At 68.7% G+C, this 57,671-nt stretch carries 52 protein-coding genes (1 of these 52 only partly in view); 16 read left to right on the forward strand and 36 right to left on the reverse strand.

Features of this window, described 5'->3' with window-relative positions; translation table 11 throughout:
• Positions 1-81 precede the first annotated feature (81 nt).
• Positions 82-1,401, forward strand: coding sequence for a M1 family metallopeptidase (locus EV138_RS01545; RefSeq protein ID WP_133976681.1), 1,320 nt, complete (start codon positions 82-84; stop codon positions 1,399-1,401).
• A 43-nt stretch (positions 1,402-1,444) separates the two neighbouring features.
• Here the strand turns inward: EV138_RS01545 and EV138_RS01550 are convergent, their stop codons facing one another.
• The 5 genes from EV138_RS01550 to priA are packed head-to-tail and all read right to left on the reverse strand — an operon-like array spanning position 1,445 to position 8,263.
• Positions 1,445-2,377 carry a lysophospholipid acyltransferase family protein gene (locus tag EV138_RS01550; protein WP_133976682.1) on the reverse strand — a complete coding sequence of 311 codons (933 nt, stop codon included), beginning with the start codon at positions 2,375-2,377 and terminating at the stop codon, positions 1,445-1,447.
• Positions 2,377-3,957: an NPN-dependent hydroxyacid isomerase, LarAH14/15/16 family gene (gene larAH / locus EV138_RS01555; RefSeq protein ID WP_133976683.1), complete on the reverse strand. Its 1,581-nt coding sequence runs from the start codon at positions 3,955-3,957 to the stop codon at positions 2,377-2,379. Before larAH ends, EV138_RS01550 begins: the two co-directional genes overlap by 1 nt.
• 48 nt (positions 3,958-4,005) lie before the next feature.
• A complete protein-coding gene (locus tag EV138_RS01560; RefSeq protein ID WP_133976684.1) occupies positions 4,006-5,205 on the reverse strand; it encodes a zinc-dependent alcohol dehydrogenase in 1,200 nt (399 codons plus the stop codon).
• Positions 5,202-7,493: an HAD-IB family hydrolase gene (locus EV138_RS01565; protein ID WP_133976685.1), complete on the reverse strand. Its 2,292-nt coding sequence runs from the start codon at positions 7,491-7,493 to the stop codon at positions 5,202-5,204. Before EV138_RS01565 ends, EV138_RS01560 begins: the two co-directional genes overlap by 4 nt.
• Positions 7,490-8,263 carry a bifunctional 1-(5-phosphoribosyl)-5-((5-phosphoribosylamino)methylideneamino)imidazole-4-carboxamide isomerase/phosphoribosylanthranilate isomerase PriA gene (priA, locus tag EV138_RS01570; protein ID WP_133976686.1) on the reverse strand — a complete coding sequence of 258 codons (774 nt, stop codon included), beginning with the start codon at positions 8,261-8,263 and terminating at the stop codon, positions 7,490-7,492. Before priA ends, EV138_RS01565 begins: the two co-directional genes overlap by 4 nt.
• 135 nt (positions 8,264-8,398) lie before the next feature.
• Between priA and EV138_RS01575 the strand changes: the two genes are divergently transcribed.
• On the forward strand, positions 8,399-9,529 hold the full coding sequence (locus EV138_RS01575; RefSeq protein ID WP_133976687.1) for a cytochrome P450: 1,131 nt from the start codon (positions 8,399-8,401) through the stop codon (positions 9,527-9,529).
• On the opposite strand, the gene EV138_RS01580 is transcribed toward EV138_RS01575, so the two are convergent.
• From EV138_RS01580 to EV138_RS01640, 13 genes are all read right to left on the reverse strand, one after another.
• Entirely contained in the window at positions 9,516-10,274 is a 759-nt protein-coding gene (locus EV138_RS01580) for a class I SAM-dependent methyltransferase (protein WP_166678464.1), read from the reverse strand. The genes EV138_RS01575 and EV138_RS01580 overlap by 14 nt on opposite strands.
• 17 nt (positions 10,275-10,291) lie before the next feature.
• On the reverse strand, positions 10,292-13,360 hold the full coding sequence (locus EV138_RS01585) for an AfsR/SARP family transcriptional regulator (RefSeq protein ID WP_133976688.1): 3,069 nt from the start codon (positions 13,358-13,360) through the stop codon (positions 10,292-10,294).
• A gap of 96 nt (positions 13,361-13,456) precedes the next feature.
• Positions 13,457-14,233: a sulfite exporter TauE/SafE family protein gene (locus EV138_RS01590; RefSeq protein WP_133976689.1), complete on the reverse strand. Its 777-nt coding sequence runs from the start codon at positions 14,231-14,233 to the stop codon at positions 13,457-13,459.
• A 94-nt stretch (positions 14,234-14,327) separates the two neighbouring features.
• Positions 14,328-14,888 (reverse strand): hypothetical protein, encoded by a 561-nt coding sequence (locus tag EV138_RS01595; protein ID WP_133976690.1) that lies wholly within the window; start codon positions 14,886-14,888, stop codon positions 14,328-14,330.
• A gap of 263 nt (positions 14,889-15,151) precedes the next feature.
• Positions 15,152-16,915 (reverse strand): proline--tRNA ligase, encoded by a 1,764-nt coding sequence (locus EV138_RS01600; RefSeq protein WP_166678465.1) that lies wholly within the window; start codon positions 16,913-16,915, stop codon positions 15,152-15,154.
• Positions 16,916-17,029: 114 nt separating this feature from the next.
• A complete protein-coding gene (locus EV138_RS01605) occupies positions 17,030-17,401 on the reverse strand; it encodes a DoxX family protein (RefSeq protein ID WP_133976691.1) in 372 nt (123 codons plus the stop codon).
• A gap of 9 nt (positions 17,402-17,410) precedes the next feature.
• Positions 17,411-18,772 carry a M14 family zinc carboxypeptidase gene (locus EV138_RS01610; RefSeq protein ID WP_238157901.1) on the reverse strand — a complete coding sequence of 454 codons (1,362 nt, stop codon included), beginning with the start codon at positions 18,770-18,772 and terminating at the stop codon, positions 17,411-17,413.
• An 85-nt stretch (positions 18,773-18,857) separates the two neighbouring features.
• Positions 18,858-19,682, reverse strand: a complete 825-nt coding sequence (locus EV138_RS01615) for a GNAT family N-acetyltransferase (protein WP_112240739.1) — start codon at positions 19,680-19,682, stop codon at positions 18,858-18,860.
• 28 nt (positions 19,683-19,710) lie between these two features.
• Positions 19,711-20,967, reverse strand: coding sequence for an MFS transporter (locus EV138_RS01620; RefSeq protein ID WP_133976692.1), 1,257 nt, complete (start codon positions 20,965-20,967; stop codon positions 19,711-19,713).
• A complete protein-coding gene (locus EV138_RS01625) occupies positions 20,964-21,641 on the reverse strand; it encodes a VOC family protein (RefSeq protein WP_133976693.1) in 678 nt (225 codons plus the stop codon). The genes EV138_RS01620 and EV138_RS01625 overlap by 4 nt, the downstream gene beginning before the upstream one ends.
• Entirely contained in the window at positions 21,638-21,802 is a 165-nt protein-coding gene (locus tag EV138_RS01630; RefSeq protein ID WP_133976694.1) for a ribbon-helix-helix domain-containing protein, read from the reverse strand. The genes EV138_RS01625 and EV138_RS01630 overlap by 4 nt, the downstream gene beginning before the upstream one ends.
• A 114-nt stretch (positions 21,803-21,916) precedes the next feature.
• Entirely contained in the window at positions 21,917-22,252 is a 336-nt protein-coding gene (trxA, locus tag EV138_RS01635) for a thioredoxin (RefSeq protein WP_112240731.1), read from the reverse strand.
• Entirely contained in the window at positions 22,249-22,617 is a 369-nt protein-coding gene (locus EV138_RS01640) for a MerR family transcriptional regulator (protein ID WP_133976695.1), read from the reverse strand. Before EV138_RS01640 ends, trxA begins: the two co-directional genes overlap by 4 nt.
• A 65-nt stretch (positions 22,618-22,682) precedes the next feature.
• Between EV138_RS01640 and EV138_RS01645 the strand changes: the two genes are divergently transcribed.
• Entirely contained in the window at positions 22,683-23,195 is a 513-nt protein-coding gene (locus tag EV138_RS01645) for an NUDIX domain-containing protein (protein WP_133976696.1), read from the forward strand.
• On the opposite strand, the gene EV138_RS01650 is transcribed toward EV138_RS01645, so the two are convergent.
• The 4 genes from EV138_RS01650 to dxr are packed head-to-tail and all read right to left on the reverse strand — an operon-like array spanning position 23,142 to position 27,459.
• Positions 23,142-23,711, reverse strand: coding sequence for a nucleosidase (locus EV138_RS01650; protein ID WP_133976697.1), 570 nt, complete (start codon positions 23,709-23,711; stop codon positions 23,142-23,144). The genes EV138_RS01645 and EV138_RS01650 overlap by 54 nt on opposite strands.
• A 7-nt stretch (positions 23,712-23,718) precedes the next feature.
• Complete coding sequence (gene ispG, locus EV138_RS01655; RefSeq protein ID WP_133976698.1) at positions 23,719-24,870, reverse strand: flavodoxin-dependent (E)-4-hydroxy-3-methylbut-2-enyl-diphosphate synthase; 1,152 nt, start codon at positions 24,868-24,870, stop codon at positions 23,719-23,721.
• Between the two features lie 37 nt (positions 24,871-24,907).
• Positions 24,908-26,230, reverse strand: a complete 1,323-nt coding sequence (locus EV138_RS01660; protein ID WP_133976699.1) for a M50 family metallopeptidase — start codon at positions 26,228-26,230, stop codon at positions 24,908-24,910.
• Entirely contained in the window at positions 26,227-27,459 is a 1,233-nt protein-coding gene (gene dxr / locus EV138_RS01665; protein ID WP_202866591.1) for a 1-deoxy-D-xylulose-5-phosphate reductoisomerase, read from the reverse strand. The genes EV138_RS01660 and dxr overlap by 4 nt, the downstream gene beginning before the upstream one ends.
• 73 nt (positions 27,460-27,532) lie before the next feature.
• Here dxr and EV138_RS01670 point away from each other — a divergent pair, with 73 nt between their 5' ends.
• From EV138_RS01670 to EV138_RS01690, 5 genes are all read left to right on the forward strand, one after another.
• Positions 27,533-28,111: a DUF1707 SHOCT-like domain-containing protein gene (locus EV138_RS01670; protein WP_133976701.1), complete on the forward strand. Its 579-nt coding sequence runs from the start codon at positions 27,533-27,535 to the stop codon at positions 28,109-28,111.
• Positions 28,112-28,183: 72 nt separating this feature from the next.
• Entirely contained in the window at positions 28,184-29,347 is a 1,164-nt protein-coding gene (locus EV138_RS01675) for an acyl-CoA dehydrogenase family protein (protein WP_133976702.1), read from the forward strand.
• Between the two features lie 4 nt (positions 29,348-29,351).
• On the forward strand, positions 29,352-30,308 hold the full coding sequence (locus tag EV138_RS01680) for a phosphotransferase enzyme family protein (protein WP_133976703.1): 957 nt from the start codon (positions 29,352-29,354) through the stop codon (positions 30,306-30,308).
• Positions 30,309-30,317: 9 nt separating this feature from the next.
• Complete coding sequence (locus EV138_RS01685; RefSeq protein ID WP_133976704.1) at positions 30,318-31,235, forward strand: neutral zinc metallopeptidase; 918 nt, start codon at positions 30,318-30,320, stop codon at positions 31,233-31,235.
• A gap of 106 nt (positions 31,236-31,341) precedes the next feature.
• The gene (locus EV138_RS01690; RefSeq protein WP_202866592.1) at positions 31,342-31,641 is read left to right on the forward strand and encodes a DUF6458 family protein; all 300 of its coding nucleotides are present in this window, start codon (positions 31,342-31,344) and stop codon (positions 31,639-31,641) included.
• Positions 31,642-31,647: 6 nt separating this feature from the next.
• Here the strand turns inward: EV138_RS01690 and EV138_RS01695 are convergent, their stop codons facing one another.
• Complete coding sequence (locus tag EV138_RS01695) at positions 31,648-32,385, reverse strand: TetR/AcrR family transcriptional regulator (RefSeq protein WP_238157903.1); 738 nt, start codon at positions 32,383-32,385, stop codon at positions 31,648-31,650.
• 99 nt (positions 32,386-32,484) lie between these two features.
• Between EV138_RS01695 and EV138_RS01700 the strand changes: the two genes are divergently transcribed.
• On the forward strand, positions 32,485-34,173 hold the full coding sequence (locus EV138_RS01700) for a carboxylesterase/lipase family protein (RefSeq protein WP_133976705.1): 1,689 nt from the start codon (positions 32,485-32,487) through the stop codon (positions 34,171-34,173).
• Positions 34,174-34,246: 73 nt separating this feature from the next.
• Positions 34,247-34,627 carry a nuclear transport factor 2 family protein gene (locus EV138_RS01705; protein WP_133976706.1) on the forward strand — a complete coding sequence of 127 codons (381 nt, stop codon included), beginning with the start codon at positions 34,247-34,249 and terminating at the stop codon, positions 34,625-34,627.
• Between the two features lie 111 nt (positions 34,628-34,738).
• On the opposite strand, the gene rny is transcribed toward EV138_RS01705, so the two are convergent.
• From rny to EV138_RS01720, 3 genes are all read right to left on the reverse strand, one after another.
• The gene (rny, locus tag EV138_RS01710) at positions 34,739-36,442 is read right to left on the reverse strand and encodes a ribonuclease Y (protein ID WP_133976707.1); all 1,704 of its coding nucleotides are present in this window, start codon (positions 36,440-36,442) and stop codon (positions 34,739-34,741) included.
• 778 nt (positions 36,443-37,220) lie between these two features.
• Positions 37,221-37,922, reverse strand: a complete 702-nt coding sequence (locus EV138_RS01715) for an antitoxin (protein WP_133976708.1) — start codon at positions 37,920-37,922, stop codon at positions 37,221-37,223.
• A gap of 948 nt (positions 37,923-38,870) precedes the next feature.
• On the reverse strand, positions 38,871-39,365 hold the full coding sequence (locus tag EV138_RS01720) for a regulatory protein RecX (protein WP_238157904.1): 495 nt from the start codon (positions 39,363-39,365) through the stop codon (positions 38,871-38,873).
• A gap of 340 nt (positions 39,366-39,705) precedes the next feature.
• Here EV138_RS01720 and EV138_RS01725 point away from each other — a divergent pair, with 340 nt between their 5' ends.
• Positions 39,706-40,494, forward strand: a complete 789-nt coding sequence (locus tag EV138_RS01725; RefSeq protein WP_133976709.1) for a hypothetical protein — start codon at positions 39,706-39,708, stop codon at positions 40,492-40,494.
• Between the two features lie 615 nt (positions 40,495-41,109).
• Here the strand turns inward: EV138_RS01725 and recA are convergent.
• Positions 41,110-42,195, reverse strand: coding sequence for a recombinase RecA (gene recA, locus EV138_RS01730; RefSeq protein ID WP_133976710.1), 1,086 nt, complete (start codon positions 42,193-42,195; stop codon positions 41,110-41,112).
• 251 nt (positions 42,196-42,446) lie between these two features.
• Here recA and EV138_RS01735 point away from each other — a divergent pair, with 251 nt between their 5' ends.
• Positions 42,447-43,238, forward strand: a complete 792-nt coding sequence (locus EV138_RS01735; RefSeq protein WP_133976711.1) for a hypothetical protein — start codon at positions 42,447-42,449, stop codon at positions 43,236-43,238.
• A 53-nt stretch (positions 43,239-43,291) separates the two neighbouring features.
• Positions 43,292-43,855 (forward strand): GrpB family protein, encoded by a 564-nt coding sequence (locus EV138_RS01740; RefSeq protein WP_133976712.1) that lies wholly within the window; start codon positions 43,292-43,294, stop codon positions 43,853-43,855.
• A 14-nt stretch (positions 43,856-43,869) separates the two neighbouring features.
• Here the strand turns inward: EV138_RS01740 and EV138_RS01745 are convergent, their stop codons facing one another.
• Together EV138_RS01745 and EV138_RS01750 are read right to left on the reverse strand one after the other, a co-directional pair.
• Positions 43,870-44,064 (reverse strand): DUF3046 domain-containing protein, encoded by a 195-nt coding sequence (locus EV138_RS01745; RefSeq protein ID WP_112240694.1) that lies wholly within the window; start codon positions 44,062-44,064, stop codon positions 43,870-43,872.
• Positions 44,061-45,179 carry an LppM family (lipo)protein gene (locus tag EV138_RS01750; protein WP_133976713.1) on the reverse strand — a complete coding sequence of 373 codons (1,119 nt, stop codon included), beginning with the start codon at positions 45,177-45,179 and terminating at the stop codon, positions 44,061-44,063. Before EV138_RS01750 ends, EV138_RS01745 begins: the two co-directional genes overlap by 4 nt.
• Positions 45,180-45,258: 79 nt before the next feature.
• Between EV138_RS01750 and EV138_RS01755 the strand changes: the two genes are divergently transcribed.
• From EV138_RS01755 to EV138_RS01765, 3 genes are all read left to right on the forward strand, one after another.
• A complete protein-coding gene (locus EV138_RS01755) occupies positions 45,259-49,857 on the forward strand; it encodes an ATP-dependent helicase (protein WP_133981660.1) in 4,599 nt (1,532 codons plus the stop codon).
• A 3-nt stretch (positions 49,858-49,860) separates the two neighbouring features.
• On the forward strand, positions 49,861-50,646 hold the full coding sequence (locus tag EV138_RS01760) for an Fpg/Nei family DNA glycosylase (RefSeq protein WP_133976714.1): 786 nt from the start codon (positions 49,861-49,863) through the stop codon (positions 50,644-50,646).
• 109 nt (positions 50,647-50,755) lie between these two features.
• Positions 50,756-51,187 carry a DUF4262 domain-containing protein gene (locus EV138_RS01765; protein ID WP_166678466.1) on the forward strand — a complete coding sequence of 144 codons (432 nt, stop codon included), beginning with the start codon at positions 50,756-50,758 and terminating at the stop codon, positions 51,185-51,187.
• A 185-nt stretch (positions 51,188-51,372) separates the two neighbouring features.
• Here EV138_RS01765 and EV138_RS01770 read toward each other — a convergent pair whose 3' ends face one another.
• From EV138_RS01770 to EV138_RS01800, 7 genes are all read right to left on the reverse strand, one after another.
• Positions 51,373-51,654: a helix-turn-helix domain-containing protein gene (locus EV138_RS01770; protein ID WP_112240686.1), complete on the reverse strand. Its 282-nt coding sequence runs from the start codon at positions 51,652-51,654 to the stop codon at positions 51,373-51,375.
• A 163-nt stretch (positions 51,655-51,817) separates the two neighbouring features.
• A complete protein-coding gene (locus EV138_RS01775) occupies positions 51,818-52,312 on the reverse strand; it encodes a CinA family protein (RefSeq protein WP_133976716.1) in 495 nt (164 codons plus the stop codon).
• Entirely contained in the window at positions 52,309-52,932 is a 624-nt protein-coding gene (pgsA, locus tag EV138_RS01780) for a CDP-diacylglycerol--glycerol-3-phosphate 3-phosphatidyltransferase (RefSeq protein ID WP_133976717.1), read from the reverse strand. The genes EV138_RS01775 and pgsA overlap by 4 nt, the downstream gene beginning before the upstream one ends.
• Entirely contained in the window at positions 52,929-54,620 is a 1,692-nt protein-coding gene (locus EV138_RS01785) for a MiaB/RimO family radical SAM methylthiotransferase (RefSeq protein ID WP_133976718.1), read from the reverse strand. Before EV138_RS01785 ends, pgsA begins: the two co-directional genes overlap by 4 nt.
• A gap of 358 nt (positions 54,621-54,978) precedes the next feature.
• Positions 54,979-55,731, reverse strand: coding sequence for a helix-turn-helix domain-containing protein (locus EV138_RS01790; RefSeq protein ID WP_133976719.1), 753 nt, complete (start codon positions 55,729-55,731; stop codon positions 54,979-54,981).
• Positions 55,732-55,821: 90 nt separating this feature from the next.
• Positions 55,822-56,388: a hypothetical protein gene (locus EV138_RS01795; protein WP_133976720.1), complete on the reverse strand. Its 567-nt coding sequence runs from the start codon at positions 56,386-56,388 to the stop codon at positions 55,822-55,824.
• 3 nt (positions 56,389-56,391) lie between these two features.
• A protein-coding gene (locus EV138_RS01800; protein WP_133981661.1) for an FtsK/SpoIIIE family DNA translocase crosses the window boundary here: on the reverse strand, positions 56,392-57,671 show its 3' portion. It continues 1,138 nt past the right edge of the window; 1,280 of the gene's 2,418 nt are visible here — the last part of the coding sequence; its start codon lies off the right edge, out of view; it ends in the stop codon at positions 56,392-56,394.

Below are 57,671 nucleotides of genomic sequence, written 5' to 3' on the forward strand. Positions count from 1 at the left end.
GGCGGTGGGAGTGAGCCCCGAGCCGGTCAGCATGAGGGGATCCTGTCTTCTGCCCTCCAGGAGTAATGCGCCAGCACCAAGCTGGTCGACGGGCACGTGAAGATCTTCGCCGCCGCGACCAAGAACCTCTCCCGGTTCAACCTCGACTCCTACGGGCTCGACATCGCCGAGGTCCGGGTCGACGGCAGCACCGAGAGCGCGGTCCAGGACGGCGAGGAGCTCGTCATCACCCCCGAGTGGGCGATCCCTTCGGGTCGCGGCTTCGTCGTCGACATCACGTACAAGGCGGACCCGGTCAAGATCAAACCGCCGGCGGGCGGTTGGGTGGCGACTCCGGACGGATTCGCGACCGCTCCCCAGCCGAGTGGTGCGGACACGATCTTCCCGAGCAACGACCATCCCTCCGACAAGGCGCAGTACGTCATCCGGGTGACGGCGCCGAAGGGAACGATCGGGGTTGCCTCAGGCAACCACATCGGCGACCAGGAGAACGCGGACGGCAGTACGACGTCGACGTACGCGACCGTGAATCCGATGGCGACCGAGTTGGTGCAGGCGTCCGTCGGGGACTACACGATCGTGGACCGCGGCACGGTCGACGGCGCCCGGATGCGGGACGTCGTACCGGCGGCCCGGCTGGCCAAGGTGGACCCCGCGCTCAAGCTGACCAGTGCGCAGCTCCAGTGGGTGAAGCAGTACCTCGGGACATTCCCGCTCGAGGCGTACGGCATCCTGCCGGCCAACAGCGACGCGCCGGACGCGTTCGACTTCACCGGGCTCGAGACGCAGACATTGACGCTCTACAAGCCGAACTACCTCGCTCAGGCCGAGGACAAGATCGGCTCCCACATGATGCACGAGTTGGTGCACAACTGGTTCGGCAACAGTGTCACCCCCGCATCGTGGAGCGACCTGTGGATCAACGAGGGGCACGCGGACTACTACGCGCTGAACTACCGGTACGAGCGGGGCTGGCCGGACAACCGCGGGTACAAGACGATGGTCGACAAGATGAAGTACACCTACAGCCAAGGTGACCTCTGGCGGGCCTCGTCCGGTCCGGTCGCGAAGCCGAACGCCAAGAACCTCTTCGACAACCAGCGCTACACCGGCGGCGTCCTGGTGCTCTACGCGCTGCGGGAGAAGGTGGGCGCCGAGACGTTCGCCCGGATCGAACAGGCCGTCCTGGCCGATCACCGCAACGGCAACATCTCCACCGACGGCTACATCGACCTGGCCACCACGGTGTCCGGTGATCCGTCGGTCGAGCCGTTCCTGCAGGACTGGCTGTACGTCGAGAAGACGCCGCCCATGCCCAACCACCCGGACTGGACCGTCGTCCCACCCACCACCAAGACCCTGGCCGCCACCGACCTCCAGTCGGACCGCCGCGGCGACTGACCGCAAGGAGCCCCTCGCAGCACGCGGGGGGCTCCTGCGGTGGTTACTTCCAGGCGCGGGGTTTGGAGGTGGCGGGTTTGACGGGGGTGGTGGACTCCCAGACACGGCGCCAGCGGGCGGCATCCGGGCCGGACTGCGACGGCGAGGTGCCCGAGGCGACCCGGCGGCGGGCCTCCCACCACGTCGTGGCCTCTTCGTCGAGCAGGGCCGAGACGGCGGCGGAGATGCGTGGCGCGAAGTCGCGAGGGCTCTCCCCCTCAGCCGGGTACAGCGGGTCGCCGTACCGTACTGCGACCGTCGGCCGCCCCGGCACGGGCCAGCCGCGGCCGCGTGGCATCGCGGCGAACGAGCCCTTGATCCCGACCGGGATCACCGGTACGCCGTGCTCGACGGCGATGTACGCCGCGCCCATCCGGAACCGTTCCATCCACCCGTCGGGCGACCGGGTGCCCTCCGGGAAGACCACGACGTTCCAGCCGTCCTCGAGCAGGTCGCCCGGGGTCTGGCTGAGCTTGCCGCCGCGGCGCTCGATCGGGAACGTGTTGAACATGATCGCCGAGGCGGTCGCCCGCCACCACGTGTCGAAGAAGTAGTCGGCGGCGGCAGCGACCGCGGTCTTGCGGCGCATCGCGTCCGGCAGCGTGCAGAGCACCAGTGGGGTGTCCAGGTGCGACGAGTGGTTCGCCACGATGACGGCCGGGCCGTGCAGCTTGGTCAGCGAGTCGAGCCCACTTACCTGCGGGTTCACCTCGAACCGCATCACCGCGTTGAGGCCGCCCTTCAGCAGCACCTCGCGGACCGCGATCGCGGCCGGCGTACGGGCCCACCGGGTCGGGAAGACCGAGGTCTCCTTGGGAATCACGTACGGCTCGGCCGAGCGCGGGACCTGCGGCCGGCGGCCCCAGCGCCAGCCGCGCGCCACCACCCGGACGTCCCGGGCGGTGTCGCGGCCGAACTTCACCAGGTTCGCGCCCATCAGCGAACGTCCGCGAGCAGGTGCGGCGGGTTGTGCAGGTAGGTGATCGACGGCGACCGGCCGACCGAGTGGCTCACCATCTCCAGCGCGTCCTGCAGCGTCGAGGCGGACCGGAAGCCCATCCGCTCGACCGTCTTGCGGTTCGCGCCGACCCAGACGATGTCGCCGCAGTGGTCCAGCGCGTGGCTGATCCAGTACCACATGTAGAACGGGTGCACACCGTGGTACGCGTTCGAGGTCCGGTACAGGTGGATGTACCACGGGTCCTCGGCGTACTGCTTCTCGAACTTCGCCTCGATGGTGGCCGGGTCCGTCGACTCCGACAGCACCTCCTCGAAGAAGTCCACGTACGACGGGTGGTGCAACTGGCTGAACTCGTAGTCCACCGGGTGGTAGAGGATCACCGCGCCGTCCTTGCGGACGACCGGGTTGCCCCGGTAGGAGTTGAAGTAGTAGCCGAGTCCCATACAGGCGGCCAGGATCGGGTTCATCACCGAGTTCACGTTGTACGGGCCGACGAACGGCACGCCCATGATCGCGACGTCGGACTGCCCCTGCACCTCGACCAGGTGCTGGCGGTGCACCATCTCCAGCGTCCGGTCGTGCACCGGCTCGATCTTGCCGGCGTTGATGCCGGTCAGACCGTAGTGCGACTTGGTCTCGGTGAAGATCTTGTGCCGCAGCTTCGGCGGCGCGATGTCCAGCGCGCGCTTGGTGGCCAGGAACGAGGCCTGGTCCTTGATCGACCACTCCCACTCACGCTTCTGCAGGAACTGCAGTGGGCCGCCGAAGATGTCGTTGTTCAGCGAGGTCTCGATCTGGAAGACCTTGACGTGCTGGGTCAGCACCTCACCCATCCGCCAGGCCGACTCGTGCATCTTGGAGGCCTTGTGGTCCATGAAGGACCGCGAGTGGATCATCGTGTGGCTGTTGTGGTGGTGCTTCAGCGACTTGTACGACGCCAGGCCGATCGACGTCGACTTGTGGCCGCCGTCCATCGCCACCAGGTTCACGTTCACGTAGACGAGCAGGTCGGACTCGGCCGCCCGCTTGGAGATCTCGACGTCCTCGCCGTGCCGGGTCTGCCCCAGGTGGCTGAGGTTGTCGCGGTCCTCGGCGTCGAAGTTGTACAGCTTGCCGTCGGGGTAGAACGACCGGAACACCCGCTCGCCGACGATGTCGCGCAACTCGTTCGGGGTGAGCCGGCGGTGCAGCGCGTTCGCCGAGATCAGCTCGACGTCGTCGACGCCGGCGTCGGCGGCCATCGTCAGCACCGCCTCGATGATGCGCTGCCGGATGTCCGGCTTCTGCATCGGCGGCAGCGGGATCGAGATGTCGTCGAACGCGATCGTCAGCCGCATCCCGGCGTACAGCAGCTCGGGCAGCGGCTCGGACTCGAGCGGGTTCAGCAGCGCGTTCTGGATCGCCTCTTCGACATCGCGCACCGCCGGCAGCGACTCCGGCGGGTAGATCACCCGGGTGCCCAGCGGGAAGCGCTCCAGCTTGAAGCCCTCCCCGTTGTGCACGAGCAGCGGCGGCGTCCGGTCGTCCACCTCAAGCACAAACCCTGGCCGAGACATGTCAGAACCTCTCTCGTCGTACGTTCAGCGGCCCATCAAGCGGCGCCCTCATGAGGCCCTCACATCGAATGCGACCTTGACGGTTCCCAACCGGCCGGCGGACTGGGCGTGGTCCAGCGCCTCACGCCACCGGTACAGCGGATAACGTGCCCCGACGATCCCGTCCAGCGGGGCCTTCGCGGCGATCTCCAGCGCCGTCTCGAAGGCGGGCCGGTCGTTCGGCTCGCCCCGCGAGGACGCGTACGTGCCGGTCAGCTCCAGTTCGCGGAACCACACCGGCGACAGGTCGGCACCGGTGGACGGCATGCCCGCGAGGACGACCCGGCCACCGGCCTTGGTCACCCGGAGCACGGTGTCGATCGACTCCTTGCTGCCGACGGCGTCGACGGCGACGTCGACCCCGCCGAGCAGGAACTCCTTGGCGTTCATCTCCGGCTTGAGCCGGAACGCGCCGGTGGCCCGGCGCACGCCGCGGAAGACCTCGTCGGGCGCGACCACGTCGCTGGCGCCGAACGCCCGGGCGAGCTCGCGCTGACGGGCGTGCTTGGCGACGACAGTGATCCGGCCGGCCTGGGTCAGCTCACGCAAGGCCAGCGTCGCGAACAGCCCGACCGCGCCGGCCCCACTGACCAGAACGGACTGACCCGGCTCGATCTTGGCCCGCAGCGCCGTGTGCACAGCCCCCGCGAGCGGCTCGGTCAGCACCGCTCGCTCGTCCGAAAGACCGTCCGGTACGGCGTACAGCTGGCTGCGGTGGGCGACCATCACGTTGCCCCAGCCGCCACCGGTGTCGGAGCAGAAGCCGGTCTGGAGTCCGGGTGCGACGTGGCCGACGGTGATGCGGTCGCAGAGGTTGGTGTGGCCGGAGGCGCAGCCGTCACAGGGCTCGACACCGCGAGCCGCGCAGGTGAGCACCGAATCCATCACGACCCGGGTGCCCTTCGGCAGGTCCTCGCAGTCGTCGAGCAGCTCGCCGACGATCTCGTGGCCCGGGACGAACGGCAGCGACACCAGCGCCGAGAAGTACAGCTTGGTGTGGCCGGTGACCATGCCGAGGTCGGAGCCGCAGATGCCGGACAGGATCGGGCGGATCCGTGCCCAGCCGTCCTTGTCGGCCTTCGGCTCGTTGATCGTGACCAGCCGGAGCGGGGCCGCCGGACCGGTCAGCAGCGAGGGAATGCGGCTCCCCATCGCCTTCGCGGCCAGGAACTTGGCCGGCGAGCGGTACATCTCCAGTGCGAGCATCATCGGGCGTTCACCCCGGGAATCTCCAGACGCGATGAGGTGGCGGGCGTCTTCCAGTCGACGATCTGCCAGCGCGCGGCCCGGGCGGCCCGGAACAGCGAGACGTCCGGCGACACCGCGACCGGGTTGCCGACCGTGGTCAGCATCGGCAGGTCCGAGTGGCTGTCGGCGTACGCGTAGGACTTGGACAGGTCGATGTTCGTACCGCGGGCGCGGTGCTTGATCCACGCGGCCCGGGACTCACCGACCAGCGGCGGCCCGGTCAGGAAGCCGGTGCAGCGACCGCGGTCGTCGACGGCCAGTTCGGCCGCGACGATCTCGTCGAACAACGGCTCCAGCGGCCTGGTCAGCGGCCGGACCGCGCCGGTGATCAGGATCGTCCGGTGCCCGGCCGCCTTGTGCTCGCGGATCCGGCGGACGGCCGCGCCGCTGAGGCGTTCCAGCACGTGCTCGGCCAGCACCTCGTCGACGATCCGGTTCAGCTCTTCCAGGTCGGCGCCCTCGTAGCGGCGGTAGATCGTGCGCAGGAAGGTGCCGCGGTCCTTGCGTTCGGCCGAGATCAGCTTCGGCAGCTTGCGCAGCATCGCGCCGATCTCACCGACCCGCTGGTGACTGTCCAGCTCGGGCAGCCGCATCCACAGGTAGGTCTCGATCACGTTCGACGACAGCAGCGTGCCGTCCATGTCGAACGCGGCGATGATCTCGGCATCGTCGGACGGCGTCACCTTCTTCAGCACACCCGCGGACTCGGCCAGCGCCTTGTTCCGCTTCTTCCGTACGACGTCCAGCCGGCGCAGCGAGTCGGTCACGCTCGGGCAGTGCACCTCTTGGAGGTAGTGCTGCCAGTCGACGATCGAGGTGTCGCACCAGAACTTCTCCCGGTCGTCACCTTCGAGCGCGTTGTGCAGTGCGAGCACGTTGTCGTCGATGAACTGCAGTTCGGCCTGCGCGTACTCGGCGTACAGGTCCATGTAGCGGCGCAGGAAGTCGAGTCGCCGCTTCTGCACGTCGAGTTCGCGCGCGTACTTGCGGGTCCGCTCGCTGCGCGGCACGTGCGTGATGATCTGGTCGGCGATCTTGTGCGCCTTCTCGCCGTACCGCAGCATGCTCTCGACCGAGTCGCCGCCGGGGAACTTCCACACCGGCAGCCGGACCGCGCCGCGCTCACCCAGGTCGAAGGGGTGCTTGGAGAAGTACGCCCGCACACCGGCGTACAACTGCTCGAAGGTCAGCGGGTTCCGGGCACCGGAGCTGACGTGGTAGTACTCCGGTTTGTTCAGCTCGGGCTCGGTCGCCATCACCGCGCAGATCGCGCCGACCACGTGGTCGACCGGGATGATCTCGACGACGGAGTCGGGGCTGGCCGGGAACTCCGGCAGCTCACCGCGGCCGTAGGCCAGGATCAGCGGCTCGGCCATCTTGAAGCCCTCGATCCAGCCCGGGTGCGGACTCTGCACCGCGGACTCGATGATCGCCGGCCGGACGATCGAGGTCGGCAGCTTCGCGGCGAACTCCTCCACCACCCGCTCGCCGAGCGCCTTGGTGAACGTATAGCAGTCGGTCCAGCCGAGGCTGCGGGCACGCTCGGTCCCGGTCTCGACCAGCTTCTTCGCGACCCATTCGGTCCGGCGGCGCTCGGTGTCGGCCGCCGCGGTGAGGTGACCGGCCCGGCGGTGCAGCTTCTCCGACTCCTTGCGGAACTTCACCAGCATGGCCGAACTGCGCGACGCCTCCTCGATCCGGGCCTTCATCGCCATCCCGGCCTCGGCCTCGGTCCGCCAGTCGACGTTGTGCTCGACCGGCGCCTCGGGGATCGCGCCCCGGCGACGGCCGGCGGTGTAGGCGGTGGAGATGTGCACGTAGTGCACCGGGCGCTCGGTCTCGACAATGCGCTCGAGCAAGCTCTTCGTGCCGAGCACGTTGGTCGTGAACGCCTCGTGGATCGGCGGGTCGAAGCTGACGTCACCGGCACAGTGCACGACGATGTCGAGGTCCCGCGGCAACGCCGGTACGTCGGACAGGTCGCCCTCGACGACCTCGACCCGGGCGGCGGTGAGCGCGTCCGCGTCGGCGTACGGGGTGCCCTCGCCGTAGAACGGCTTGAAGATGTCCTTCTTCAGCATCTGCGCCATCCGCGCGGTGCCGGTGAGCGACCCCTTCGGCCGGATGATCGCGACCACGGTGGTGTCCGGGAGATCGCCGATCATCCGGTGCAGCAGGGCCTCACCGACGAATCCGGTGACGCCGGTGACCAGGACCTTCTTGCCTGCCAGCTTGTCGGCAAGACTCACTTGTCGCCTCCACGGGTGAGTTCGAGCGCCTCGGTCAGGGTGAACGCGCCGGCGTACAGGGCCTTGCCGACGATGACGCCTTCGACGCCGTCGCTCACCAGCGTGCTCAGGGCGCGTAGGTCGTCCAGGCTCGAGACGCCGCCGGACGCGACGATCGGCTTCTCGGTGCGCGCGCACAGATCGCGGTACAGGTCCAGGTTGGGCCCCTGGAGCATGCCGTCCTTGGTCACGTCGGTGACGACGTACCGCTCGCAGCCGGCCCGTTCGAGCCGCTCGAGCACCTCGTAGAGGTCGCCGCCCTCCTTGGTCCAGCCGCGCGCGGCCAGCGTGCGGCCGCGCACGTCGAGCCCGATCGCGACCCGGTCGCCGTACTGCTGCACGATCCGGTCGCACCACTCGGGGTTCTCCAGGGCGGCGGTGCCGATGTTGACCCGGCGGGCCCCGGTGGCCAGCGCGGCCTCCAGGGACTCGTCGTCGCGGATCCCCCCGGACAACTCGACCTGTACGTCGAGCTTGCCGGTCACGTCGGCGAGCAGTTCACGGTTGCTGCCCCGGCCGAAGGCGGCGTCCAGGTCGACCAGATGGATCCAGTCGGCGCCGGCCTCCTGCCACGCCATCGCGGCGGCCAGCGGGTCGCCGTACGAGGTCTCGCTGCCCGCCTCGCCCTGCACCAGCCGGACAGCCTGCCCGTCCGCCACATCCACGGCAGGGAGCAGCACCAGGTTCCCCGACCGGGGCGGTGGGGTGGGGGACGAATCCAACGCAGACATGGCCCACACCCTAGATGCCTGGACTGGAGGTTTCGTAACCAGATGCCCCGCTGAGTCGTTACCATCCGATCTGTCGCAGCAATACCAGTAACGGCTCTGGTCTTATCGTTGAGCGGACCACTTAGGCTTCTCGATATGACCACTCTGGCCGAACTCGAAGCCGATCCGCATCCCGCATTGGCGCGGCTCCGGCCGGTGGGCTGGGTCGACGCGCTCGGCGGGTGGGTGGTGGCGAGCCGCGAGCTGGCGATGCGGGTGATGCGGGATCCCGAGACGTTCACGGTCGACGACCCGCGGTTCTCGACGGCCCAGGTGGTGGGGCCGTCGATGCTCTCGCTGGACGGAGTGGCGCACAGCCGGCATCGCGAGCCGTTCGAGGCGCCGTTCGGGCTGGCGCAGACGCGGGAGCGGTTCACCTCCTTCGTCGTCGACGAGGTCGATCGGCTGGTGAGTGCGATCGAGCCGCTCGGCGAAGCCGACCTCCGGCGTACGGTCGCGGGGCCGTTGTCGGTCGCGGTGGTGGCTTACTCGCTCGGGCTGGCGCCGACGTCGGCGGCGACCGTGCTGGAGTGGTACGACGCGATCTCGTCGTCGGTCAGCGGGGTCGCTGCCGGACGGCCGGTGACGCAGGAGGGCGCCGCGGCCTTCGCCCTGCTCCACAAACATGTTGCCGGGGGCATCGATCAGGGCGACTCGCTGATCGCCGAGGCGGCCCGGGCCGGGCTCGGAATCGACGAGGTGGTCGCGAACGCGGCGGTCCTGATGTTCGGCGGCATCGAGACGACCGAAGGCTCGATCACCAACGCGCTGTGGCATCTGCTCACCAATCCGGCGGAGCTGTCCCAGGTGCTGGCAGATCTCTCCCTGCTTCCCAACGCCCTGGAGGAATCGCTCCGGCTCGAACCCGCCGCGGCCGTGGTGGACCGCTACGCCACTCGCGACGTCGTCCTCGCCCCCGACGCCGAGATCCGCCGCGGCGACCTGGTGATCGTGTCCCTGGCCGGCGCCAACCGGGATCCGGCGGTCTTCCCCGAGCCCGACCGGTACGACCTACGCCGCCCGAACGCCCGGCGGCATCTCGCCTTCGCGAGCGGTCCACACATCTGCCTCGGCATGCACCTGACCAGACTCGAAGCCTTGACCGCCGTGAATGCCTTGCTCACCAGGCTTCCTGGCCTCCGGCTGAGCCCGGCCTCTCCCCCACCGCGCGGGCTGGTCTTCCGCAAACCGTCGGCGGTCCAGGTGACCTGGGCTAAGGCCGGTTGAGCACCAGAAGCGCCGCCGGGACAGGCGGCAACTCACGGTCGGGATCGGCTGCCGCGGCCTGCTCGAAAGCGCTGAAGCCGGACTCGATCTCGTCGGGCGGGAGGTGCTCGAACGTGGAGTAGGCGCGATGCTTCACCCGCTCGTACGACGCTCGCAACGTGCCCGGGGTCTCGGCCTGGACCCACCTCGGTTCGGCCGCGGGCACCAGTCCCGCCTCGGCCGCCAGCGCGCGGACCTCCTCGAGCGACAGATACATCGCGGCGTCGACACGGCGAGCGGACGGGAAATACCGGTACCAGTGCAACTCCGGCATCCGGTCGCTGAACTGGCTCCGCAGCAGCACCACTCCACCGGGCCGGAGAACGCGGGCGACCTCCCGCAGTGCACGGACCTTGTCGGAGAAGTGGTGGAAAGACAAGAACAGCAGGGCCAGATCGCAGGAGGCGTCCGGGAGTGGGATCGCCTCGGCCGAGCCGTCGAGGTAGGTCACGTTCGGATGCGAGGCGGTGGTGGTGGCGATCTCGCGCATCCGGGCGGACGGCTCCACGCCGTACACAGGTCCGCCGAAGGTGTCCGCGAGGGCCGGTGTGAATCGTCCGATCCCGCTGCCGAGGTCCAGCACGGACAACGGCCGCGCGGCCGGGACCTCCGCGGCCAACGCTCCCATCCACGCGTCCAGGCTGCTCGGTTCCAACGCCCGTCCTGCGGCATACACCCGGTGCAGCCGGTCGTCGTAGTCCACCATGCCCAGACGATAGACGGTCAGCGGTTGACCGCGACCGGTGGCCGGTAGCCGGTGCCGGCCTGGATGGTCGCGGCTTCGGCCGCCCATCGTTCCGCGTCATCCGCCCGGCCCGCCTGGCGTCCGGCCTCGGCCAGCAGCAGGAGCGCTCGGCATTCGACGATCCGCTGGCGCAGTTGCCCGGCGAGTTCCCGGGCCTGCTGTCCCAGGTCGAACGCCTCGGCCAACTCCTTCCGGGCGAGCGCTACCGCCGCCAGACCAAGCAACGCCTCGGCCTCCCGCGCCCGATGACCAAGCCGTACTGCGATGTCGCGCGCCTCGGCGTGATGCCGCGCGGCTTCGTCCCACCGACCCTGACGGCCGCGGATGATGCCGAGCACGTTGAGCGCCGATGCCTCGTGGAACTCCAGCCCGTCCCGATGACTGATCGTCACCCCCGCCTCTGCGTGCGCCATCGCCTCGTCGTACCGGCCCAGATCGGCGTACAGCAAGGCGGTCTCGTACTGTCCCGGCGCCGACGGCCGCTCCTCCATCGCCAGAGCCGTCGTCATGTCGGCCTCCGCGCGATCCCACTGCCCCAGCAGCCGGTACGCCGCTCCCCGATTGAGCAACCCGACGACGCCCGCGTAACCGTCCGGCGCGATCTCGAGTGCTTCCGAGGCAGCCGCGACGGCCGCATCCAGGTCACCGAGGTTGTGCGAAACGTTGCTCAGGCTGTGCAGGGCCGGCCACAGACTGCCGATCCGGCCGAGCGCGCGGAAGGCGCGGATCCCCCGCATCAGGAACTCGGCGGCCTGCACCGACTCGCCGTGGTCGTCGTAGGCCATCCCGAGGTTGCACAGCAGCGCTGCCTCGCCCAGACCGAAGCCGGCCTCGGCATAGGCCTCACAGGCGGCGGCCGATTCGGTGATCGCCACCTCCACCTCGCCGACGGTGAAAGCCAGCGCACCAAGGCTGTGCCGCATCGCGCCTTCGCCGTCGCGATCGCCGGCCGCCCGCGCGGCACGCAGTCCGGCTGTCGCGGCCTGCCGCCAGGGGCCGACCCGATCGTTGATGGAGAAGTAGTGCCGCAGTACGTCGGCCAGCCGCCACGCGACGCCGTACGGGCCGGAGTCGGCGGCCTTGGAGACGCAGGCGACCAGGTTCTGCTCCTCGGCCTCGAGCCAGGCGCCGGCCTGGGCCGCGTCGGTGAACGGGTTCTCGTCGAAGACGCGCTCGGTGAGCCGGACGAGCGGGCTGTACTCGAAGTCGGTGGCCGCGTCGGTCGTGCGCAGGTACCAGTCGATCAGCCGTTGCCAGGCCGCGTCGGCGCCGGGCTCCACCTCGGCACGGCCGGCGGCGTACAGGCGGATCAGGTCGTGCATGCGATAGCGACTGCGCTCGCGCTGCAGAAGGTTGCCTGCGGCAAGTGTCTCCAGGAGCGGCCCCACCTCCCGCGGCGAGCCGTCGAACAGTGCCGCGGCACCTGGAACACTCAGATCGCCGCCAGGAACCACACCCAGCAAGGCGAACAGCCGCCTGGCCTGGGGTTGCAACGCCTCGTAGGACAAGGCGAAGGTGGCCGCGACCGCGGTATCCGGCTCGTCGCCGATCGCCAACCCTGCCAGCCGGTCACCCGCCCGGAGCTCTTCGACGTAGCCCGCGATCGACTGATCGGGGCGCCCGGAGAGCAGACCTGCGGCGATCCGCAGGGCGAGCGGGAGACGATCGCAGACCTCCGCCAGTTCCGCGGCGGCCGACGGCTCGGCCGCGACTCGCTCGGCTCCGAGCATGCCGGCCAGCAGATCGAGCGCCTCGGCCGGATCGAGCATCGTCAGCCGGGTCCCCCGCGCGCCGACCGAGACCGACAGACCGGCCAACTCGTTGCGGCTCGTCACCAGGACCGCGTTTCCCGCCGTCCCCGGAAGCAGCGGCTTCACCTGCCGCGCGTCCCGGGCGTCGTCCAGCAGCAGCAGGACTCGGCGGTCTGCCAGCGTGGATCGCAACAGCGCGGCGCGCCGGTCGAGGTCGGCCGGCAGGTCGTGCGGGTCGACGCCGGCCAAGCTGAGCAGTTCACCGAGGACCTCCAGTGGCTCCCTCGGCGAGTTGCCGGCACCCGCCAGCCGGACATGCCACTGCCCGTCGGGGAACCGACCTCGCAGCCGGTGACCGAGGTGGACCGCCAGCGCCGACTTCCCGACCCCCGGCGCGCCCGAGATGGTGACGACCGGCATCGCCGAGGTCTCCGACAGGCGCTCGGTGATCTCGGTGATCACCTCCGAGCGACCGACGAAGTCGCTCAGGTCCATCGGCAGCTGGGCATGCCTGGCCCAGTTGTCGGCCGGCTCCTCGATCGGGTCAGTTGCCGGGGTCTGGGTGGGCACGTCGCCGGTCAGGATCGCCTGGTGGAGCTGGCGAACCTCGGTACCGGGGTCGACCCCGAGCTCCTCGGCGAGCAGGGCCGCCAACCGCCGGTACGCCGCGAGCGCGTCGGCCTGCCGACCTCCGCGGTACAGGGCGAGCATCAGCTGCGACCAGAAGCGTTCCCGCAGGGGGTGTTCCCTGGTGAGTCCGGTCAGCTCCGCGACGACCGCCGAGTGGTCGCCGATCGCGAGGCGGGCGTCGACCAGTCGCTCGATCGCCTGCAGGCGTTCCTCGATCAGCCACGGCCTGCCTTCGAGCGACTCGGTGCCGAGGCCGGTCAGCGGAACGTCCTGCCACAGGTCGAGCGCCTCGCCGAGGAGGTGGGCCTGCTGGCGCGGGTCGTCAGCCGCGCCGGCCCGCTCCACCAGGGCGCGGAACTTCGCGAGGTCGAGTTGGTCCGGTTCGAGCTCGATCAGGTAGCCGCCGGGAACCGTACGGATCAGGTCGCCGACCGGGCCGAGGGCCGCCCGCAGCCGGGAGACGGAGGTGTGCAGCGCGCGTTCGGGGCCGGCCGGTGGTTCACCGGCCCAGCTGGCCTGGATCAGCTGCCCCGGCGGCACCACCCGGTTCGCGTTGATCAGCAGTTCGGTGAGCAGCACCCGGAGCCGCTTGGCCGGTAACGCCAGCACCGAGCCGTCGTGGCGCACCTCGGTCGGCCCGAGGACCCGAAATCGCAGGCCTTCCATGTCCGTCGCCCCACCCGCCTCTCACTCGTCACAGCGGGCCAACCGTACTCGGGCGCGCAACGGCGGCCACCCGGGCGGGTGCGAACCTGAGACGGGTCAGGCGAAGAAGACGTCGTACGCGAGCCGGAGGATCAGGGCGGCGACGACGACCAGGAAGACGATCCGGACGAACCGGCTGCCCCTGGCCACGGCGGTCCGGGCGCCGAGCAGGCCGCCGAGCAGATTCGCCAGGCCCATGATGAGTCCGAGGCGCCACAGCGGCGCGCCGTGCAGGGCGAAGACGACGATGGCGCCGAGGTTGGTGGCGACGTTCGCGATCTTCGCCTTGGCGCTGGCCCGGAGGAAGTTGTAGCCCATCAGCCCGACCAGCGCGAAGATCAGGAACGAGCCGGTGCCCGGCCCGACCGCACCGTCGTAGAACCCGATCAGGGCACCGACCAGACCGGCCGCTACGTAATGGCTGTGTCCGTCGAATCGCAGGATGGTCGCCGAGCCGAGGTCGGGCTTCAGCCAGGTGTAGATCGCCACCCCGATCAGCAGCACCAGCACGATCGGCTTGAACCACGCCATCGGAATGTGTGTCGCGACCAGCGCTCCCCCGGCCGCGGCCAGCCCGGCCAGTCCCGCCAGCGGCAGCACCGTACGCCGGTCCGGCTTCACCTTGATGCCGTAGGTGATCGCGCTCGTCGTCGTACCGAACAGCGAGGAGATCTTGTTGGTGGACAGGATCTGCGCGGGCGAGGCGTTCGGCAGGCCGAGCAGCATCGCGGGCAACTGGATCAGCCCACCACCGCCGACCACCGCATCGATCCAGCCGGCCGAGAAGGCCGCGACCACCAGGAAGACGACGGTCCAGAGCGAGACATCAGGCACGGGACGACCACACGGATCGGGCGGAACTGGGCATGGCCACCATGCTCAGGTAAGGCCATGCTCCAGCTCAACCCTTACATCACCGATCGGTCGGTCAGGGCCTCGGCGTACAGCCGCCGGCGGTGCTGGTGATGCATTCGCTGAAGAACGGCGCGGTGATGATGGCGTCCAGCGAGCCGTAGGTCTTGATGTACCTGCCGGTGCACTTCGGCGTCATCTGGTACTGGTAGATGGCGTAGCGGTGGTACTCCGCCTTGGCCTCCACGTAGCCGTACCGCTTGCCCGGCACGTTCATGGGGTCCGTCACCGTCGTGCCCCTGGCGATCGACGTGGTGACGTCGCGGCCGATCTTCGCCTCGACCTTCGCGATCCCCCAGCCCACACTGCCACCGGCCGACGCCGACCAGGTCGTCGACTTGGTGGAGGTGGTCGACAGGGTGAAGGTCAGGGCCGCCGTACTGCTGCTCGCGTTGTACTTCCCGGCGCGCGTCGCGATCGGCACGTACCAGGTACTGCCCAACGGCTCGACGACGTCATAGTTGAAGATGTCGCACCCCGCCATCGCCGGCCCCGAGCTCGCCACGAACGCCGTCAGGCTGCCGGCCAACACCGTCAGCGTCATCGCCGCCGCGCGGCCCTTGGATCCGATTCTCATTGCGCATCCTTTCCCCAGGAGCGGTGGGGGACCACCGCCTGCGAAAGATGCTGTCAGCAACGATCTGGAGGCACCAGGTACAACCCGTACAGTTCGACCCGTACAACAACCTGTACGGGTAGTTGCCTTGTCAGGAAAGACGAAAGGGACCGGCAAGCTCGTTGCCTGCGGCCCCTTTCATCACCGGACGGTCAGCCTCGTACGGCGCAGACCCCTCACCCGAGTAGGGCGGAGACTCCTCAGCCGCGTACGGCGGAGACCTCTCAGCCGCGTACGGCGGAAACCAGGTGGTCGACGACCTCGGCGAGGGGGACGTCCACCCGGGTGTTCGAGCGCCGGTCCTTCACCTCGACGACACCGTCGGTCAGGCCCTTGCCGACGACCGCGATCGTCGGCACGCCGAGCAGCTCGGCGTCCTTGAACTTCACGCCGGCGGTGACCTTCTCGCGGTCGTCGTACAGCACGGTCAGACCGCGCGCCTCGAGCTCCGCCGCGATCTTGGCCGCGGCCTCGAACGGGGCGGCGTCCTTGCCGGTGGCGACCAGGTGGATGTCGGCCGGCGCGATCTCGCGCGGCCAGATCAGCCCGAGCTCGTCGTGGTTGCCCTCGGCGATCGCGGCCACCGCACGGGTCACGCCGACGCCGTAGGAGCCCATCGTGACGGTGACCAGCTTGCCGTTCTGGTCGAGCACCTTCAGGTCCAGCGCCTCGGCGTACTTCTTGCCGAGCTGGAAGATGTGCCCCATCTCGATGCCACGGGCCGACGCCAGCGGACCGGATCCGTCCGGTGCCTCGTCCCCGTCGCGCACCTCGGCGGCCTGGATCGTGCCGTCGGCGGTGAAGTCGCGACCGTACACCAGGTTGAGCACGTGGAAGCCGGTCTTGTCCGCACCGGTCACCCAGGCCGAACCCTCGGCGACCCGGGGATCGAGCAGGTACCGGATCTTCGAGGTGTTCTCCGACCCGAGCACGCCCGGCCCGATGTAGCCCTTCGCGAGCTCGGGGTGCTTGGCGAAGTCGGCCTCCTCGAAGGCGACCACCTCGGCCGGCTCGACCTGCGCGCCGAGCCGCTTCTCGTCGATGGCGCGGTCGCCGGGGACGCCGATCGCCAGCGGCTCACGGCTGCCGTCGGGGTTCACCAGCATCACCAGCACGTTCTTCAACGTGTCCGCGGCGGTCCACTCGCGACCGTCGGTGCGGGGGTGCTTCGCGTTGAGCGCGTCCACCAGGGTGTCGATGGTCGGGGTGTCCGGGGTGTCGACGACCTCGGCCGCGGGCACACCGGACGCGTCGACCGGCGCGGCCTGCGGCACGACGACAGCCTCGACGTTCGCGGCGTAACCGCCGGGCGACCGGACGAAGGTGTCCTCACCGTTCTCCGCGATCGCCAGGAACTCCTCCGACGCCGAGCCGCCCATCGCGCCCGACATCGCCTTGACGATCACGTAGTCGAACCCGAGCCGGTCGAAGATCGCGATGTAGGCCTTGCGGTGCAGCTCGTACGACGCCTGCAACCCGTCGGCGTCGATGTCGAACGAGTACGAGTCCTTCATCACGAACTCGCGTCCGCGCAGCACACCGGCGCGCGGCCGCGCCTCGTCGCGGTACTTGTTCTGGATCTGGTAGATCGACAGCGGCAGGTCCTTGTACGACGAGTACAGGTCCTTCACCACGAGAGTGAACATCTCCTCGTGGGTCGGCCCGAGCAGCATGTCGGCGCCCTTGCGGTCCTTGAGCCGGAACACGTTCGGCCCGTACTCCGTCCAGCGGCCGGTCGCCTCGTAGGGCTCCCGGGGCAGCAGTGCCGGGAAGACCAGTTCCTGCGCGCCGATCTTGTTCATCTCGTCGCGGACGATGTTCTCGACGTTGCGCAGCACGCGCAGGCCGAGCGGCAGCCAGGTGTAGATCCCGGGCGCGGCCCGGCGGATGTAGCCGGCCCGGACGAGCAGCCGGTGGCTCGGGACCTCCGCGTCCGCCGGGTCCTCGCGAAGGGTGCGGAGGAACAGCGACGACATGCGCAGAATCACGGGAGTCTCCAAGCAGGTGCAGAAAACGGAATACAACTACTGACGGCAAAGAGGATATCCGCCCGCCGCCAGTGCTTTCACCACTTTTCCACAGCCCACGCCCGGCGCTCCCGCTCAGCGGCCCTCGCGCGACGCCTTCAGAGCGGCCCGGATCAACGGAAGCTGCAACGGCAACCGGCCGAACCCGATCGCCTTCGCCCGCGGCGTCCCCACCTTGTTCAGATCGACCGCCATCTGCACATTGGCGGGAAAGACGGCCACCAGCAACGCGGCACTGAGCAATCCGGCCGTACGCCGGGTCCGCGGGTGCGCGAGCCCCGCCGCACAGACCAACTCGGCCACCCCGGAGGCGTAAACGAGTTCCTTCTTCCGCGGCAACTGACGCGGCACGATCCGCTCGAACGGCTCAGGTCTGACGAAATGCAGCACGCCCGACACTCCGAGCAACACAGCCAGCCCGGTCGTGCTCCTGCTCCGACGACTCATACGAGCACCCTAGCTGACCGGGTTACTCGCAGGTAGGGTCCCGTACGGCGAGGCGGCGGCCCTCGCGGCGTACAGGAAGGCGGCCTTGTTCTTGGGCCAGAAGGTGGAGTCCATGCAGGAGTAGGCCGGGAAGAAGCCGCCGCAGGAACCCGAGTCGGGGCCGACCTCGAAGGTGTACGACGGTACGCCGCGGGTCCCGTAGAGCCAGTCGTCGGTGGCACCCGGCGCGAAGTACCCGATCCCGCCGTCGCCGGTACTCACCGGGTAGCCGTTGAACCCACTCATCTTCTTGCCCAAGGCAACCAAAGCGGCCTTGTCCGGCGCGTCCGTGTTGGTGTACCCGTACGGCGCGAGGATGTCGTTGCCGAAACTGTGCAGGGTCAGGAAGACCCCGGTCGTCCCGACCGCGGCCGGCTGATCCACGTCCCCTTTGGTGTCGCGGAAGATCTTGTCCAGCAAGCCCTGGATCGCGATCGTCTCGGGCTCGGACACCGCCTTGGTGCCCGGGTACGTCTCCTCGCAAGGCCCACCTTCGTGGACATCCCACTGGAAGCCGGAGTTGCGATTCAGGTCCACCCCGGCATCGTCGGCCGGGCAGCCACCCGTCGTACTGTCCACGTTCTTCCGTTGCATCACCGGTTGCGACGGCGAGGACGCAACCACGTCCACGCCGTCCGGGTTCGCCATCGGGACCACCCAGAGCTCCCGCGAGTCGACCAGCGAGGTGATCGCGGGATCCTTGCCGTACGACGTGACCAGCAGGTCGATCCAGCGGTACGCGAGTTCGCCGGTCGACAGCTCCCGCGCGTGGATCTGGGCGTGCAGCACGAACTTCGGCTTCTTCCCCGTGCTGTTCAGCGCACAGTCGCCGGTGGCCAACTTGGTGATGCACAAGGCCTGGATGTCGTGCCCACCCTGGCCTTTCGCCTTCTTCCACGAATCCCCGATGTCGTACAGCTTCACCAGGTCCGGATGCGCGGAGGCCACTGCGGCATTGTGCTGCTCGTGGCCGAGCACGTTGTGGTAGCCGCCGTAGTACGTCGTACTGGTGGTGCCGGCGCCGCGTACCAGCGGCTTGTAGACGCTGCCGCTCTTGGCGAGCAGTACGCCGCGGTCGCGCAGGCTCTTGGCTTCCGCAGGGGTCGCGACCACGATCGGGCGGGTGCCGTGGCCGTGACTGATGTCGTAGCCGTCACGGACGAGCTGGGCCATGGTCAGCCCGGTTGGGAGCTTCAGCGTGTAGTACGCCGGGGCGCTGTCGGCCCGGGCCACCGGTTCGCGTGCCGGCGCGGCCGCACTGCCGGGGGCGAACCCGGCGACCGCAACGGCGACTACGGCCAGACCGGCCAAGGACGTGGCGATTCTTCGCAAGGGTGTTTCCTTCCGCTGGGCGGGGCGGCGCTCGATCAGCAAACCCCACCAGCGGTCACCGCACCATCACAGTGAGCGCTCAAGCTCAGAACAGGATGGTCGCGAAGGTCTCGACGGTCCGGAAGCCGACTCGTTCGTACGCCGCTCGCGCCGGCGTGTTGAAGGCGTTCACATAGAGCGTCACGACCGGGGTGAGCTGCCGGGCGAGCTCGACCACCGCCGCCATGCCCGGCGCGGCCAGCCCTTCGCCGCGCCGCTCCGGGTCGACCCAGACGCCCTGGATCTGGCAGACACCGGTTCCGACCGACCCGATCTCGGCCTTGAAGACCACCTTGCCGTCCTCGATCCGCGCGAACGCCCGGCCGGTCCGGATCAGCTCGGCCACCCGGGACCGGTAGAAGGTGCCGTCCGGGCCGGTCTGCGGCGGTACGCCGACCTCCTCGGTGTACATCGCCACACAGGCCGGATAGAGGATCGGCAGTTCCACCGGCTCCACCGCGCGGACCAGCGGGTCGGGGGTGATCACCGGCGGCCCGTCGATCACCATGAACGGCTGGTCGTCGCGGACCTCGCGGGCCGGCCCCCAGTGCGGTTCGAGCGCTTCCCACAACACCTCGACCGCGCGGGCCGGACCGAGGATCTGGAAGCAGTTCCGCCCACGCCGCAACGCATAGGCAGCGAACGCGCGGAGTGCGGCCTCGCCGGCGCCGACCGGGACCATGTTGCCGCCGGCATGGCAGAGCGCCTCGAGCACGCCCTTCTCGACGTACCCCCAGACCTCCGCGCCGCGGCGCGGATCGAGTCCGGACGTCTGCACCAGACTGTCCACGAAGACGTTCACGACCGGATCGCGGGCGATGACGGCCCTCGCTGCTGAGAGGTCGCGAGGACCCAGTACCCGTACGCCCACGGGGCAGAACCTAGCGGATTCCGGCCGATCAGGCGTGCAACGGGTCGTGCGCCGCCGCGATTCGCCGCAACGGAGAGGTCCAGGCGACCACGACGGCCACCACGCCGCCGATGCCCATCAGCACCATCCCGGAACGGATCCCGAGCCAGCTGCCGAGCACGCCACCGACGACCGAGCCGCCGGTCCAGCCGACTCCCCAGGACAACATCCGGCCGGCGGTGTTCACCCGGCCGAGGAGCTGCTCGGGCGTCACCTGCTGCCGGTACGAGACCGCGTTGACGATCACCAGCACGTACGCCGAACCCCAGACCAGCAAGGCGATCGCGGCCAGTTCCCAGTTCGGCATCAACGGACTGACGATCCCGAGCGCGGCCGAGACCGGGATGGCGTACAACGTCACCGCGGCCGGCGGCATCCGCTTCAGCAACCTGGGCAAGCCGAGCGCCGCGATCAGTCCGCCGATCCCCCACGTCCCGTAGACGAGGCCGAACCGGATCCCCGACGTACCGATGTGCAGCACCCGGTCGCACCACACCACCATCAACGCCATGAACCCGCCGCCGGCGAACGACTGCAGGCTGCCGACGATCGTCATCGTCCGCACCCCGGCGTGCCGGATCAGGAACCGCAGCCCTTCGGCGATGTCCGCGAACACCACCTGCGGCCGCAACGGTCGCTGTCCGGTCCGCGGCTCGGACATCGCCCGGACGATGCCTCCGATCGCGACCGCCGACGCCGCGAAGCTCAACGCGTCGATGGTGAGCAGACTGGCCGGATTCAGCACGGCCAGCAGGACCGCGGCCAGGGGTGGGACGAAGAGCTCGATCAGACTCGAGGCCGTCCACACCGCCGCATTCGCCTGCGCCACCCGCTCCCGCCCGACCAGCACCGGCAGCGCGCCGAAGTTGGCGCCGTCGAAGAACGTGAAGACCATCTGGACGACGAACCCCACCACCAGCACCTGCGCGACGGTGAGAATCCCCGCCAGGTACGCGAGTGGCACCGAACCGATCACCAGCGTGTTGACCAGATCGGCCGACACCATCACCCGGCGCCGGTTCCACCGGTCCGCGAGAGCACCGGCGAACAACCCGACCAGCAGGTACGGCGCGGCCTCCAAGGCGGTGACCAGTGCGGTGAGGAAGGGCGATCCACTCAGCCGATAGACCAGCACCGGCAACGCGATCGCGGTCACCATCGACCCGGTCAACGACGACGACCGGGCCAGCCAGTACCGCCGGAAGTCGGGATCGTCACGTAGTCGCAGCGGCACGTCAGTGATCATCGGTCCTCAACCACACTCGAAGTCAACCCGTGCACCACGACGGCCTGCCCGTCCGGATCCGCGACGGTGAGGCTGCCCTCCTCCCGCCGCACTTCGTACCCGCCGCCCGCCAACCGCTCGGCGACCGCCGCGAGGTCCTCGGTGGTGTCCAACTCGATCCGTACGCCGAACGCGTCGGCGGGCGACCCGTAGTACACGGACTGACCACCGCCGAGCACCGCAAGGAACCGCTCCCACTCGGTCTCGTCGGCCCCGCTGAGCCGGGGCTTCACCGACCATCGTGGATCCGGGTCGGCGTCGTGCAGCTTGTAGCCGTAGAGATCCTTGGCACGTTCGTCGAACCAGATCTGCACGCCGCCGGACGGCGTCACCGAGAGCACCCGGCCGTACGCCTCGTCCCAGATCGTGGCGTCCTCGTACCCGGCAGCGACCAGCCGGTCATTCAGTTCGTCGATGTCGTCGGCCTCGAACGACAGCGTCGTGTGGCCTGGCGCGGCGCCCATCGCGGAGGCCGCCGAGTCGTGCAGGGCGACCATCCCCCAGCCGCCGACCATGTCCACCCATCCGCCGCGCTCCGACTCGATTCTCGACCGCAGGCCGAGCAGCTCCAGGAACGCACGCATCGCCGCCACATCGGCCGTGAACCTCAACGGACGGATCAGGATGTCGTTCATCCCCGCGCCTCCCCATGTTTGTCCAGGTAGTCGGCCAACGCCTGCTCGACCAGCGCCGACAGACTCACCCCGTCGTCGATGGCCTTGTGCTTCACCCGCCGGACCAGCTCCGGCGGCAGATACACGTTGAACTGCGCCTTCTTGGCGCTCTCACCGCTCATGCCTAGGATACTAGCATCCTAGGTCACTACCAAACAAGAAGGCGTGACACCGTCTGGTGTCACGCCTTCACTGGGTCGGACGGCAGCCTCGGACGGCAGCCTCAGGCGGCAGCTTCAGACGGCGGCGAGGAGGGCGTCGTCGAGTTCCTTCAGGAGTTTGGCCTTCGGGCGGGCACCGACGACCGACCAGATCAGCTCGCCGCGGTGGAACAGCATCAGCGTCGGCAGCGCCATCACGCGGTACCTCGAGGAGATCTCCGGGTTCTCGTCGGAGTTCAGCTTCACCACCGTGAGCTGGTCCTTCCGCTCGACCGCGATCTGAGCCAGGATCGGCACGATCTGGTGGCAGGGCGGGCACCACTGGGCCCAGAAGTCGACCAGTACCGGCTTGTCTCCCGCCAGCACCACCTGGTCGAAGTTCGTGGTGTCGACTATTTGCAGATCTGTCATGGTGTCCTTGTCCTCCAGCTCTCGGCATCGGCAAGGAGGTCGGTCAGCCTGGCCCGCAGCTCGGTCAGTTCGGCGATCCGCCGGTCCACCTCGGCGATCCGGGTCCGGTACGCCGTCAGCGACGCGGGGCAGACGTCCGCCCGGTCGTTCCCGGCCCGCAGGCACTCGATGAACGGGTAGGTCTGTTCCGCGGTCAGCCCGAGCGACAGCAACGCCTTGACCTCACGGACCACCGCGACGTCCTCGGCACGGTAGGTCCGGTACCCGTTGGGTTCGCGGCCGGGCTTGAGCAGCCCCTGCGATTCGTAGTACCGAACCGCCTTGACCGTCACGCCGGCCTCGGCCGCCAGATCGCTGATGTGCATCCCGCCTCCTCGACACCGACGCTAAACCCTGCCCTTGGGGTCAAGGTCAAGCCAGAATAGCGGGCATGTATCTCGGGAAGTTCGTCCACGACTCCGGCCTCGATCTGACCGCGCCCACGCTCGAACGGGTCGCGGTGCGCGGCGTGCTCTTCCGTGGCTCGCAGTTGCTGCTGCTGCGCTCGCGGCACGGCGACTACAAGTTCCCGGGCGGCGGGGTGGAGAGCGGCGAGACGATGACCTCCGCGCTGCAGCGTGAATTCGTCGAGGAGTGCGGGCTGCGCGAAGTGGAGGTCGGGCTGGCACTCGGGCTGACCGTGGAGTATCTGCGGGCGGCTGAACCGGAGTACGAGGTCTTCAAGATGACCTCGCACTACTTCTACTGCTCGGCGGGCGTTGCGGGCGCCGCGCAGGAACTGGAGGGCTACGAGAGAGAACTGGAGCTGACGCCTGAGTGGATCAGCGTCGCGGATGGTCTCGCCGCTAATCGCGCGGTCGCCGAGAGCGGCATCGGCGTGCAGCGCTGGCTACCGCGCGAGACCCAGGTCCTCGCCCACCTGAGCTCGGACCCAGTCGCCTAGCACCTTGGCACTGGCGTCGACCAACGCCGGCCAATCCATCGCGGCTTCGTCGGCAGTGTCCGACACATGCTTCACCAGGCGCACCGGTACGCCGTACTCGCGGCAGGCGAACGCGACGCCGTAGCCCTCCATGTCGACCAACTGCGCCCGCTCAGCCAACCGTTCCCGTACCGCGGGGTCGGTCACGAACACGTCGCCCGAGGCGAGCACCGTCCCGTCGCCACCCTCGATCTTCAACGACTCCTGCGGATCGAGCCCGATGGCGCGCACCGCTTCGGCGTTGATGTCGTGGTTGACCACCTCGCTGGGGAGATAGAGGCCTGACAGCCCGTCGCGCAGCGCTCCCGTCGTACCGATGTTCAACACGACGAGATCGGTGGTGTCCCTGGCGGCCAGAGCTTTCGCTGTCGCCACCGCGGCCGCGGTCTTCCCGACACCCGTCAGTACGACCGGAATCCCTTCCGGCACGTACTTCGCTTCTCCCGCGATCGCGCTGACCACCAGGTAGTGAGTCACTCGCGGACTAGCTGACCGTGACAGTGGGCTCGCCGGTGGTCGCGGACTCACCCATCTCCTCGGCGATGCGCAGCGCCTCTTCGATCAGGGTCTCGACGATCTTCGACTCGGGGACGGTCTTGATCACCTCGCCCTTGACGAAGATCTGGCCCTTGCCGTTGCCGGAGGCAACACCGAGGTCGGCCTCGCGGGCTTCGCCGGGGCCGTTCACGACGCAGCCCATGACGGCGACGCGGAGCGGGACCTCCATCCCCTCCAGGCCGGCGGTGACCTGCTCGGCGAGGGTGTAGACGTCGACCTGGGCGCGCCCGCAGGACGGGCAGGAGACGATCTCGAGTTTGCGCTCGCGCAGGTTCAGCGACTGCAGGATCTGCAGGCCGACCTTGACCTCCTCGACCGGCGGCGCGGACAGCGAGACGCGGATGGTGTCGCCGATCCCCTTCGACAGCAGCGCACCGAAGGCCACCGCCGATTTGATCGTGCCCTGGAATGCCGGACCCGCTTCGGTCACGCCGAGGTGCAGCGGCCAGTCCCCCGCCTCGGAGAGCAATTCGTAGGCGCGCACCATCACGACCGGGTCGTTGTGCTTGACCGAGATCTTGAAGTCGTGGAAGTCGTGCTCCTCGAACAGCGACGCCTCCCAGACGGCCGACTCGACCAGCGCCTCGGGCGTCGCCCGGCCGTACTTCTGCAGCAGCCGCGGGTCGAGCGACCCGGCGTTGACGCCGATCCGGATCGAGGTGCCGTGGTCCTTCGCGGCGGCCGCGATCTGTTTCACCTGGTCGTCGAACTTGCGGATGTTGCCCGGGTTCACCCGGACGGCGGCACAGCCGGCCTCGATCGCCGCGAACACGTACTTGGGCTGGAAGTGGATGTCCGCGATCACCGGGATCTGCGAGTGCCGAGCGATCTCCGGCAGCGCGTCGGCGTCGTCCTGCGACGGGCAGGCCACCCGGACGATGTCGCAACCGGCCGCGGTCAGCTCGGCGATCTGCTGCAGCGTGGTGTTGACGTCCGAGGTGAGCGTCGTCGTCATCGACTGCACCGACACCGGCGCGTCGCCACCGACCAGCACCTTGCCGACCTTGATCTGGCGGGTCTTGCGGCGCGGGGCGAGGGTGGGCGGCGGCAGCGCGGGCATGCCCAGGGAGATACTCATTTGTCCTTTGTCCGTTGAGAAATTGTCAGTTGCGGGATCATCCGTTGAACAGCTTGATCGGGTTGACGATGTCGGCGATGACGAGCAGCACGCCCATCACCACGATGAAGCTGGCCGCGACGTAGGCGATCGGCAGCAGCTTGGCGACGTCGACGTACCCGGGGTCGGGCCGGTGGAACAGCTTGGCGAACCCGCGCCGGATGCCCTCCCAGATGGCGCCGACCATGTGGCCGCCGTCCAGGGGCAGCAGCGGGATGAAGTTGAACAGGGCGAGGAAGAGGTTCAGCGAGGCGAGCAGCGAGACCAGGAAGGCGATCCGCTCGCCACCGGTCAGCTGGTTGTTCGAGGCCACCTCGCCGGCGACCCGGCTCGCACCGACGACGCTCATCGGGCTGTCGGCGTCGCGGTCACCGCCGACGATCGACTTCGCGACACCGACCAGCTTGGACGGGAAGTGCCCGAGGGCCTTCACGGTCGCGACGCTCAGCTCGCCCATCTTGTCGACGACGAAACCGAAGTTCTGCCGCTCCACCTTCATCTCGGGAGACACCCCGAGGAAGCCGACCGAGACGATCTTGTCGGAGCCGGCCTTGTCGACCACCTGGTTGAGGATCGTGCTGGTCCGCAGCGTGGTCTGCTGACCGTTGCGCTCGACAACGATCGTGGCCGGCTTGTCGGTGTTCGCCCGGATCAGCGGGGTCAGGTCGTCCCAGCTCTTGATCGCCGTGCCGTTGAACGACACGATCCTGTCGCCGACCTGGAACCCGGCGGCCTTGGCCGGCGACACCTTGTCGCCCGGCTGACACTTGCGATCAGCCGAGGCCTGCGAGGCCGGGACCACACAATCGGTCACGGTGGAGACCGTGGTCTGCGCGACATTGGCGCCGTAGAACATGAACAGCCCGGCGAACAGGAAGAACGCGATCAGCACGTTCACCAGCGGACCCGAGGCCATCACGATCAGCTTCTTCCACCACACCTTCTGGTAGAACAGCCGGCCGTCGTCCTCGGGGGCGATCGTCTCGTACTCCGCGGAGCGCGCGTTCTCCACCATCGACTGGATGGGGCCGGTGTTCGCCTTGCGCACCCGTAATGGCTCAGCGGGGTCCTGTCCGTGTTTGCTCGGCGGCATCATGCCGATGATGCGGACGTACCCACCGGCCGGGATCAGCTTGAAGCCGTACTCCGTCTCGCCGCGCTTGGTGGACCAGACCGTCCGGCCGAAGCCGACGAAGAACTGGGTCACCTTCATGCCGAACGCCTTCGCGGGCAGCATGTGGCCCATCTCGTGCAGGGCGACCGACGCCAGGATGCCGACGACGAACAGCACGATCCCGATGAGGGTGAGGAGTGCGCTCATGCCTGTGTGATCTCCTGGCGCTGGTCGGTGGCGGCGGTCAGTTCACGGGCCCTGGTCCGCGCCCAGGTGTCCGCGGCGAGCACGTCGTCGATGGATAGTTCCTCGTACGAGGGTACGTCGTGTTCGGTCACAATCCGGGCCACGGTGTCGACGATCCCCAGGAACGGCAGCCGCCCCTCGCGGAACGCCTCCACACAGACTTCGTTGGCAGCATTCAGTACTGCGGGCGCCGTGCCGCCGCGCTCCCCCGCCTCCCGCGCCAACTGCACGGCCGGGAACGCCTCGTCGTCGAGCGGCTCGAACTCCCAGCTGGCCGCCGTGGTCCAGTCGCAGGACGGCGCCGCGTCCGGAATCCGGTCGGGCCAGCCGAGAGCGAGCGCGATCGGCAACCGCATATCGGGCGGTGAGGCCTGGACCACGGTCGAGCCGTCGATGAACTCGACCATCGAGTGCACGATCGACTGCGGGTGCACCACCACGTCGATCCGGTCCATCGGCAGTCCGTAGAGCAGGTGGGCCTCGATCACTTCCAGGCCCTTGTTGACCAGGTTGGCCGAGTTGATGGTGATCACCGGCCCCATGTCCCAGGTCGGGTGGTTGAGCGCCTGCTCGGGTGTGACGTCGGCCATCTCGGCCCGCGACCGGCCGCGGAACGGCCCACCGCTCGCGGTCACCAGCAACCGGCGTACCTCGTCAGCTGTGCCGCTGCGCAGGCACTGGGCGATCGCGCTGTGCTCGGAGTCGACCGGCACGATCTGGCCCGGCTTGACCCGCTTGACCACCAGCGGGCCGCCGATGACCAGCGACTCCTTGTTGGCGAGCGCCAGCGTCGTACCGGCGTCCAGGGCGGCCAGTGTCGGCCGTAGCCCGACCGAGCCGGTGATGCCGTTCAGTACGACGTCGCATGCCATCCCGGCGAGCTCGGTGGAGGCGTCCGGCCCCGTGACGATCTTGGGAATCCGGAACTCGCCCTGCGCGTAACCGCGGCGCTGCGCCTCGGCGTAGAAGGCCAGTTGGAGGTCCTGTGCGACCGTCGCCTTCGCGACGCCGACCACCTCGACCTCGAACTCCAGCGCCTGCCGCGCGAGCAACCCGACGTTGTCACCGCCCGCCGAGATGGCCAGCACCCGGAATCTCTCGCGGTTGCGGCCGATCAGCTCGAGTGCCTGGGTCCCGACCGAGCCGGTCGAGCCGAGGATGACGACGGTACGCGGATTCACGTCGGCCATTGTCCCAGGTCACCGGTGGTCGCGGCGATTCGCCGTACTGCGACTGCCTGCTGGCGGCGCTACCTTTGCTCCCATGAGTTTGGAGCAGCCGCCGCCCGAGCACCGGGCCTCTGACCACGATCGCGAACGGGCCGCCTCGGTGGTGCAGGAAGCGCACAGCGACGGCCGGCTCGATTTCGAGGAGCTGGACGAGCGGCTGACCCAGATCTACTCCGCCAAGACCCAGTTGGAGCTGCGGACGGCGACGGCCGACCTGGTCCCGCTCCCGCACGGCAGCAACTCGGCCGAGTTGGTGATCCGCGGGAAGCACAGCGCGCAGAAGCGCGAGGGCGCATGGCAGGTGCCCGAGCGGGTGGTCGCGGTCGGCGAACACTCCTCGATCCGGCTGGACTTCACCGACGCGGTGGTCCGTTGGCGCGAGATTCACGTGGACGCGCGGATCAAGCACAGCTCGGTGGTGATGATCGTGCCGCCGGGCTGGAGCATCACCATGGACGAGATCGACATGGTGCACGGCACTGCCTCGAACAAGGCTGGTGCGCCGGCGCCCGGGGGCGTCCGGCTTCGGGTGACCGGCGAGGCCCGCCACGGCAGCATCGTCGTACGGCATCCCCGCAAGCGGCGCTGGTGGTGGCCCTGGTACCGCAAGTAGCGGTGAGCAGTGCCACACAGGCTTGTGGATATCTGAAAGCACGGCCCGGCCGGATGCGGCTAGCGTGACGTCATGACCGTTTCCCTGGACCTCGTCGACGTCGACTCGCTGCTGACCTCCGAAGAGCTCGACATCCGGGCCACCGCGCGCAGGTTCGCCGACGAACGGTTACGGCCGCAACTGCCCGAGTGGTTCGAGTCCGCGACGATTCCGGCGCGCGAGCTGGCCAAGGAGCTCGGGTCGCTCGGGTTTCTCGGGATGCACCTGACGGGGTACGGGTGTGCCGGTGTCGGACCGGTCGCCTATGGGCTCGCCTGCCTGGAGATCGAGGCGGCCGATTCGGGGATGCGGTCGCTGGTGTCGGTGCAGGGGTCGCTCGCGATGTACGCGATCTGGAAGTACGGCAGCGAGGAGCAGAAGAGCGAGTGGCTGCCGCGGATGGCGGCCGGCGAGGCGATCGGCTGCTTCGGGCTGACCGAGCCGGACTTCGGGTCGAACCCGGCGGGGATGCGGACCAATGCCCGGCGCGACGGGGACGACTGGGTGCTGAACGGCTCGAAGATGTGGATCACCAACGGCTCGGTGGCCGACGTCGCGGTGGTGTGGGCGCGCGCCGAGGACGGGGTGCGCGGATTCGTCGTACCGACTGACACGGATGGGTTCTCGGCGCCGGAGATCACCCGGAAGATGTCGCTGCGGGCTTCGGTGACGTCCGAGTTGGTGCTGGCGGACGTGCGGCTGCCGGCGTCCGCGATGTTGCCGGAAGCGCGCGGGTTGTCGGGCCCACTCGGCTGCCTGAACGAGGCCCGGTTCGGGATCATCTTCGGCGCGATGGGTGCCGCGCGGGACTGCCTGGAGACGGCGCTGGACTATGCGGCCGAGCGGCAGGTGTTCGACAAGCCGCTGTCGGCGTACCAGCTGACCCAGGCGAAGTTCGCCGACATGAGCGTCGAGCTGAACAAGGGCATCCTGCTCGCGGTCCACCTCGGCCGGCTGAAGGAGAAGGGCTCGCTGCGACCGGAGCAGGTCAGCGTCGGCAAGCTCAACAACGTCCGCGAGGCGATCGCCATCGCGCGCGAGTGCCGCACGATCCTCGCCGCCAACGGCATCAGCGGCGAGTACCCGATCATGCGGCACGCGAACAACCTCGAATCCGTCCTCACCTACGAAGGCACCTCCGAGGTCCACCAACTCGTGATCGGCCAGGCCCTGACCGGCCAGGCCGCCTTCCGCTGACGCCGTGCTCGTCGAACCGCCGGTCGACCGGAGCACGCTGACCGACGCCGTCCTCCAGTACTACGGGCTCACGGTCTCGTCGCTGGAGTACGTCCCGGTCGGTTGGGCCACGGCGGGCTATTCGCTGTGGGCCGACGGTTCGCAGTACTTCCTCAAGCTCTGGCCTGATCGCGGGCGAGCGACCGGCGCTTTGGAGCGCTTGCCTTTTGTGCAAGCGCTGCACGCTCATGGGCTGCGGGTGCCCTATCCGTTGGCGACGAAGACAGATGAACTGTGGGTAGAGGTCCCGGCGGGAGTGATCGCGTTGTTCCCGTTCCTCGCCGGCGAGATCCTGCCGGATTGGCCGGTCTGGCCGCCCGCTGTGCTGACGGAGATCGGCAGGACCGTCGGGCAGCTGCATTCGATCCCGCTCGAGTTGCCGTTCCGCGAGGAGTTCGAGGTGAGAACGCGCGAGCAACTCCGCCCGTACTACGGCAGCGAGGTGCTCCGGCCGTACGAGACCGAGTTGGCAGCTCAGCTGGATCGGCTGGACGAGTTGCAGGCTGTAGCGCGTGCCGTCCCGAGTCGGGTCGTGGTGAGCCACACCGACCTCTACGGCAACAACATGCTGGCCGACGGCGATGGACAGCTCAGCGTGCTCGACTGGGACGACATGCTGCTCGCGCCGCCGGAGTACGACCTGTCCTTGCTGCTGCACGGCGTACAGCCGATGGACGCCAGCGCGCTGCTGACGGTGCTCGAGGTTTATCCGATCCGGCCTCTGCGACTGGAGTTGTTCGCGTTCTTCCTGCTGAGGCGGGCGTTGAACGATTTCACCGCACGCGTGGTCGTGCTGGCCGACCGTGAACTGAGTGCTGCGGCGGCCGCCGACGCTCGCGAGGGACTGGAGCTGTGGGGTGCGGAGCAGTGGCGCCACCTCGATCGCCTTCTCGACCTCATCCGGGCACCCCTGGCGGGGTAGGTTCTGCGCGTGACCGAACGGTTGGGGACGAAGTTGCTCGGGGTAGGCGCTGTTCTGGCCCTCCTCGTGGGCGGTGGCGCGGTGGCGCTCCGACGTACTGGAACGACCAACGCGACGTGGACCGCGGTGAGAGCTACGCCCACCCCTGCCGCCACTCCCTCAGCGGCGGTCAGTCCTGGAGCCACCACTACCACGACTCCGGCTGAACAGCCGCTTGCCGCCTCGAACCGGGCGGTGATGCAGAACGCGCTCTACCGAGTCGGTCAGCTGCCGGCGTCGCATTGCAAGGAGCCGGCCGCGAGACCTACTTCGGTCGCTCAGGTCAAGGCCTACTACACCGAGTCCATCCGGTGCCTGGATCGGGCCTGGGCACCCGTCATCCGCAAGGCCGGCTTCACGTTCTGGTCGCCCCGGCTGGAGGTGCTGGCTCCCGGCCAGGTCCGGACGCAGTGCGCCATCAGCGACTCAGGTGCCTACTGCAACGGCGTCATCTCGATGCGGGCGGACTTCGACCTGACGAACCAGCGTCGCTACGACCGGCTCTGGACGCGGACGACGATGGCGTTCCTGATCGCGCACGAGTACGGCCACCACATCCAGCGGCTGACCGGGATCATGGCCGCGTCGGACACGCGGGCGAACTATGCCAACGGCACCGACGCGAGACTGACCGAGAGCAGGCGGCTGGAACTGCAGGCCTCCTGTTTCAGTGGCGTCTACCTCGGCGCCGACCGCCGGTACTTCCCGGCCACCGGCGCCTGGCTGAAGAAATGGCTCTGGACGGTCGCGCATCGCGGCGACGAATGGAACCCGGAACGCTCGCACGGCAACAAGACCAGTCACAGCCGCTGGTCCCGGCGGGGCCTGAGCTCTGCCAGTCCGGCGTCCTGCAACACGTTCACCGCCGCCCCGGCGGCCATCGCCTGAGCAGACGATTGCGCATGACAAGCGTTTGATTGGGTACTGAGAGTTAGTGAGGATCAACACTTAGTCACTTGTGATCGGTGCCGCCCTGCCGGGGTAGGGAGCAGAGATGCGAATCAACGTCGGGATCCTGCTGATGGCGGCCGGTGCGATCCTCGCCTTCGCTGTCCGGGACGGCTCCGGCCCGGTGGACCTGACCGTGGTCGGCATCGTCATCATGCTGGGCGGGGCCGCCGGGCTCTGGTTCTCCTACCGGGTGGCGAACCAGCGGGAGCAGGAAGAGATCACGCTGATCAAGCCGGGGATCGAGGAGCAGTACGACACGACTCCGCACGAGTACGTCATCGAGGAACAGATCGACGTCACCCCGGTCGAGTACCAACCCGGCCACTCCCCCGAGCAGGCGTAGTACCAGCTAAGCCTTCTGCGCGATCAGCACGTCGATGCCGTCCAGGATCCGGTCGAGGCCGAAGCTCACGTCGGCCTCGTGGATCTCGTCGGAGTACTGGCCGCCGGCCATCAGCGCAGCCAGGGTCGAGTAGCCGAGTTCGTTCAGCCGCGGCTGGAGGAATCGCGCCACAGCCGCCGGCTGGACGTCGGTCGTGGCGCTGTCACGTACGTCGCGGCGCGCACTGGCAATCCGCCGGGCATAACCGTCCAGCAGCAACGCGCACGACAGGCTTTCGCTGGGACTCAGCCTGGCACCGGTCAGCACCTTGAGGATCGCCTCTGCCCAGCCGAGCAGGTTCGGCGTCATGGGCGCTCCCCGGATGGGGAGATCGCAGAGCCACGGGTGGACGTCGCACCGATCCACCATCGCCTGCGTCCAGGCGGTCGCCGCGGATCGCCAGTCTTTCGCGTCGACGTCGGGCGCCGGGCCCCATGCCGCGTCAGCGAGGAGGACCAGCAACTCGTCGCGTGATCTGACGTACCGGTAGATCGCGTTGGCGGTCAGCCCGAGCTTCTGGGCGATCTTGGGCATCGACAAGGCGGCGAACCCGTCGGCATCGGCCAGCTCCAGCGCCGCCTCGACGATCTGCTCGACGCTCTGGGTCGGCTTCCGGCCCAGCTTGTTCGACTTGGCCGGCAGGCCCCACGCCAGCACGAGCCCCGGCGGCAGGTGCGCATCGTCGGTCGACAGCATCACGCTCATCACCCCTCGCGAACTCGGCGGTTGACTTCGTGTGTACCTTACACTTTATATTAGTGTGACCCACACACGAATGCGACGACCGAGGATGCGAGCACTCCCATGCGACAGCAGAATCACCGCGACAGAACGCGGCACCGCCTTCCCCGCCGACTCGGAGTGCTGCTCCTTGCGGCTTTGGTCTCGGCCTCGGCGGCGGCCTGCGGAGGAGCAGCACTCCGAGTCGGCGGGACGAACAGCCGCAGTACGACGGAAACTCCGCCGGACACCGTGGTCTCGACGGACACCGGCGCGGTGCGCGGCAAGCTCACCGCGGATGCCCGGCTCTTCCAAGGCATTCCCTATGCCGCGCCGCCGGTCGGCAAGCTTCGCTGGGCCTCGCCGCAACGGGCCGCGTCCTGGCGTGGCATCCGGGACGCCACCAAGCCCGGGAATCGCTGCGCCCAGAACGCCGGGCTGATCGACGAGGCCAGTAACACCGAGGACTGTCTCTATCTCAACGTCGCCACGCCACGCCACAGCAGCCCACCCAAACTGCCGGTCATGGTGTGGATCCACGGCAACGGCTTCATCAACGGAGCCGGCAGCCTGTACGACGCGCAGCAGTTGGCGAACAGCGGGCAGGTCATCGTGGTCAGCCCCAACTACCGACTGGGCATCTTCGGCTTCCTCGCCCACCCAGCGCTGGACCACGGCCAAGCGCGGCAACTCTCGGGGAACTTCGGTCTTGAGGACCAGCAGGCAGCGTTGCGATGGGTCCAGCGCAACGCAGCGGCGTTCGGCGGTGATCCGGGCAATGTGACGATCTTCGGCGAATCCGCCGGAGGCACCAGCGCGTGTTCCCATCTGGCCGCGCCGGGGTCCGCAGGCCTGTTCCAGAAGGCGATCCTGCAGAGCGCTGAATGCACTGGGCGGAACTGGTCGCCTGGACCGCCGACCTGGTTCCCGCTGCCACGGCCCGAGCGCGAGCAGCACGGCCTGGAGGTCGCCGCCAAGCTCGGTTGCTCCAAGCCCGCTGCGGCTGCAGCCGCTTCGGCAGCCGTTGCCGCTTGCCTGCGGGGCAAATCGACCGAGGAACTGGCCAAGTGGTCCGACGACGGGGTCGGTTCAGGACCCACCGTCGGCGGCGGCGTGCTGCCGCTCAGCCCGGATCGCGCCTTCGCAACCGGCCGCTACAACCACGTACCGGTCATTCAGGGGACCACGCGGGACGAGCATCGCTTGTTCACCGCGGCGATCGAAACAGCGACCAAGCAGGTGACGACTCCGGCCAGCTATCGCGAAGAAGTACACACGCTGTTCAAGCCGGCAGACGCTGACCGGGTCCTCGCCCGCTACCCCGTCGGTCGGTTCCATTCCGCCGGTGAGGCCCTGTCGACCGTCGTCACCGATTGGGCGTGGGGCTGCCCGGTGCTCGATCGAGATCGCGCACTCGCCAAGCAGACACCGCTTTATGCCTACGAGTTCGCCGACGAGACCGCTCCTTGGTTCGCCACGCTCCCGAAGCCCAACTTCCCGACCGGCGCGTTCCACGGCGCCGAACTGCAGTACCTCTTCAACGACGAGCAACTGCCGGGCCCGAGCACACCGGCGCAGAAGCAGCTCTCCACGACGATGATGCGCTACTGGACGCAGTTCGCACGCACCGGAAACCCGAACGGTCCGGGTCAACCGCAGTGGCAGCCGTTCCGGGACAAGGAGCACGTCCAGTCACTCGCCGCTCCCAGAATCACGTCGGCCGACCTGGCCCAGGAACACCAGTGCGCCTTCTGGACCTCAATCGGTTCCTGACCGGCGTTAAGCCTGGCTGAACGAATGCGGCGCACACTGAGGATCGGCAACGATGCCGAAAGGGGTGGCGGGGATGACCGATCGCAATCGAGAACTGCTGGAGCGGTTGTGGCCGATGGACGGGCAGCTCGCGCTGTCCGCCGAGGCCGAGCACGAGTTGCGCACCGAGGGGTACGTGCTGGAGTTGCCACAGTCCGGCGAACGGATCGTCGGGCGGGACACGATGCGGTCGATGCAGCAGGAGTACCCGAACCCGCCGGCGATCGAGATCCAGCGCATCGTCGGCGCGGGCGACCACTTCGTCGTACTGGGCCGGTCGGACTACGGCGGCGACGTGTACTACGTCGCCAACATCGTCGAGTTCTCCGACGGCCGGATCGCCCGCGAGACCCGCATCTACGGCTCACCCTTCGAGGCGCCGCAGTGGCGCACGAAGTACGCCGAACCTCGCTGACTCGGGAGGAGTTGCCCGTCCGACGTACTGGCTGAGGCGGGTCGCTGGTACGACGTACGTCGTACTGGCTGAGGCGGGTCGCCGGCACGACGGACGTCGTACCCGCTCCGGCTACTTCGCGACCTCGGTGGCGCGGGATTCGCGGACGACGGTGACGCGGATCTGGCCGGGGTAGGTGAGTTCCTCCTCGACCTGCTTGGCGATGTCGCGCGCCATCACCTGGGCGGCGATGTCGTCGACGGCGTCCGGCAGGACCATCACGCGGATCTCCCGGCCTGCCTGCATCGCGAACACCTTCTCGACGCCGTCGTGGTGCATCGCGATCTCCTCCAGCCGCTCGAGCCGCTGGACGTACGCCTCGAGCGACTCGCGCCGAGCCCCCGGCCGTCCACCGCTCACGGCGTCGGCGGCCTGCGTCAGCACAGCTTCGACGGTCCGCACCTCGACCTCGTTGTGGTGAGCTTCGATGCAGTGCACGACGTCGTCGTCCTCGCCGTACTTGCGCGCCAGCTCCGCACCGACGATCGCGTGACTGCCCTCCGACTCGTGCGTGAGCGCCTTGCCGATGTCGTGCAGGAACGCACCCCGCTTGCACCGCTTGGCATCCAGCCCGAGCTCGGCCGCCATCATCCCGGCGATGTGCGCCGACTCGATGAGGTGCTTGAGCACGTTCTGCCCGTACGACGTGCGGTAGCGCAGCAGCCCCATCGTCCTGATCAGCTCCGGGTGCAGATCGGTGATCCCCACCTCGGCCATGGCGTCCTCGGCGGCGCGCTCGCACAACTCGGCCACCTCGCCCTTGCTGCGCTCGTAGATCTCCTCGATCCGGCTCGGGTGGATCCGGCCGTCGAGCACCAGCGAATCCAGGGTCAGCCGCGCGGTTTCCCGGCGTACCGGATCGAAGCAGGACAACAATACCGCCTCGGGGGTGTCGTCGATGATCAGGTTCACGCCGGTGGTCTGCTCGAACGACCGGATGTTGCGGCCCTCGCGACCGATGATCCGGCCCTTCATGTCGTCACTGGGCAGGTGCACCACGGAGACGACGGACTCGCTGGTCTGCTCGGAGGCCAGCCGCTGGACCGCGCCGGTGATGATCTTGCGCGCCTTGATCTCGCCCTCGTCCTGCGCCTGCCGTTCGATGTCGCGGACGATCGTGTGCGCGTGCCGTTTCGCCTCGGCCTCGATCGCGGCCACCAGTTCGGCCTTCGCCTGCTCGGTGGTCAGATTCGCGACGCCTTCGAGGATCCGGCGGCGCTCGTCCTCGAGGTCGCGGATCTCTTGTTTGCGCTGGTCGAGCTCCGTGAGCTGGACGGTCAACTCGTTCTGGCGCTCCTCGATCGACCGGTGCTGCTCGTCGAGGCGTTCCTCGCGCTCGGTCAACCGGTGTTCGCGCCGCTCCATCTCGAGTCGCTGCTCGCGCAGATCATCGCGGATCGACTGGGCCTCGAGCTCAGCCTCCCGGCGTACGTCCGACGCCCGCTGCTCGGCTTCCCGCCGTACTTCGGACGCGCGGTCCTCGGCGCCACGGCGGATCTCTTCGGCCCGCTGCTCAGCGGCCTCGGCCCGGACCCGCAGTACCGCGGCTTCCTCCTCGGCCTGCCGCCGGACCAGCTCGGCCGACGCCTTGGCGCCGGCGGTGATGGTCGCGGCCTCCAGCTTCGCGGTCGCCTCGGCCGCTTGGACGGCGGCGGACGCATCGGCCTCCTTGCGGCGCGACAACGTGAAGCCGATCCACGCGAGGAGACCCACGATCAGCATGCCGATCAGCACGAGCCCGACTGATGCCGCCACCGGCATGGCCGCGAGTGACATCGGCGTCTCCCCTCTTCGGAGTCACGCTCGGCGTGACTTTGGCTGCGACGAAGGGATGGTCCACTAACGGTCGGACAACGGTACGGCGAAACGCACCACCCTGGTCGAGGCGGTGCCCGGTCCGCCGGCATCGGCCGAGCGGTCCGGCGACCCCGTCGTCGACGGTGCCATCCGTTCCGGCCGGGCCGTCAGCCATGACGGGTTTCCTGCCGCTACGACGTCCCCTTCCCGGTGACCCGGCCCAGCCTGTGGTGGCCGCACCTGTCCGCCGAGGCGGTTTCGTCCTATTCCAGCCGCGATCGGGTCGCGGTCGTCCGTCTTCCAGCTCGGTCGAGCGTTGGTCTCGCGTTCATCGTCCGGCAGGTCAGCCGGTGATCAACCGGCCCGCCGGTCCTATACCCGCCACCGTCAGGTGGAGTGATCCCTTACTGATCCCGAGGCTAAGCGCGGCTATCCACAGGGTCAAGACAAACACCCACCCCCCACATCACGGTCTGCCCCACCACCCCACCCCAGTCATCCCCCCATCACTCTCCGCCCCCAACTCCCCACCCCACCAGCACCACCATCCCGCCCCTCAACTCCCCCACCCCGCCAACACGAAGGTCCCGCCCCGCACCCCCCCGGCCCGCCAGCACCACGGTCCCGCCCCGCACCCCCCCGGCCCGCCAGCACCACGGTCCTGTCATTGGACGCAAACAGCTCGGCCCCGCGGTGCGCGATTTGCGACTGGCCGCGGGGCCTGGGCTGGCTAGTTCTAGCTGATTGTTCTGACCGACTAGGAGCGGGGACCCGGAAGGCCGCCTTCCGAGCTTTCAGTCTCGTCCGCGGCCACTCCGGTCGCAGTGGCCCCGGGCCGCGCACCTTCGGCATTCGACCCCGCCGAACTACTCGGCTGCTCAGCTACATCAGGCACTTCTCCCCCAACCACACGCCCATCAGCCTCCGCAGGCGCCTCGCCCTGGCTCTCCCCCTCAGGCGCACCATCACCCTGCTCAGCCTCGTCACTCCCACCGGTGTCATTAGCCTGCGCCGTCTCCCCAAGCCCCGCGTCCCCGCCCGCGCCTCCACTCACGTCGCCCGCGTCCGCCCCACCGGCAGCGGTGTCGGTCGAGTCTGTGGCCGCGCCGGCGTTAGCCGATTCCGCTGCGGAATCGCCGCTCCCGGCACCGTCCGCGCCGGCCGTCCCAGCCGAGTCGTCAGTTGTACCCGGCGTCTGAGTCGTATCTGTGGGGGTGCTGTCGGTCGGTTCCGGTGCGGTGCTGTCGGAGGTACCAGGAGCACCGGGCTCTTTGGCGGCCTGCGAATCGACGTACTGACCGACCTTCTCCTGCACGGAGTCGATCTTCTCGGCGTACTTCCCGCCGGTCTGCTTGTCGATCAGGTCGCCGGCCTTCTCGACGCCCGCCTTGATCTTGTCCGGGTCTTGCTTGACGACATTCCGGAGCCAGTTCTTCGCCTGTTCCTGGAAATCGTTCATGTGCACCCTCCGAGAGGTGTCAGGGGCGGATCGGACGAAAATCTCAGCCTACGGACCGGTCACAAACACCAGCCCACACTCCGGATCAGACACCGTCCGCCCCCACCCGTCAACGTCCCTCGCCGCACACGCCCCCGCCGATCCCCCACCCACCCCCACAAAACACCCCACCCCCAACGCCCAATCAGCCCGCCCAACACCCGCCCACTCACCCCGGTCCACGCCGCTCCCCCGACCCGACAAGCCCAGACGACGAACTGCGCGGCCGCCGCTCGAACACCCCTGCTGGCCGGCCTCACCCCCAACCAACCCAGACCGAACCACGCGGCCTCGCCCAAGCGCCCCCGGCTAACTGACCCCGCTCGACCAATCCACCCGAGCCGGCCGCCCCCCACCCAACCAACCCAAACCGAGCTCCGCACCCCCGTCCGAGCACCCCGAGCTAACCGACCCCACCCGACCAATGCACCCAACTGCCCGACCCTCCCCCGGTGCCGGAGTTGCGCGACTGCCCCGTGGCGGAGTGGCCTAGTGGCGGATCGTTTGGGTCGCCGGGGGCCAGGTGATGGATGGCGGCTCAGCCGCGTGCACGAGGTGGCGGTGGCGACTCAGTCGGCCGTACCACGTGGTGGGTGCCGACTCAGCCGGGTGCGACGTCGTGGATGCCGCCTCAGCCACGCGCACGAGGTGTGGGTAGCGACTCAGTCGGGCGCACCACGTGGTGGGTGCCGACTCAGCCAGGTGCGACGTCGTGGATGCCGCCTCAGCCACGCGCACGAGGTGTGGATGGCGACTCAGCCGGACATACCACGCGGTGGGTGCCGACTCAGTCGAGTGCGACGTCGTGGGTGCCGACTCAGCCAGGTGCGACGTCGTCGGTGGCGACTCAGTCGGGTGCGATGTCGTGGGTGCTGACCCAGTCGGGTGTGCGACGTGGTGGGGCGCGGGTCAGTCGGCTTCTAGGCCGGAGTCGTTGAGGAGGGGGAGCTCTTCGTCGCTGGCGGCTAGTTCCTGCTTGATGACGGTCATTGCCAGCGAGCCCGGATATCCCTTGCGAGCCAGCAGACCCAGGAGGCGTCGCATGGCTACCTGGCGGTCGAGCGAGCGCATCGAACGGAGTTTCTTGCGGACCAGTTCCCGCGCAGTCGCTTCCTCCTGGTCGGGATCGAGCTCGTCCAGGGCATCCCGGGCCAGCTCATCGTCCACGCCACGGCGGCGGAGTTCCTGGGCAAGAGCGCGTTTGCCCAGTCCGCGGCCCCGGTGTCGTGACTCGACCCATGCGTTCGCGAAGGCGGCGTCGTCGATCAGCCCGACCTCCGTGAACCGATCGAGCACCTCGTCGGCCACCTCGTCAGGAATCTCCCGCTCAGCCAACACATCAGCCAACTCCGCCCGCGTTCGCGGCTGCCCAGTCAACTTGTCCAGCAAAATCGTCCGCGCCACCGCATGCGGATCTCCCACGGGATCCAGCTCAGGATCAGCCGGCCGAGCCGGTCCCGCCCCAAACCTCCGAGTCCGCCGCATCCCCGGCCGCCGCCCAGAACGCCCCGCGGAACCCCCGGCCCCGCCAGCTCCATCCGACACCCCGTCGCGACCGCCGCTTGCCGGTGCCTCATCCGACGCCGACCCATGACCAGCCGACCCGTCGCCTCCTATAGCCGTCGTACCGTCCTCGTCACCGTCAGCAGACGCAATCGGCGCCCCGTCGCTCAGGACCGAATCAACAGCATCCACCGATGCCGAGGCACGACTCGAACGCCCAACAGACGACGCAACTTCGTCGTTGCTGGGCACCGAACCGGCCCCAGCCGACGCGGAAGCCCCGCGGGTCGAGCCCACAGCTGAGGTCGAGGTCTCATCACCCCAGCTCGAGGCGGGCGGGGTTGAGGTACGTCGGCTCGCATCGGCCGGGGAAGTCGAGGCATCGTCACCCCAGACCGAACCAACCTCGGCCGAATCCGAAGAAGGACGGCTTGAACCGGCGGTTGGTGAGGTCGCACCGTCGTCACCCCATATCGAGTCGGCCGTCGGTGAGGTCGACGTAAGGCGGCTCGAATTGACGGGCGGGGCCGCGTCGTCGTCGCCCCAGACCGAGTCGGCGCTGGATGAGGCCGAGGTGGGCCGGCTCGCATCGGCCGGGGAAGTCGAGGCGTCCTCGCCCCAGACCGAATCAATCTCGGCGGAAGCCGAAGAAGGACGGCTTGAACCGGCGGGTGGTGAGGCCGAACCGTCCTCGCCCCAGATCGAGTCAGCACTGGGCGAGGTCGGAGTGAGGCGGCTCGAATCGGCAGGGGACGTCGAGGCGTTGTCGCCCCAGACCGATCCGATCTCGGCAGAAGTCGATGAAGGGCCGCCTGACTCGGCGGTTGGTGAGGTCGAACCGTCGTCGTTGCCCCAGATCGCATCGGCGTTTGCCGACGTGGGCGTGCTGCGGCTCGAATCCGTGGCAGGCGAGAGCGAAGGGTCATCGCCCCAGATCGAGTCGGTGGTGGGTGAGGTGGAGGCGTCAGGGTGGGAGGTTGCGGCGCTTGTGCGGCGCTTGGAAACGCGAATGCCTGCTATCTGGTCTTGAGCGTCGGGGTCGTCCGCGGGTACGTCGAACCAGTCGGGGCCGCCGGAGCGTTCTCCCGCGGTGCTCGACCAAGGGTCGAACTCGGCGGGTTCGGACGATCCCAGGCGGCTTGATCTGCCGCTGCGGCTGCTAGAGCGATTCCCAGCCTTGCCGAGGCGGTCGCCGGAGCGTTCGCTCGTTGCGCCAGTGCGGCCGGAGCGTCCGCGTGTGGAGCTGGAGCGCGTGCCGGATTCGGCGTCGTCTGTAGCCGGCTCAGTAGGGCTGGTGGTCGATCTCAGGGATCGCGCGGCGGAGCCTGTGGAGGCCGCAGCTCCGCTGTCCGGCCTGGCCGAGCGGTCGGCGGACTTGCCGGACTTAGCCGAGCGATCGGCGGACCTGGCCGAGCGGTTGCCCGTCCGGGCGGAACGGTTGGCGCGGGTGTCAGGGGTGGCCGCGGGAGAGCCGTCTCGGAACCATGGGAGGGGCTGGACGGGTGGGCGTTCCGCGTCCGGGTCGGGGCCCGCCGGTTTGGGGGGCGGGGTGATTCCCGAGAGTCCCCGGCGGACTCCGTCGGGCAGCTCCGGTAGCGACTTCTTGGAGCTGCCCTGACGGTTGGTGCCGGAAGACGGGGTGTGGTCAGAAGTCGACATCGACCTCGACCGGCGCCGTGGCGTCGACCGGCTTGTCCAGGGTCGCCCCGATGCCCATCTTCTCCTTGATCTTCTTCTCCAGCTCGTTGGCAAGATCGGGGTTGTCGCGCAGGAAGTTTCGCGCGTTCTCCCGGCCCTGGCCGAGCTGGTCGCTCTCGTAGGTGAACCAGGCACCGGCCTTGCGGACGAAGCCTTGCTCCACGCCGAGGTCGAGCAGGCTGCCCTCACGGCTGATGCCCTGGCCGTAGATGATGTCGAACTCGGCCTGCTTGAACGGCGGGGCCACCTTGTTCTTCACGACCTTGACCCTGGTCCGGTTGCCGACGAAGTCGGTGCCGTCCTTGAGGGACTCGATCCGGCGGACGTCCAGCCGGACGGAGGCGTAGAACTTCAGCGCCTTACCACCGGTGGTGGTCTCCGGGGAGCCGAACATGACGCCGATCTTCTCGCGCAGCTGGTTGATGAAGATCGCGGTCGTGTTGGTACCGCTGACCGCACCGGTCATCTTGCGCAGCGCCTGGCTCATCAGCCGGGCCTGCAGACCGACGTGGCTGTCACCCATCTCGCCCTCGATCTCGGCCCGGGGCACCAGCGCGGCGACCGAGTCGATCACGACGATGTCGATCGCGCCGGAGCGGATCAGCATGTCGGCGATCTCCAGCGCCTGCTCACCGGAGTCGGGCTGCGAGACCAGCAGCGCGTCGGTGTCGACGCCGAGCTTCTGGGCGTAGTCGGGGTCGAGGGCGTGCTCCGCGTCGATGAACGCCGCGATGCCGCCGGCGCGCTGCGCGTTGGCGACCGCGTGCAGGGCCACCGTCGTCTTACCCGAGGACTCCGGGCCGTAGATCTCCACCACCCGGCCGCGGGGCAGACCGCCGATCCCGAGGGCGATGTCGAGCGCGATCGACCCGGTCGGAATGACCTCGATCGGGGCGCGGCCCTGCTCGCCCAGCCGCATCACCGAGCCCTTGCCGCACTGCCGCTCGATCTGCGTCAGCGCGGTCGCCAGCGCCTTCTCACGATCTCCGGCCTTGCGCTGCTCCGCCGCCGCACTCGCCGCTGCACCAGCCATCTGACTGCCACCTAACCCATCTAGTAATCGGGGCCGCTGTCCCAGCCGCCCGGAGGAAATTCTTTGTCGCCAGAGACGGTATTGGTTACGTCGGACAGTTTTCGGTGCCACTTGAAATCTGTGGACAACTCGGCCGTTCCGACGAACTAGTACGAGACAAAATAACCCGAACACGTGTTCGAACCGCAACTGACACGCCGGAAGCTGCCGGAACAACCGTTCTGCCCCGCCGGGTCCCTACCCTTGCGGGCGTGACAGAGCGCCCGGACGTCCCCGATTCCGCCGTGGTCCTGGCCCTGAGCCGGGTCGAGTTCGGCATCGACTCGGTGCTGGACGCACTGCGGACCCCGGACCCCTTCGGTATCCGCAGCATCCTGACCGAGTACTCCGCCCAGGAGCAACCCAATCTCGCCGAGAAGGGCCTGATCCTCGCGATCGACCGGCTGCTGAAGATGAAGGTGCCCGGGCATGCCGAGTGGCCGACGCTGCCGCTGGCCGAGCGCTGCGACTGGTGGGTCGAGCGGCTCGGCGGGTTCGCGGCGGTCGTCGCCGGACTCCCCCGGCTCAGTGGCGCCGCGGCCGACACCCTGCCGATCAAGGACACCCTGGGCGCCGCAGTACAGGCAATGGTGATCGGTGCGGTCTGCCGCGAGTACGGCGTCGAGGCGCATGCCGATCGGACTGCCGTGATCGCCAGGGTTCTGACCGATCGCCCGATCACGCCGGACGCAGTACTCGAGTACGACGACCCCACTGCTGCCGGTCAGGACGTAGCAAGGCAACTGGGCTTCGGTGACCAGTCCGAGGAAGCAGGGCTGCGCAAGGGCATCAGGTTGGTCTGGCGGATCAGCAAGCTGCTGGGCGGACTCGGTGACGTGTTCGAGGACCGTCCACGCGGCAGTATCGGCGCCAGGATCATCGGCAAGCTCCCAGCCGTCGGTGTGGTCGGCGGCTTCTTCGACGAGCGCAAGGGCATCCGGAAGGCCGCGTACGCCGCCGCAGAACTGCTCACGACCGGCTCCTTCCGGGTCAGGCCCGTCTAACCCCACAGCGAAAGCCCTGTCCCTGCAGTGTCCGGCGCTGGGATGATCTGTCCATGAGCTCGATCGTGATCGTCCGGCCGGACGAGACCTGGCCGGCGCAGTACGAGAAGACCGCTGAGACCGTCCACGGGATCCTCGGCAGTACTGCGGTCCGCGTGGACCACATCGGCTCGACCTCCGTGCCGGGGCTTCCGGCCAAGGACATCCTCGACATCCAGGCGACGGTGGCCACCGAGCCCGACCTGGATGAGGCAGCGCAGTTGCTGGTGGCAGCCGACTGGGAGCTACGCCCGCCACGTCGCGACCACCCGGTGCCGGGTCTGCCCGGCGACGAAGGCCAGTGGGTGAAGCGGATCGTGGTCGAGCCCATGTACCGGCGCCGGGTGAACCTGCACATCCGTGTGGACGGCCGCGCCAACCAGCGGTACGCGCTGCTGTTCCGCGACTATCTACGGGCTCACCCCGACACAGCCGCGGCGTACGGCGAGTTCAAGCGCAGAGCAGCGTCGTTGCCGTTCGACGGTGTCGGCGACTATGCCGATCTGAAGGACCCGGTCTGCGATCTGATCTACCTACCCGCCGAGGAGTGGGCTACGAGGACCGGCTGGTCCGCCTGATCGAGGCGCAGGCCTCAGCGCTCGCTGGGCGGTAGCTGGAGATGGGCCCAGACGGCGCGCCAGACGGTCTTGGCGTGCTCCCCTTGGGCCAGCGCCTCGGTGACCGTACGACCACCGAGGCCGCTCACCACCTGGGTCTCGGCCCAGGTGCGTGAGTAGGCGGGACCGAGATGGCGATCCATCCGGTCCCAGAATTCTGTCAGTCTCATGCCTGCCCGTCGTTGTCCGGGCGGTTCCAGCCGCCCTGTTGTCCACCCTGTTGCGGTGGCTGTCCCCAGCCACCTTGCTGCGGCGCCGGTCCCTGCTGAGGCGGTCCCTGCTGAGGCGCCGGCCCTTGCGGCGGCCGTCCCTGTGGGGGCTGCCCCTGCGGCGGCTGGCCCTGTGGTCCAGGCTGCCCCCAGCCACCCGGCCCCTGCTGCGGCGGCCCACCCCATTGCCCTGGCTGCTGCGGTCCAGGGTACTGCCCTGGTTGCGGCTGACCCGGGTACTGCGGCTGCCCCTGCGGCCCAGGGCCGCCCGGCTGCCCGTACTGCGGTCCGCCCGGCTGCTGCCCGTACTGCGGGCCGCCCGGACCCGGCTGCCCATACGGACCACCTTGACCCGGCTGGCCGCCGTACTGGGGTCCCCACTGGCCCGGTTGCGGCTGTCCGGGGTACTGCCCGTACTGGCCCGGGTACTGCTGTTGTGCGGCGGCCTTGCGACTCCGCAGTACGAAGAACGCCACAGCGCCCGCAGCGGCGAGCAGCAGCACGATGATGAGGATGAGAGCCCACAGCGGGAAGCTGCTGCCCGACTCCGACGTCAGGTCGACATTGCCGAGCTTGTCCAGGCTGTCGTAGGTCGCCGTACGGCCGTCGACCTTGGCGCCGTCGTCGTGGGCGGTGATCTTGCCCGGCATGGTGATCTTGAAGTTGATCACCGGGTTGGAACCGGTCGAGGTCTTGCCCAGATCCAGCCCCTTGATCGTGACGTGGAACGTGTCGCCGTCCTTGCTGAAACCCACCCCGTCGCCGGTCGACGAGCCCATCTTGCTGAACGGCACGTCCTCGAGCTTGCAGTCGGACCCGATGTACTTGTCGTCGTCGAACGCCTTGCAGGTGACGCCGTCGGTGGTGGTCTGTTTGATCCCGCGTTCCATCTGGTCCCGGACCTTGTCGAGCGACTGGCCGCTGGCCTCCATCAGCTGCTTGTCGACGCCGATCTTCATCGAGCCGGAGACGGTCTGGTCCGAATTCACCTTGAGGTCGCCATCGATCTTCACGCAGCCGGTCAAGGCGACCAGGCAGGCGACGATGACGAGCGCAGCGCGCACGCGGTTCTTCATGCGCCCGATCATTCCAGAAGCGGGGGACATTTCCGCCTCGGGTGCCAACCGCGAAAAACTGTCGGCGGCACCCGGCAAGATGGGTGACGTGCAGAGATCCACCGCGTTCAGCCGCTTCTCGCCCGCGACCCGGGCGTGGTTCGGCGACGTCTTCGAAGCGGCCACCCCGGCCCAGCTCGAGGCGTGGGACGCCATCACCGCGGGCCGGGACGCACTGGTCGTAGCTCCGACCGGCTCCGGCAAGACGCTGGCCGCCTTCCTCTGGGCGCTCGACCGGCTGGCCACCGTGCCGCCGCCCGAGGACCCCAAACTGCGTTGCCGGGTGCTGTACGTGTCGCCGCTGAAGGCGCTCGCGGTCGACGTCGAGCGCAACCTGCGAGCTCCGCTGATCGGCATCCGCGAGACCGCCCGGCGGCTCGGTGAAACCCCGCGGGACGTCGAGGTCGCGGTCCGGTCCGGCGACACCCCGGCCAACGAGCGGCGCAAGTTCGCGACCAAACCGTCCGACATCCTGATCACCACCCCCGAGTCCCTGTTCCTGCTGCTCACCTCGCAGGCGCGCGAGTCGCTGCGCGGAGTCGAGACGGTCATCGTCGACGAGGTCCATGCCGTCGCGGGCACCAAGCGCGGCGCGCACCTCGCCCTCACCCTGGAGCGGCTCGACACGCTGCTGCCGAAGCCCGCCCAGCGGATCGGGTTGTCCGCGACCGTGCGCCCGGTCGAGGAGGTGGCCCGGTTCCTCGGTGGCGAGCGCCCTGTGACGGTGGTGCAGCCCGAGTTCACCAAGCAGTGGGATCTGAGCGTCGTCGTTCCGGTCGAGGACATGGCCGAGCTGGCCAACACCGAGATCGAGACCTCGGGCAGCGCAGCCGGGCCGCCGCGGCACGCGTCGATCTGGCCGCATGTCGAGGAGCACGTGTTCGACCTGATCTCGGCGCACAGCTCCACCATCGTCTTCTCGAACTCGCGCCGCCTCGCGGAACGGCTGACCGCCAGGCTGAACGAGATCGCCGCCGAGCGCGCCGAGCTGGAGCTGCCGGAAACGGGTTCGCCGGCTCAGCTGATGGCGCAATCGGGCGCCTCACTGGCCGCGCCGCCGCTGATCGCCCGGGCCCATCACGGATCGGTGAGCAAGGAGCAGCGTGCCCTGATCGAGGCCGATCTGAAGTCGGGCCGGCTGCCTTGTGTCGTCGCGACCAGCAGTCTGGAGCTCGGCATCGACATGGGCGCGGTCGATCTGGTCATCCAGGTCGAGGCGCCGCCGTCGGTCGCGAGCGGTCTGCAGCGGGTCGGCCGGGCCGGACACCAGGTCGGCGCTGTTTCGCGCGGAGTGCTCTTCCCGAAGTTCCGCGGTGACCTGGTCGACACGGCCGTGGTGGTCCAGCGTATGCGCGATGGGATGATCGAGAGTCTGCACATCCCGGCCAATCCGCTCGACGTGCTCGCCCAGCAGATCGTCTCGATCGTTGCCCTCGACACCATCGACGTCGAGGAGCTCTACAACCTGGTACGCCGGTGCGCCGCGTTCGCGACGCTGCCGCGTTCGGCGTACGACGGTGTGCTCGACATGCTCTCCGGGCGCTACCCCTCAGACGAGTTCGCCGAGCTGCGGCCGCGGATCGTCTTCGACCGGGTCAGTGGCGAGATCTCCGGGCGGCCGGGGGCTCAACGGCTCGCGGTCACCAGTGGCGGCACGATCCCGGACCGCGGCCTGTTCGGTGTCTTCCTGGTCGGCGAGTCCACGAACCACCGGGTCGGCGAGCTGGACGAGGAGATGGTCTACGAGTCGCGGGTCGGCGACGTGTTCACGCTCGGCGCCTCGAGTTGGCGGATCGAGGACATCACCCACGACCGCGTGCTGGTCTCCCCCGCCCCTGGTCAACCCGGGCGGCTCCCGTTCTGGAAGGGCGACGCCGTGGGCCGCCCGGCCGAGCTGGGCGCGGCGACCGGAGCGTTCGTGCGGACGATGGCCGCACTGCCGGCGACGAAGGCAGTCAAACGCGCGCGCGACGCCGGGCTGGACGAGTTCGCGGCCAACAATCTGGTCGCGTATCTGGCCGAGCAGAAGCAGGCCACCAGCCGGGTCCCCGACGACATCACGATCGTGGTCGAGCGGTTCCGCGACGAGCTGGGCGACTGGCGGGTCTGCATTCATTCGCCGTACGGCGGCCAGGTGCACGGGCCGTGGGCGCTGGCGATCGCGGCCCGCCTCCGCGAGCGCTACGGCATGGACGCGCAGTCGGTCTCCGGCGACGACGGAATCGTGCTCCGGCTCCCGGAGACGGACGAGGCGCCACCCGGTGCCGAGTTGGTGCTGTTCGATCCGGCGGAGATCGAGGACATCATCACGACCGAGGTCGGCGGTTCGGCCTTGTTCGCGGCACGGTTCCGCGAGTGCGCCGCGCGTGCGCTCTTGCTGCCGAGGCGAAACCCGGGCAAGCGGTCGCCGCTGTGGCAACAACGGCAGCGTTCGGCGCAATTGTTGAGTGTGGCAAGCAAATACGGCTCGTTCCCGATCGTGCTGGAGACCCTGCGCGAGGTGCTGCAGGACGTTTACGACATCGATGCTCTGAAGGACCTGCTGACCGGGATCGGCGAGCGCCGCGTCTCCGTGGTCGAGGTGGAGACGGCCGAAGCCTCGCCGTTCGCGAAGTCGTTGCTGTTCGGCTACGTGGGCGCGTTCATGTACGAGGGCGACACTCCCCTGGCCGAGAAGCGTGCCGCCGCGCTGTCTCTCGACCAAGGACTGCTCGCTGAGTTGCTGGGCAGGACCGAGCTCCGCGAACTGCTCGACGCAGAAGTCGTGCTGCGCACCGAGGCCGAGCTGCAGAGGCTGGCCGAGGACCGCCGCGCCCGTGATGCCGAAGGGCTGTTCGACGTACTGCGGATGGTTGGGCCACTGTCGATCTCCGAGGCCGCGCAGCGTTGTGTCGAGGGGGCCGACGCAGAGACCTGGTTGACGGAGTTGGCGGCCGCTCGCCGGGTCGTCAGAGTGCGGATCGCCGGCGAGCATCGGTGGGCCGTGGTCGAAGATGTCGCGCGCCTGCGCGACGCACTGGGCGTGCCCCTGCCACCTGGAGTGGCCGAAGCTCACGCCGAGCCGGTGGCCGATCCGCTCGGCGATCTCGTCTCGCGTTATGCCCGGACACACGGACCGTTCCGGGCCGTCGATCTCGCCACGCATCTCGGCACCGGTGTCGCAGTCGTGACGGACACCCTTCGCAGGTTGAGTGCTGCCGGCCGCGTGGTCGAGGGCGAGTTCCTCCCCGGTGGCATCGCGATGGAGTGGTGCGACAGCGAGGTGCTGCGACTACTGCGGCGCCGGTCGCTCGCCGCGCTGCGCAAGGAGGTCGAGCCGGTCGATCCTGCGGTGCTCGCCCGCTTCCTGCCCGCGTGGCAAGGCATCACGAGCAGCCGCGGACGCGGGTACGACGTACTGCTGGCCGCGGTCGAGCAGCTCGCGGGATGCGCCGTGCCGGCCTCGGCGCTCGAATCGATCGTGTTGCCGTCGCGCGTCCCGGGGTACCAACCCTCCATGTTGGATGAGCTGACCGCGACCGGTGAGGTGGTGTGGGCCGGTTCGGGGTCGCTGCCGGGCACCGACGGCTGGGTTTCCTTGCATCTCGCGGACAACTGCGACCTGACCTTGCCCGATCCGGATCCGACATTCGAATTGGGTGAGACCCACCAAGCGGTGCTCGATGCTCTCGCCGGCGGTGGCGCGTTCTTCTTCCGGCAGCTCAGCGACGTCGTCGGCTCAACCGCAGGTGTCGTCGACGACGAGACGCTGGTGGGCGTGCTGTGGGATCTCGTCTGGGCAGGCCAACTCACCAACGACACGCTGGCACCGGTCCGCGCCCTCGTCGGAGCAGGCCGAGGCAGCCACCGAACACGCCGTACTACGCCTCGCGCCCGCCCCGGTCGGGCGCTGCGACCGGGGCGACCGGCAATGCCGTCACGCAGCGGTCCCCCGACTGCGGGCGGCCGGTGGTCGCTACTGCCCGAGCGCAATCCTGACGCGACCCGGCGGGCGCATGCGGCAGCCGAGACACTGCTCGACCGGTACGGGATCGTCACCCGGGGCTCGGTGATCACCGAGCGCACGCCAGGTGGTTTTGCAGCGGTGTACAAGGTGCTGAGCGCCTTCGAGGAGTCGGGCCGCTGTCGACGCGGGTACTTCGTGGCTGGCCTCGGGGCTGCCCAGTTCGCTCTCCCTGGCGCGGTCGACCGGCTGCGGGCGATGGCTGAGCTGCCTGGAACTGCTGGCTCACCACCCCCTCGTGGTGCTGCGAATCGCCCCGGCAAGGAGGAGGTCGCCGCGCGAGCCGTAGTACTGGCTGCTTCGGATCCGGCGAACCCCTACGGCGCGGCGTTGCCGTGGCCGGAGCGGGACGGGCATCGGCCAGGACGAAAAGCCGGGGCACTCGTGATGCTCGTGGACGGGCGGCTGATCGTCTACGTGGAGCGTGGTGGACGGACAGTGCTGAGCTTCACCGAGGATCCCGAGTTGCTGCAGCCTGCGGTCGATGCCTTGGCACTCGCGATCAGGGACGGGCATTTGGGCAAGCTCAGTGTCGAGACGGCAGACGGTGAGCAGGTCAGGCATACGGCGTTCGGCGATGCGCTGGCGAAGGCCGGCTTCCACGCGACGCCGCGGGGCCTGCGGCTGCGGGCGTGAGCCATGCCTGAGGGAGACACCGTCTGGCGAGCGACGAAGCGGATGGACCAGGCGCTGGCCGGACATGAGCTGATGCGGACGGACTTTCGCGTGCCCACCTTGGCCACGACGGACCTCAGCGGCCGGACGGTGCTCGAAGTTGTTGCTCGCGGCAAGCACCTGCTGATGCGGCTGTCCGGTGGGCTGACGATCCATACCCATTTCCGGATGGAGGGCAGCTGGCATCTGTATCGGCCGGGCGAGCGCTGGAAGGGCGGCCCGGACCATCAGGTGAGAGCCGTGCTCGAGACCGCGAACTGGGTGGCCGTCGGCTACCGGCTGCCGGTGCTCGAAGTTCTTGCCACCGACGCCGAGAACGAGGTGGTCGGGCATCTCGGGCCGGACCTGCTCTCGCCCGGGTTCGACCGGGCGACCGCCATCGCGAATCTGGCGGCCGATCCGTCACGGACCATCAGCGAAGCGCTGCTGGACCAGCGCAACCTGGCCGGCATCGGGAACTTCTACCGCGTCGAGGTCTGCTTTCTGCTCGGTCTGCATCCCTGGCGACCGGTCTCGTCGGTCGACCTCGGGGCGGCGGTCGATCTGAGCCGACGGCTGATGAAGGCCAACTTGCGCAACGGCACCCAGGTCAGCACGGGAGTGGATCGCCCAGGTCAGCGCAGTTGGGTGTTCGAGCGGGCCGGGAAACCGTGCCGGCGGTGCGCCACGACGATTCTGACGGCCCCGATCGGCGAGCCACCGCGCGACCGGGTCAGCTTCTGGTGCCCGAACTGCCAGCCCGCTCTCTGAGCCCTGTGGACAACCCGCCGCACCCCTTCGAATCCGGATACCTTCTCTGACACATCGAACAATTGTTCGAGTCCGAGAGGAGAAGATCATGTGCTTCAAGTGCGACGGAATGACCGATGACCAGTACGCGCGGCTGGTCGAGCAGAACATCAACGCCCACGGGTGGACCGTGCAGCATGTGGAAGCCGACGGCAATCGCAACCCGTCCTTCGCCTACACGCTCGGCCTGAGCCTGCGGGGGCATCCGGAGCTGATCACCTTCGGTTGCCATCCCTACCCCGCCTACAGAGCCCTGGAGCCGCTGGCGCTGGCGGTGCTGGCCGGACGCCGCTTCGACGAGGGCCACGACCTCAGCGACCTGTACGCCGGTCGCCCAGAGCTTCTCCGAGTTCCGGACTCGACGACCCATCTCTTCCTGGCCAACGACCTGTTCCGCAGGCCGGGGCAGCCGCCGATCCCCGCGCTCCAACTGGTTTGGCCGACACGACTACAGCCGATGGCCGAACTCCTCGACTTACCGAGCCACGACGGAGATGTCTGATGAGCCCGTCGCTAGCGCGATGTCGGGTGGGGCCGTCGCTGACGCTCAGGGGCAGCGGATCGGCGGGCAATCGCCGGATACCGGAAGCGGCGCCTAGGCAACCAACAGAGCGGCGGCGGTCGGGCGGCGCTTGGCGACCAACAGGGCGGCCATCAGGCCGCAGAGACAACCAACAGGGCCGGTGGTCAGGCCGCCGAGGCGACGACCGCGGGCTCGTGGGCCAGCACCAGTGCTTCTTCGCGGGCCAGGTCTTCGCTCACTTCGGCGAAGATCGTCGACAGCGGCACATCCAGCGCCGTGCAGATTGCCGCGAGCAACTCACTCGAGGCTTCCTTCTGCCCGCGCTCGACCTCGGACAGATACCCGAGACTGACTCGGGCATCGGCAGACACCTCGCGCAGTGTGCGCCCTTGGCGCAGCCGCTTGCGCCGCAGGACGTCGCCCAGGAGGCCACGAACCAGCACCATGAGGTTTCTCCCTTCCGCCTGTCGGACCGAATCTACTCGCACGGTAGCTCGGCCGTGAGGACCAACGGTACCCGTTGCCGGGTCACTACTCCTCGCAATGTCCAGCTTCGGTGCGCCGTGCCAGTCTGCCCTACCTGTTCCCATGCTGGTCCCAACACTCCGATCAGCCTGGTTCTTCCGCGACGAGCTCGACCGCCAGCTCGAAGACTCCCTGCACACTGCCCCTTCGGACAGCTTCCCGGTCACCGCTCAACGACAACCGCCGAACCCGTACGCCGGCTGGGCCGGCCACGCCGACGTACACGGTTCCCGGCTCGACCCCAGCCTGTGGATCGGGTCCGGCCACACCGGTGGTCGCCAGCCCGTAGGTGGCCCCAAGCCGCTCCCGTACGCCGGAGGCGAGGGCCGCGGCCGTGTCCGGATGGACCGGGCCGACATCGGCCAGCAGGTCCGCGGGGACGCCGGCGAGCGTCGCCTTCAGATCGGTCGCGTAGACGATCACGCCACCTCGGTAGATCGCCGAGATCCCGGGCACTTCGGTCAGCACCGCACCGACCATGCCGCCGGTCAGCGACTCGGCAGTGGCCAGCGTGGCGCCGCGCTCTCGCACGAGGTCGATCAGCTTGTGCATGGCGGCCTGCAACTCGTCGCGCGTCATGGCAATGGCCTCTCGGCCGCCGCGCGGAGGCGGAGTGCTCGGCCGACATAGTCCAGACCCGTGACGAGCGTGACGATCACGGCCGCGCCCATGAAGACGACGGCGGTCCAGTGCAGGACAGCAACGGACTGCCAGGGAAGGAGGTAGAGACCCAGTGCGAACGCCTGCAGGACGGTCTTCAGCTTGCCGCCACGGCTGGCCGGCATCACGCCGTGCCGGATCACCCAGAAGCGGAGCGCGGTCACGCCCCATTCGCGCACCATCACGAGAATGGTCACCCACCAAGGCAGGTCGCCCAGAATGGACAACCCGATGAACGCGGCCCCGGTCAGCGCCTTGTCGGCGATCGGGTCGGCGATCTTGCCGAAGTTGGTGACCAGGTTCCAGCGCCGGGCGATGTCACCGTCGAACCGGTCGGTGACGATGGCCACCACGAAGGCCGCCGTCGCGAGCAGCCGGGCACCTTCGGCGTCGCCACCGTCGCGGAGCAGCAGCCAGACGAACAACGGCACGAGCACGAGCCGCAGCACGGTCAGCGCGTTGGCCACGTTCCAGGCACTCGGCGCGCTGAGCGGGCCGGCTGCCGCGCGCGGCACCGGGTTCGTCGGCGGGATCGTCACGCGGTCAGGTTAGCTGCCGGGACGCCTTCCCGGGTGGCCACGTGCGCGGCGTATTCCGCGATCAGGTCGACACCGTCGCTCCCGACGACCTCAGCGGACACCAGGTCACCGACGGCCAGACCGTCCGGAAGGCCGGTCAGCGTCGTCGAACCGTCCACCTCGGGGCCCTGATGCGCGGCGCGGCCTTCGGCGGTGCCGTCGTCGATCGACTCGATGAGAATCTCCACCGTCTCGCCGATCCGGGCCTCGGCGCGAGCCGAAGTCAGGTCCTCGGCCAGCCGGGTGACCCGGTCGAGGCGAGCCGCGATGGTGTCCTCGTCCAGCTTGCCGTCGTACGTCTCCGCCTCGGTCCCGTCCTCGTCCGAGTAGCCGAACACCCCGATCGCGTCCAGGCCGGCGCGGGAAAGGAAGTCGCAGAGAATGTCCACATCATCCTCGGTCTCCCCCGGGAAGCCGACGATCACATTGCTCCGGATACCCGCGGTCGGCGCCTGCGCGCGGACCAGCTCGATCAGGTCGAGGAAGCGCTCGGCGTCGCCGAACCGGCGCATCCGCCGCAGCAACGGCCCGGAAGCATGCTGGAAGGAGAGATCGAAGTACGGGACGACGCCAGGGGTCGACGCCATCGCCGAGATCAGCGTCGGCCGCATCTCGGCGGGCTGCAGGTACGAGACACGCACTCGGGTCAGGCCCGGGACGGCCGCTATCTCGCCGACGAGCGTCTCCAGCAAGCGCAGATCGCCCAGATCCTTGCCGTACGACGTGGAGTTCTCGGAGACCAGGAAGACCTCGCGGACTCCGTTCTCGGCCAGCCAGTGGGCCTCGCCGAGAACCTCGGTCGGCCGGCGGGAGACGAACGCACCACGGAAGGCAGGGATCGCGCAGAACGCGCAGCGGCGGTCACAGCCCGAGGCGAGCTTGAGCGGCGCCATCGGTCCACCGTCGAGACGGCGTCGCATTACCCGAGGGCCACTGGCCGGCGCGGACTGGAGGTCGGGGGCGTCGATGGTCAGCTCACGCTCAGAAGCCTTGACCGTGCGGCCCTTCAGCTCACGATCGGTCGAGCCGCCGGTGAGATCGGCGCGGGTGACGCCCGCTTTCTCGAGTTCGGCGTCCGTCAAAGCCTGGCCGTCGAGCACACTGAACTCGGCGCTCACCGGTGTCAACGGACGAGCAGCCTCGCCCCGCGAGCCGCTCGTCGACGCTCCCGAGGGGTCGCCGTGGCCGGGGAGTGCGACGCCGGCGGCGCCGGCACGGTCGGCTGGGGCGAGGGGCAGCAGCTTGCGGCGGTCGCGGGGGACGTGTGACTGGTGCTTGTTGCCGGCGAGGATCGACCGCAGGCGCTCGGAGATGTCGGCGTAGTCGTCGAAGCCGAGCACGGCGTCTGTTTCGGGCAGAGCCTCGGCCAGTTGCTCGCCGTACCGCTCGGCGAGGCAGCCGACGGCCACCACGGCCTGCGTGCGGCCGGAGTCCTTGTAGTCCGAGGCGGCCAGCAAGGTGTCGACGGAGTCCTTCTTGGCGGCCTCGACGAAACCACAGGTGTTGACCACCACGGTGTCCGCCTCGGCGGCATCGTCGACGAGGCGGAATCCGCCGGCTTCTAACCGGCCGGCCAGTTCCTCGGAGTCGACGTCGTTACGAGCACAGCCCAGCGTGACCAGGGCGACGGTGGTGGGAGTCTTAGTCATCACCCCCGAGTATGACTGCTCCGCCCACCCCACAGAAACCAGCCCATCAGCACCACTCCCCCAGAGGCACGCGAATCGGCGCCGCCGAGCAGACAGGCGAGCCCCACGGGCAAGTACGCGAACGTATACGCCCGGGGGTGGAGCGAATGTGCACGCGGGGTGGAATAGGTGGGCAGCATGCCGACGATGGCGTACGCAGCCGCCGCACCCACCCGCCGAGGACGCAGGCAGGAGACCCTGGCGCGGAGAGAGCAGGCTGGGCGAGCCGAGCCTATTTGTCGGGGCGAACGGGCCTACTTGTCCGGCGGGCCCGGCCTACTTGTCGGGGCGAACGGGCCTACTTGCCCGGCGAGTGGGCCTACTTGTCTTTTTGGATTGTGCCGGTGGGGGTGATGGTGAAGCGTTTGGATTTGGGGGCCGCTGGTTTGTCGTTGATGCGGATGGTGATGTTGGCCAGGGAGCCGAGGCTGACGCGGATGGAGCCTGGGTAGACGACTGTCTGGGACGAACCGGGGCCCAGCAGGCCCTGGAAGAGTTTGAGGCCGTGGTAGTTCCGCAAGGTGACGTACGAGCCGTCCTTGGTGGCCGTGAGGGTCAACTTGACCTTGTTGGTGGCCGGCTTCACCGGCGTCACGGGCGGTTTCGTCGACGTCTTCGTGGGCGTGGGCTTCGGCGACGGAGTGGTCACGGCGATCGTCGGCGTGGTGCGGGAGGCGTTCGCCTCGATGTCGCTCGGAAGCGTGAAGAGGCGGATCATCCCCCAGCCCATCAGGCAGACCAGGATGGCCCCGACGACGAGTGTCCACCGCGGCCGCGCCGGGTGCAGCGACGGGCCCTTCGCGTTCAGGCGCTCCTCGCGGCGGGTGCGATCTGCGTCCTCGGTCGGGTGGGCCTCGTCGTACTTCGCCAGCAGCACGGCCGGGTCGGCTTTCACGACCCGCGCGATCGCCCGGATATGGCCGCGGGCATAGAAGTTGCTGCCGCAACGGGAGAAGTCGTCGGCTTCCATCGCAGTGAGCAGGCCGCTTCTGATCCGGGTCGCGGCGCTCAGTTGGTCGATCGTCAGGCCCGCCCGTTCGCGGGCTGCTGTGAGCTCGCTGCCGATGCTCACGCCATCACCGCCTCTCCACCGTCCGCCTGACTGTTCGGTCCCGTCGACTCCACTAGTCAACGGTCGCGGGCCGACGGGGTCACGGACGGGTCAGAGTTGTTCCCTGACCGGACATCTGGCATCGGCCAGCATGTGTAGCGCCTGCAGCACTTCCCCGTTCGACGGCCGCGCCGTCAACCCGAACGGTACCGCGAGAGACGTCCCGGTGAGCCGACGGTTGGCATCGGTGACCTTGCGAGTCGCCTCGGGCATCGCGGCGACGACCGGTCCGGGGTCGAGCAGGTGGACCGCGATCCGGCCGTCGTCGAGCAGGTGCCGGCGCCGCAGAACGGTGACTTCTTCGATCTCTTCCCAGCGGGCGCCGATCCACTCGTCGCGGATCCGCAGCCGGATCCCGACCTTGTCGGCGACGAACATGTCCCCGGTCGTCAGGCCCCGCGCGCACACCACCGCCAGCGCGGCGAAGCCGGCGGCCGCGAGCCAGCGCAGTACGCCGGTGGCACTGGTCGACGCGGACGCGGCGAAGCCGATCGCGACCAGGGCCGCCCCGGCCGCGAGCGCGCCGTGGACCTGCTGCGAACCGCGGATCGTGAACTCCTGGCTCACGGCGTCCGCGTCCACCGGGTGGGCGTGGGGCATCGTGGAAGAGGCGGTCACGGGTCACTCTCCTCGCAGTGTGGCGATGAAGTCCTCTAGATCGTCCGGTTTCACCAGTACGTCGCGGGCCTTGGATCCCTCGCTCGGCCCGACCACGCCCCGGCTCTCCAGGATGTCCATCAGCCGGCCCGCCTTGGCGAAACCGACCCGGAGCTTACGCTGCAGCATCGACGTGGAGCCGAACTGCGTGGAAACGATCAGTTCGGCCGCCTGCACGACCAGGTCCATGTCGTCGCCGATCTCGTCGTCGAGGTCCTTCGAAGGACCGGCCACAGCGGTGACGTCCTCGCGGTACGTCGGCTGCAACTGCTCCTTGCAGTGCTCGACGACCGCGCGGATCTCGCTCTCGGTGACCCAGGAACCCTGGATACGCATCGGCTTGCTCGCGCCCATCGGCAGGAACAGCCCGTCGCCCTGACCGACCAGCTTCTCCGCACCAGGCTGGTCGAGGATGACCCGGCTGTCGGCCAGCGACGAGGTCGCGAACGCGAGCCGGGACGGCACGTTGGCCTTGATCAGACCGGTGACCACGTCGACCGAGGGCCGCTGGGTGGCCAGCACCAGGTGGATACCGGCGGCGCGGGCCAGCTGGGTGATCCGGACGATCGAGTCCTCCACGTCGCGCGGCGCGACCATCATCAGGTCGGCCAGCTCGTCGACGATCACCAGCAGGTACGGGTACGGCGAGAGCACGCGCTCGCTGCCCGGCGGTGGCTTCACCTTGCCGCTGCGGACCGCCTTGTTGAAGTCGTCCACGTGCCGGAACCCGAAGGCCGCCAGGTCGTCGTAGCGCATGTCCATCTCGCGCACGACCCACTGCAGCGCCTCGGCCGCCTTCTTGGCGTTGGTGATGATCGGGGTGATCAGGTGCGGGATGCCCTCGTAGTTGTTCAGCTCGACCCGCTTGGGGTCGACCAGCACCATCCGGACCTCGTCCGGCGTGGAGCGCATCAGCACCGAGGTGATCAGCGAGTTCACGAACGACGACTTGCCGGAGCCGGTCGCACCGGCGACCAGCAGGTGCGGCATCTTCGCCATGTTCGCGACGACGAAGCCGCCTTCGACGTCCTTGCCGAGTCCGGCGATCATCGGGTGATGGTCGTTGCGGGCGGTGGCGGACCGGATCACGTCGCCGAGGCTGACGATCTCCTTGTCGGTGTTCGGAATCTCGATGCCGATCGCGGACTTGCCCGGGATCGGCGACAGGATCCGCACGTCGGCGCTGGCGACGGCATACGCGATGTTCTTGCTCAGCGCGGTGACCTTCTCCACCTTCACCGCGG

Origin of the sequence: Kribbella voronezhensis, from assembly GCF_004365175.1 — a bacterium.
GTDB lineage: Bacteria > Actinomycetota > Actinomycetes > Propionibacteriales > Kribbellaceae > Kribbella > Kribbella voronezhensis.

Excerpts from the sequence above, each read along its gene's own strand:
- EV138_RS01550 (WP_133976682.1), bottom strand. The coding sequence starts at position 2,377 with ATGGGCGCGAACCTGGTGAAGTTCGGCCGCGACACCGCCCGGGACGTC.
- larAH (WP_133976683.1), bottom strand. The coding sequence starts at position 3,957 with ATGTCTCGGCCAGGGTTTGTGCTTGAGGTGGACGACCGGACGCCGCCG.
- EV138_RS01560 (WP_133976684.1), bottom strand. The coding sequence starts at position 5,205 with ATGATGCTCGCACTGGAGATGTACCGCTCGCCGGCCAAGTTCCTGGCC.
- priA (WP_133976686.1), bottom strand. The coding sequence starts at position 8,263 with ATGTCTGCGTTGGATTCGTCCCCCACCCCACCGCCCCGGTCGGGGAAC.
- EV138_RS01575 (WP_133976687.1), top strand. The coding sequence starts at position 8,399 with ATGACCACTCTGGCCGAACTCGAAGCCGATCCGCATCCCGCATTGGCG.
- EV138_RS01580 (WP_166678464.1), bottom strand. The coding sequence starts at position 10,274 with ATGGTGGACTACGACGACCGGCTGCACCGGGTGTATGCCGCAGGACGG.
- EV138_RS01585 (WP_133976688.1), bottom strand. The coding sequence starts at position 13,360 with ATGGAAGGCCTGCGATTTCGGGTCCTCGGGCCGACCGAGGTGCGCCAC.
- EV138_RS01595 (WP_133976690.1), bottom strand. The coding sequence starts at position 14,888 with ATGAGAATCGGATCCAAGGGCCGCGCGGCGGCGATGACGCTGACGGTG.
- EV138_RS01605 (WP_133976691.1), bottom strand. The coding sequence starts at position 17,401 with ATGAGTCGTCGGAGCAGGAGCACGACCGGGCTGGCTGTGTTGCTCGGA.
- EV138_RS01620 (WP_133976692.1), bottom strand. The coding sequence starts at position 20,967 with ATGATCACTGACGTGCCGCTGCGACTACGTGACGATCCCGACTTCCGG.
- EV138_RS01625 (WP_133976693.1), bottom strand. The coding sequence starts at position 21,641 with ATGAACGACATCCTGATCCGTCCGTTGAGGTTCACGGCCGATGTGGCG.
- EV138_RS01630 (WP_133976694.1), bottom strand. The coding sequence starts at position 21,802 with ATGAGCGGTGAGAGCGCCAAGAAGGCGCAGTTCAACGTGTATCTGCCG.
- trxA (WP_112240731.1), bottom strand. The coding sequence starts at position 22,252 with ATGACAGATCTGCAAATAGTCGACACCACGAACTTCGACCAGGTGGTG.
- EV138_RS01640 (WP_133976695.1), bottom strand. The coding sequence starts at position 22,617 with ATGCACATCAGCGATCTGGCGGCCGAGGCCGGCGTGACGGTCAAGGCG.
- EV138_RS01645 (WP_133976696.1), top strand. The coding sequence starts at position 22,683 with ATGTATCTCGGGAAGTTCGTCCACGACTCCGGCCTCGATCTGACCGCG.
- ispG (WP_133976698.1), bottom strand. The coding sequence starts at position 24,870 with ATGAGTATCTCCCTGGGCATGCCCGCGCTGCCGCCGCCCACCCTCGCC.
- EV138_RS01660 (WP_133976699.1), bottom strand. The coding sequence starts at position 26,230 with ATGAGCGCACTCCTCACCCTCATCGGGATCGTGCTGTTCGTCGTCGGC.
- dxr (WP_202866591.1), bottom strand. The coding sequence starts at position 27,459 with ATGGCCGACGTGAATCCGCGTACCGTCGTCATCCTCGGCTCGACCGGC.
- EV138_RS01670 (WP_133976701.1), top strand. The coding sequence starts at position 27,533 with ATGAGTTTGGAGCAGCCGCCGCCCGAGCACCGGGCCTCTGACCACGAT.
- EV138_RS01675 (WP_133976702.1), top strand. The coding sequence starts at position 28,184 with ATGACCGTTTCCCTGGACCTCGTCGACGTCGACTCGCTGCTGACCTCC.
- EV138_RS01690 (WP_202866592.1), top strand. The coding sequence starts at position 31,342 with ATGCGAATCAACGTCGGGATCCTGCTGATGGCGGCCGGTGCGATCCTC.
- EV138_RS01695 (WP_238157903.1), bottom strand. The coding sequence starts at position 32,385 with ATGAGCGTGATGCTGTCGACCGACGATGCGCACCTGCCGCCGGGGCTC.
- EV138_RS01700 (WP_133976705.1), top strand. The coding sequence starts at position 32,485 with ATGCGACAGCAGAATCACCGCGACAGAACGCGGCACCGCCTTCCCCGC.
- EV138_RS01705 (WP_133976706.1), top strand. The coding sequence starts at position 34,247 with ATGACCGATCGCAATCGAGAACTGCTGGAGCGGTTGTGGCCGATGGAC.
- rny (WP_133976707.1), bottom strand. The coding sequence starts at position 36,442 with ATGTCACTCGCGGCCATGCCGGTGGCGGCATCAGTCGGGCTCGTGCTG.
- EV138_RS01715 (WP_133976708.1), bottom strand. The coding sequence starts at position 37,922 with ATGAACGATTTCCAGGAACAGGCGAAGAACTGGCTCCGGAATGTCGTC.
- recA (WP_133976710.1), bottom strand. The coding sequence starts at position 42,195 with ATGGCTGGTGCAGCGGCGAGTGCGGCGGCGGAGCAGCGCAAGGCCGGA.
- EV138_RS01740 (WP_133976712.1), top strand. The coding sequence starts at position 43,292 with ATGAGCTCGATCGTGATCGTCCGGCCGGACGAGACCTGGCCGGCGCAG.
- EV138_RS01745 (WP_112240694.1), bottom strand. The coding sequence starts at position 44,064 with ATGAGACTGACAGAATTCTGGGACCGGATGGATCGCCATCTCGGTCCC.
- EV138_RS01750 (WP_133976713.1), bottom strand. The coding sequence starts at position 45,179 with ATGAAGAACCGCGTGCGCGCTGCGCTCGTCATCGTCGCCTGCCTGGTC.
- EV138_RS01755 (WP_133981660.1), top strand. The coding sequence starts at position 45,259 with ATGGGTGACGTGCAGAGATCCACCGCGTTCAGCCGCTTCTCGCCCGCG.
- EV138_RS01760 (WP_133976714.1), top strand. The coding sequence starts at position 49,861 with ATGCCTGAGGGAGACACCGTCTGGCGAGCGACGAAGCGGATGGACCAG.
- EV138_RS01765 (WP_166678466.1), top strand. The coding sequence starts at position 50,756 with ATGACCGATGACCAGTACGCGCGGCTGGTCGAGCAGAACATCAACGCC.
- EV138_RS01770 (WP_112240686.1), bottom strand. The coding sequence starts at position 51,654 with ATGGTGCTGGTTCGTGGCCTCCTGGGCGACGTCCTGCGGCGCAAGCGG.
- EV138_RS01775 (WP_133976716.1), bottom strand. The coding sequence starts at position 52,312 with ATGACGCGCGACGAGTTGCAGGCCGCCATGCACAAGCTGATCGACCTC.
- EV138_RS01785 (WP_133976718.1), bottom strand. The coding sequence starts at position 54,620 with ATGACTAAGACTCCCACCACCGTCGCCCTGGTCACGCTGGGCTGTGCT.